Origin of the sequence: Paenibacillus sp. OAS669, assembly GCF_014873645.1 — a bacterium.
GTDB classification, from domain to species: Bacteria; Bacillota; Bacilli; order Paenibacillales; family NBRC-103111; genus Paenibacillus_S; species Paenibacillus_S vulneris.
The window spans coordinates 172577-230247 of the sequence record NZ_JADBDR010000010.1; the positions used below are offsets into that span (position 1 = coordinate 172577).

Below are 57671 nucleotides of genomic sequence, written 5' to 3' on the forward strand. Positions count from 1 at the left end.
AACCGAATCTAGGGGATGTAACCGTTACGCTGACGCGTCTAAACGATCAAACCATCTGGACGTTGGATCAGGAGGATCAGGAAGGCCGGAACGGCGGCACTTACTTTAATGTCGATACTACCGCTTATGGCGTTCCTTACTGCATCATTTTTAAGCCGAATGACGGCATCCAATATATGGATGGAGACCGCTTCGAGGTTCAAATATCCGGATTAAAGGACAGACAAGGGAACCCGGCGTCAGTCAATTATCAGGTTGTCATGTTTGCAACTTGACTAACCCAACCGGTACAATCATGGGATAAGAACTGAATTTACAAGACCCATACCAATAACGAAGCAGGTGATCCCTTGTTACAACCGGTACCTATCATGGGGATTCCGTTCTCCCCTCTTGATTTGAACGAGACGCTGCAGCACCTTGCCGATCGGGTGAACAACCCCGGAGATTCTTTGTTTCATCTTATCACGGCCAATCCGGAATTCGTCATGACGGCCCTTCAGGACCGCGAATTCAAGCAAATTATGGACGCTGCCCACCTGATAACTCCTGATGGTATAGGAATCGTCCTGGCTTCCAGATGGAAAGGAACCCCGCTCAAGGAAAGGGTGACGGGGTACGATCTTTTGATCGGCTTGCTCGAGATGGGCAATGAAAGAGGCTATTCATTCTTTTTGCTGGGGGCAGATGAAGAGACGAGCCGACAAGCGGCGGACAACATTGCGGCACGCTATCCAGGGGTTCGCATTGCGGGGAGGCATCACGGTTTCTTTGGCAAGGAGCAGGAGGAAGCAATCGTTCGCACCATTCAAGCCGCCAAGCCCGACTTTCTGATCGTTGCGATGGGGGCGCCGTATTCGGAGAAGTGGATTACGAGGTACAAAACAAGCCTTCACGCCAAAGTAGCCTTCGGAGTCGGCGGAAGCCTCGATATTATTGCCGGAACTGTCAAGAGGGCACCGGTCCTATGGCAGAACCTCCATCTGGAATGGCTGCACCGGCTGCTGTCCAAGCCCTCGCTAAGATGGCGAAGGCAGCTTCTGCTGCCGAAGTTTGCCTGGAGAGTCGTTACGGGAAGAGGTTGAGCTTATAGATCGGAGTTAACTTATCCCCATCAAGCAATGGCCTTTGCTATGAAGCTGATTCGGTTAGTTTACGGGGAGCTAGCTCCGAATTTTATCCGTAGAAGCCGTGTCAACAAAGAAATCCTCCTTTCCGTACTTGCGGAGAGGAGGATTTTTTTAGCTTCTATGCCAGGCACCATATTGCTCCCGCTGCTTTAAGCGGATGCCTGCTGGTCCCATTCCTTCAGCTTCTTGTCCGAGGGAAGGAAGAAGGTCAACAGTCCGAGCAGCGGCAGGAAGCTGACCATTTGCATAACTGCCTCCAGATGAAACTTGTCAATCAGGCCGCCCAAGGCTACCGCTCCTAATGCTCCGAGTCCGAAGGCCATGCCGGTGATCAGTCCGGAGACCGTTCCGACCTTACCAGGAACAAGCTCTTGGGCATACACTACGGTCACTGAAAAGCTGGATAAAATAATAAGTCCATTGATCAACAAAATGACGTAGGCCCAAAATGCATTAGCATACGGCAGCACCAGCGCTAAAGGCGCGGAGCCGAGCATGGAGAAGAAAATCATATTCCGCCGTCCGAAACGGTCCGCAAGCGGCCCTCCGAGGAAGGTGCCGACGGCACCGGCAGCCGCAAACAGGAAGATGTAGATTTGCGCATGCTCCAGAGACAGGTTGAATTTCTCCATTAAATAAAACGGGTAGTAGGTCGATACCCCGGAATGGTACCAGGATCTGGCGAACACAAGAAAAATCAGCATCGTAAACGCAAAGGCGATCTGCTTCTTACGGGCCGGTCGGTTGGCATGTGCGGCGGATTTTTTGACCGGTCTCGGGTTTGCCGCCATATAACCGCTGTACCACCGCGCAATATACATTTGAACGGCTATGGCCAGTCCGGCCACAAGAACGAACCAAATGGCCCCTCGCTGTCCAAGAGGAGCAAAGATGAGCGCCGTCATGATGGAGGCCAGGGATTGTCCGGCGTTGCCGCCTACCTGGAAGATGGACTGTGCCAGCCCGCGCCGTGAGCCTGCAGCCATGTGTGCGACGCGCGAGCCTTCCGGGTGAAAGATGGCGGAGCCCAGCCCGACAAAAATGACGGATACGAGAATCATGCCGTAATTGGGCGAAAAGGCAAGGCCCAGCACCCCTAGGCATGTCAATCCCATTCCAAGTGGGAGCATGTAGGGGGAGGGCTTGCGGTCAGAATATAAGCCGATGGCCGGCTGCATAAGCGCAGAGGTCATGTTAAGGGAAAAGACGATAATCCCCGCTTGCATGTAGCTTAGTTGCATCGAATCCTTAAGAATCGGCAGGATGGCCGGAATAATCGACTGGATGGAATCATTGAACAAATGAACGATGCTTATGGCAAGTAAAATTCGCATGACAGTCGGCTTGAGACTGTGCTGCGGGGCCGATTGCAGTCTTGCGCCGGCGGCCTCCGTTCCGGATGATGCTGCTTGCATAATGGCTTTCTCCTCTGCTAGTACGATGATGTCAGGATGGCTGAATGGTTCCTAACGCTTCTCCCATTTTGACTTTGCTTCCGACATGCAGGTCGCTGCGGCTTAAGAACGTATCGCTCTCCATCAGCAGCACGACGGTGGAGCCGAACTCGAAGTAAGCGAGCTCATCCCCGCGCTGCAAGGTGTTGGGCAGCGGCTTCACGTACTGGATGCTGCTCACGTTCATCGCTCCGACCTTTACTACGGCCACTTCGCCGCCCTCATGCTGCATATAGGTGATCAATCTTTCGTTACGGCTCAATACTCTGCGCATTTGGCGCAAACCGAACTCGTTCACCGGATATACTTTGCCCGGGACGTGCTCTTTCTCGATAATGCTTCCGTCAATCGGGGTATGAATCCGGTGATAATCGGTCGGGCTCAAATATAGCACGAAATAAAATCCGTTCTGATAATTCACCGTACGAGGCGAAAAGTTAAGCAGCTCCTCAACGGTGTAATCTTGTCCCTTGACGTTAACGATCAAACCTTCTTCTATCGGTCCCATGCCGGTAATCGCTGCATCAACCGGACTGACGAGAGTATGCTCGGCAGTATTGACTGGACGCAGCCCGGATTTCAAACGTCTCGTAAAAAAATCATTCAGTGAAGCATACTCCGACAGATGCTTCTCGGCGTCTTGAACCGGAATGCCGTATATTTTGGCAAAGCGCGGGATCAATCCGCGGCTTGCTCGGGATTTCGCAAAGGATCCGGTTAACCGGGAGATCGACTTGCGGGAGGATAGCTCCGTCAGCAAGCGGAAAAAAGGTTTCATCATAACTGTTCATTCACCTATTTCTTCATAGTGTGGGTCTACCGAATATCTTGACACAGAACAGGGTCCAACGCAAGAAAAAAAGCATGGCCCTACAGGAAGGAAAGGGACATTTGCCCATACGCAAAACGGCGATGTTTCGGTGCCCAACCGGCTCCGGTATCGGCAAGTGAGGATTGCCGTCTCTTTTTGCGGACCGGATACCGCACATTTAGCCGTTGACTTTTATCCCAATCGTGCTAATATGATATTTGTCACTAGGGGAGCCGAAAGGCTGAGACTGGATCGATAGATCCTAGACCCTCTGAACCTGATCTGGATTGTACCAGCGTAGGGAAGTGGAGAACGTTAGAAGCGTGTTATCTACGTACATGCAGGCCACTTCCATGTTGTTGATGGAGGTGGCCTTTTCGCGTTGTCCTGTCAGAACAAGGTCTGGGCTGAGGCCCCGAGCATCATCATATTTAGAAAAAGGAGTGGATGGAAATGTCCAAAGGGTTAAAGCTAACCGACATCCTGGTCACCATCGTCATCGCAGTTGTGTTCGGCATCATTTATCGGTTATGGGGAGATGTGTCCAACGTCGTAAAGCTGGCGGGCTTGCAGCTGGATCAGCTTGTCTACGGGGTATGGTTTATGGCGGCTACGGTAGCGGCGCTGATTATCCGCAAACCGGGCGTAGCGCTGCTGGCGGAGGTGGCCGCGGCTTCCGGGGAGCTTCTTACAGGCTCGCAATACGGGATTGAATCCTTGACCTACGGGATTGCTCAAGGTTTGCTGGCCGAGCTGGTATTCGCCTTATTCCGATACCGCAGCTTCTCGATAACGACGGTTTCCCTGGCAGGGATCGGTTCGGCTGTCGCTTCGCTTGTTTTCGACGCGTTCAAAGGCTATTTGATCGATCTGCAAACCTGGAATTTGACGCTGTATTTTGCTTTCCGCATCGTCGGATCGATCTTCTTCACGGGGATGTGCGCGTACTGGCTGGTGAAAGCTCTGGAGGTTACCGGGGTGACACAGCTTGTCCGTCCGGTGAGCAGCGCAGATTACCAGGCCTTGGAGCGTAAGGGATGATGCAGCAGGAATGTGCATCAGTACATGGACTACGTCTCAAATTCGCCGGTAGTCCGACGCTTCTGTTCAACGATATTTCGTTCTCGGTTCAGACAGGGCAGAAGGTGCTGCTCCTCGGACCGAGCGGATGCGGCAAATCTACGCTGCTTCAAGTATTGACCGGGCTCGTTCCCAATGTGATCGAGGTCCCTGTCAAATTCGACGAGATTGCCATTCCTGCCTCATGGGGCTATGTATTTCAAGACCCGGATACCCAATTCTGCATGCCGTACGTAGATGAGGAAATGGCGTTCGTGCTGGAGAATCTGGGGGCTCCGCGGGAGGAGATGAGCGGCAGAATCAGCGACGGGCTGCGGCAGGTAGGACTCGAGCTTCCCGAGCTTCACATGCCCATTCAAGCGATGTCCCAGGGGATGAAGCAGCGTCTGGCGATAGCCTCCGTGCTTGCCCTGGAGCCGGAGGTTCTGTTCTTCGACGAACCGACGGCGCTGCTGGACCCGGAGGGCACCCGGCAGGTGTGGGATACCATCAAGGCTATAGGAAGGGACAAAACGATCGTTATCGTAGAGCATAAAATCGATGAAATCATCGGATTTGTCGACCGGGTCGTACTGTTCTCCCCCCAAGGGGATATCTTGGCGGACGGCCCGCCTGCCGACGTATTCGGTCAGCATAAAGAAAAGCTTAAGGAGTACGGGATCTGGTATCCGGAGGTATGGGATGATTACGTCTCCGGACCGGCTTACAGGTCGCTGCGGAATGCTGCAGAGGAGAAGCCTGTGCCAGCATCGGGATTGCTTAAGCTGAGCGATTTTAGCGCCTACCGCGGCAGGGAAGCGAAGCTGCGTGTCGAAAAAGCGGCGGCGAGCTCCGGCGAATGGATTGCTGTAGTGGGCGAGAACGGAGCGGGCAAGAGCACGCTGCTTCAAGCCCTGATGCAGCTCATTAAGACCTCGGGCGCTTACGAGCTGGCTGGACGCGGCGTTAAAGGCTTCAAGGATGTGGCGGATACTGCAGCTTACGTCTTTCAAAATCCGGAAATGCAATTTGTAACCCATTCCGTGCTGGATGAGGCGGCATTCGGGTTCCGCCGCGGGCGGAAGCCGGATGCCGAAAGGCTTGCGCTGGAGCTTCTGGCCGAGTTCGGTCTGGAGGCCCAGCAGAACCAGCACCCTTATCAATTATCGCTCGGACAAAAACGCCGTCTCAGCGTGGCGACGGCAATGTATCAGACACAGCGGGTTATTATGCTGGATGAGCCTACGTTCGGACAGGATGCAGCGAACACCTTCGCGATTCTGGAGAAGCTTGAGGCCTGGAGACGCCAGGGAACGACCATTATTATGGTCACGCACGATCTGGAGATCGTCCGGTGGTTCGCAACCCGGGTCTGGGTCGTGGAGCGGGGAAGGCTAGAAGCGGACACGACGCCGTCGCAATATTTGCAGAAGGAAGTGAAGGACAGTGGACAACTTATTAGCTTACGATGAAACCTGGCTGCACCGAGTGAATCCGAGCTTCAAGCTGCTGCTGTCGCTGGCCTTGTTCTTTGTCCTTCTCTTCACGGACAATCTTAATGTTCTGGTCAATCTGACCCTTGCCCAGCTGATTCTGCTGCTGTGCTTTTCGGGACAGCCTCTGCACCGGCTGCTGCTGATGTTCCTGCCGTTCGGACTGCTCTTCGTATCGTCCTCCATGTCCATGATGCTGTTCGGAAAAGGGGACACGACATGGATTCATTGGGGATTGATTCGGGTTACGGAGGAGAGCTCTTACCGCGGGCTTCATATCGGCTTGAAGACCGTCAACATGGCGCTTACAGGATTGACGTTTGCATTGACGACAAGGCCCGTCGCCTTGTTCTACTCGCTGATGCAGCAGTGCAAGCTGCCTGCGAAATTCGCCTACAGCTTTATGGCCGCCTTGCGGCTGATTCCCATCATGGCTGCCGAATTCCAGACGCTCGGCATGGCGCTGAAGGTGCGCGGCGTTAAAAGGCGCGCAGGTTTAGGCGGCGTGTATGAGACGCTAAGGCTCTACGCGATCCCTCTGCTGGCGCAGAGCATCCGCCGGGCGCAGCGTATTGCGGTTGCGATGGAGGCCAAGCGCTTCTCGGCTTCGCACCATCGTACATTTTATTATCGGATCGGATTTTCCCAGCGCGATGTCTATTTGCTTTTCTATTTGGTGCTGACGGTGTGCGCTGCTCTGTATTTGGGCCAGCATTTTCCTTATTTCCATGTAGGAGATGTAAGGTATAAAGTCGTCTGATCTTGACGATAGGATGTAAGCAAAATTAAAGGAGGAACCGCCATGAAATTTTCACAAGAGCTGCGTCAAGCAGTGGAGGACAGCTGGAATGCAAGCTTTCATCATCCGTTCGTTCAAGGAATTGCTAACGGCACCCTGCCGCTTCAATGCTTCCGTTATTATGTGCTGAACGATGCTTACTACTTATCCCAATTCGCCCGTGTACAGTCCCTTGGCGCGGCCAAAGCGGCCGACCTTGCCACATCTAACCGAATGACCGTTCACGCTCAAGGAACCTACAATGCGGAACTGTCGCTGCACGAAACATTCTGCAAACGAATGGGCATTACGGCCGAAGAACGTGCCGCGTTTCAGCCGGCGCCGACCGCTTACGCCTATACATCGCATATGCAGCGGGTAGCCTATAACGGGCATCTGGGCGACATTATCGCCGTCATTTTGCCGTGCTACTGGCTGTATTACGAGATCGGCGAGAAGCTTCAGGGATCAGCTCCGGAGGAGCCGATCTACCGCGAATGGATTGAGGCTTACGGCGGCGAATGGTTCCGGGAGCTGGTGCAGGAGCAGATCGATCGTCTGGACTCTATTGCCGCAGAGGTATCGCAGGCCGACCGCGATCGGATGAAGCAGCATTTTGTGATAAGCAGTCATTATGAATATTTATTCTGGGAAATGGCTTATACGCTTGAAGCGTGGCCAGCCTATAAATAAGAAAGAGTACCTGTATATCCCCTTGCGGTTAACAGTGAAAAGAGTTCATGCAATGCTGGACTTAACACTGTAGACCGGAGGGGATTTTTATGAGACGAGGAGCAATACTTTTTTTTGCAAATGATAGTGCTGTGACAGACCCCCTCCAAACATAAGAACTTGTGGGTGTGTGCACTTATTTTACAATCTCTATCAGGCCTTCTAATTTATTTATTTCGTAAGTAGGTTTAAAGGATGTAGTATTTTCCTTGTGCTTTGGATTGAACCAACAAGTATCAATACCATAGTTAATTCCGCCTTGAATATCAGAAGTCAACGAATCGCCTACCATTAGCACGTTGGATTTGTCTGTAATCTGAAGCTTATGAAAAGCATAATCAAAAATTTCTGTTTGTGGTTTTTGGAATCCAGTTAATTCAGAGATAATAATATGTTCAAATTTACCTCCTATAGGGGAATTATTAATTCTAGATGTTTGTACATCAGTGAAACCGTTAGTAATAATTGCTAAGCGTTTATACGAGAGATCTTTAATGACTTTTTCAGCTCCTTGGACGAGGTGCGATTGCTCTCCAAGAAACCCCAAATAATCTTGATTGAATAAAACTGCATCAATTTCAAGTTCATGTTCTAAAAATAATCTCTTAAATCTCTCTGAACCTAGTTCAACAAGGCTCAATTTTCCATTTTCTAATTCTCCCCATAACACTTTATTAATTTCTTGGTAACTCTTTTTGAACAGCCTTAAGCTATTTAATAGATTATATTTTTCAAGGACTTTTTTAAAAGCTTGTTTCTCCGATTTAGAAAAATCAAAAAGTGTATCATCTATATCAAAAAATATAATATCGTAATTCTTCATTTTGTCCCCCTATTTTCAAATCTAATTCATATATAAACTCCAAAATTGAATTCTTTATATTATGACCAAGCTGGTGATGAGAATCAACTAAAACTGGCTGACTTCATAATACGAAAGGCAACGATAGTTTTACTCCGCATTTGAAGTGATTCTAGTTTCCTACCCAACGCGATGTTTTACAAAAAAATAGTTTATAGCTAACGTAATATTGGAGATAGCATCCTAATAAATTGAAAATGGAAGCGCACACACCCTGGTCCATTCATCCAAGTCTAGGCAGCTGCCTGCAAGAGCTGCGGCGCAAAAAACGATGGGAGGCTGAGCGTATGAATGCCAAAGCGGTGGATTACAGTCGCATTGCCAATTCTCCTCGATTTAAAGCTTTAATCGCAAGGAAAAAACGATTTCTAGTGCCGATGTCTATCTTTTTCTTCGCTTATTACTTCGCGCTGCCCCTTTTAACCTCCTATTCCAAAGTGCTGAATGCTCCGGCCTTTGGCTCGGTGTCCTGGGCGTGGGTTTTCGCCTTTTCCCAATTCATTATGACTTGGGCGCTTTGTATCGCGTACTCCCGCAAGTCCAGCCAATACGATGCGATGATCGAGGAAATTACGAGAAATAAAGCGTCTTGAATCAGGTAACCGCACGGTGAAAAGCCGAAGGAGGAAAAAAGGATGAATACGTCAGCATTCATATTATTTTTGGGGATTGTGGCCATCACCTTGATCATCACCTATTATGCGGCCAAAAAGACCAATTCGACGAACGAGTTTTATACGGCGGGCGGGGGATTGACGGGATGGCAGAACGGATGGGCGATTGCGGGGGATTATATGTCGGCAGCCTCGTTTCTCGGTATTGCGGGAACGATTGCTTTATCAGGGTTTGACGGCTTCTTCTACAGCATCGGCTTTCTTGTAGCTTATCTGGTCGTTCTTTATCTGGTTGCTGAGCCGCTGCGCAATCTTGGGAAATATACAATGGCGGATATGATCGCGGCAAGGTTTAATAATAAAAAGATTCGCGGGGTCGCAGCGTTGAACACGATTACGATCTCGATCTTTTATATGATTGCCCAGCTGGTGGGGGCAGGGTCGCTGATTAAGCTGCTGTTAGGGTTGGATTACGTGACCTCCGTCTTGATCGTAGGGGCTTTGATGACGGTGTACGTCGTATTCGGCGGCATGCGTGCCACTTCGTGGGTACAGATTACCAAGGCGGTTCTTTTGATGGGGGGCACCTTCATCGTCTCGATCATCGTGCTGGCGAAGTTTCACTTCAGCATTACCGAAATGTTCGAGCAGATGAAGACGGCGACACCGCTGAAGGAAAGCTTCCTGAATCCCGGGAATAAATACAAGGTGCCACTGGATACGCTATCCTTGAACCTGGCGCTCGTGCTAGGAACGGCTGGCTTACCGCATATCTTGACGCGTTTCTTCACGGTGAAGGATGCGCCGACAGCAAGAAGCTCCGTCGTTCATGCAACCTGGCTGATCGGAATTTTCTATATTATGACGATCTTCCTTGGCTTCGGCGCAGCGGCCTTCGTAGGCTACGATAATATATTGGCCGCGGACAAGGGAGGCAATATGGCGGCTCCGCTATTGGCCAAAGCGCTTGGGGGCGACCTGTTCTTCGCCTTTATTTCGGCGGTAGCCTTCGCGACCATTCTTGCTGTGGTGACCGGACTGGTACTGGCTGCAGCCTCTGCCTTCGCCCATGACTTCTATACTCATATTATCCGTAAAGGAGATGCAAACGAGAAGGAGCAGATGAGCGTCGCTCGCTGGGCTTCCGTGGGGGTAGCGGTCGTTTCCATCCTGCTGTCGCTGTTTGCGCAAAAGCTGAATGTGGCGTTCCTCGTGTCCGTCGCCTTTGCTATTGCGGCAAGCGCGAACCTGCCCGTAATTCTGTTTACTATCTTCTGGAGACGCTTTAACACGGCAGGTGCAATAACCGGGATGCTGACAGGCTTGATCAGCGCACTCATTCTGGTTATTGTAAGCCCGAGCGTCTGGAGTCCCGAGCCGGGCAAGGCCATTCTGGTCGGGCAGGCGCTGTTCCCTTATGCGAACCCGGGCATCATTTCTATTCCGCTAGGCTTTCTAGGCGCGTGGATCGGCACTTGGCTGTCGCGTTCATCCGATTCGGCAAAATATGATGAAATCCTGGTTAAGGCACATACGGGGATGAAGCTGTAGAGCTGCAGCTGCATCAATCATTCATAGCAGGGGTGGCGAGATAAGAAGCAACAAGACCGAGCGCTGTACGCCCGGTCTTGTTGATGAACGCCCTGTTCTGCACGAACTATACTACATAGGGAGGTGGGGTATGCCTCGGAGGAGTTTACGTCCGCCTTTGAAACCCGTGAAAATACCGCTAAATATAATCACCTTTCACGGGTTTCAACAGCTATGGGCTTTGCGTAGCAAAGCCTGCTTCGGAAGCTTGGCTGGAGGGGCATGCCCCTACCGGAGTATGTTGGCAATAGTTCATTCAAACACTATAGGTTTCTCAATAAACTCGACCGAGCGGTATATGCCCGGTCTTTTTTTGCTTCCGAAGCATCCTTATCGCTTCTTCATTTCGAAAAACTCACAAGAGCTTCGCGAGTGGTAGGTCACATCGCTGACTCCCGCTTGCGTCACGATGAAGGAATCCGTAAAGCGGGTAATCACGACGCCGGAATCCACAATATGATCGTCCTGAAACACGCGTACTTTGGACTGACGGTCCATCGCTTCCTGAAAATCAGCATCGGTGACGAGTCGGCGGTTCATGGCCATGGGTCAGAATCTCCTATTGTATCCATATTTGAAAAGGCTATCGCCTATTATAACAGAAAAGAGGACGGGCTTGCAGACCTCGAGTGAAAAGCTCGTGACCCCATTTCCAACTTGTGGTATGTTGGATGGGCGGAGGCTTCGCACAATCGATAAGGGAGAAGGATAGGAATGAAGAAATGGGTTGCGCTATTGCTGCTGGCCTCTCTCTGCCTATATCAATATTTCAGCTTGAATACCGCGGATCAGGATCCGTTCCTGATTACGGACTACAGCAGGCTTCATCCGGTCAAGGTGGAGCGGGTCGTGCAGGGCCGCGAGGAGGAGCAGCTGGTTCATCTGCTGCAGGAAGCACGGGACAAGCATCTTACCGTATCCATCGCAGGCCAGCGGCACAGTCAGGGAGGTCATACCTATTATAAGGACGGTATTGTTGTCGACATGACATCATTTAATAAAATTATCTCCATGGACCTGCAGGCGCGAACTATCCGCGTTCAGGCCGGCGCGACGTGGAATGATGTTCAGGAGGCCGTCAATCCGTACGGACTGTCGGTCAAGACGATGCAGTCCCAGAATATTTTTACCGTTGGCGGGTCTATCAGCATCAATGCCCATGGAAGAGATATTCGCAATGGCTCCTTAATCAAAAGCGTAGAGTCGTTTCGCCTGCTGACGGCCGACGGCCAGGTGAAGCAGGTGAGCAGGACTGAGCATGCGGACTTGTTCCCTCTGGTTCTGGGAGGCTATGGATTGTTCGGCATTATCCTGGATGTGACCTTAACGCTTACGGAAGACGAAGTCTATAGGGTGTCAACGGAGAGGATGACGGTTGAGGATTACAGCGGATATTTTAGAAGCCAGGTTCAAGCCGACCCCGATATCCATATGCACATTGCCCGCATCTCGGTTGCTCCGGAATCGTTCCTTAAGGAAATGTATGCCATCAATTACAAGGTGGATAGGGAGCTTCCTCTTCGGCGGTATCAAACCTTGAAGACAACGGAGGATTGGGTGATACCGACCAAGCTGCTGTTTCAGATGAACCGCGCCTCGGACAGCGGAAAGAACATGTTCTGGCGGATGCAGCAGTGGTATTTCAACCGGCAGCAGCAGTCGGTCATCAGCCGAAACAATGCCATGCGGTCGGAATCGCAGTTCATGGAGTACAGGGAGGCGGGCAAAAATGACCTGCTTCAGGAATACTTTATTCCGGTCAATGAGTTTTCCTCTTTTGTCCAAAGCTTTGGGGAAGTGCTGAAGGACGAGCATTTGAATTTGCTGAACATTACGGTGCGTTACGTCAATCAGGATCGGGAAGCGGTTCTCTCTTACGCTCAAGAGGATATGTTCGCTCTCGTCTGCTTGTTTAACGTTCCTTTGTCGGGCGAAGGGCAGGCGAGATTCAAACAAAGCATTCAAAGTGTTATCGATCGGGTTATTGCCCACAAGGGGACGTATTATTTGCCGTATGCGGCGTATCCGAAGCAGGCGCAATTTGAAGCGGCCTACCCGCGTTCCCGCGAATTTTGGGACAAGAAATCCGAGTACGACCCCGAAGGGTTGTTTATGAATTATTTTTACCAACAATATAAGGGGGACTAGCCTGGTATGAAGCTTCGCTGGCTTATCCGTTCACAAAGCATCGTCACGCTGGCGGGAGGAATGATTTATCCGTATTATCTGCTGTTTCTAAAAAACCTGGGGAATAGCTATTCCAAGTACGGGCTTGCATTCGCTGTCTTTACGATAAGCTCGGCTGTCGTATCCCAATGGATCGCGCCCAAGCTAGACCGATATGCCGTATCGATTCTTGCCGCAAGCTCCGCGGGCATGACGATCGTCATGCTGCTGTTCCCGTGGGTTTCCTCTTACGTATGGGTGCTCCTGCTTCAATGGATCATGGGCAGCTGCAACGCGCTGCAAAAAACAACCGAAAAAGTGCTGCTGGCCGATTATACCGAAAAAGGGGACCGGGGCGGAACGGTCGGAACGTATCATTTTTGGACTTCGATTGCTTCCGGCTTCGCCGTTCTGCTGGGGGGCTTCATGATGGATTGGATGACGATGAATGCCTTGTTCTATGCCAGTGCCCTATTGTACGGTGTCAGCGCATGGGCCGTAGGGCGCCAAAGGAGAAACGATTTGGATAATTTAGGAAAATAATATTTCGATGGAAAAAATATTTTTTTGTTGAAGTGCAACCTTTCGTTCATATCGTCGTATAATCAAGGTTGGTATATAACCTACTATACGTAAACATGGAGAGGAAGATTGTATCAGAATGCTTCATAAGGAACAAGACGGCTGGCGTAAGGACATCGCGCCATACGAGAGACCCCGCATTAAGAGCAGCGTTTGGCAAATCATTAATACGGTTGTGCCGTTTTTCCTGCTTTGGTATTTAGCTTATGTGAGTTTATCGGTTTCATTTTGGTTAACCCTATTATTGGCCATTCCTGCCGGCGGATTTCTAGTTCGAATCTTCATCATTTTCCATGACTGCTGCCACAAATCGTTTTTTCGAAATAAAGCAGCGAACGAAATTATCGGTACCATTACAGGAATTATGACTTGCTGCCCCTACAACCAATGGAGGCACAGCCACTCGGTTCACCATGCGACAAGCGGTAATTTGAACAAGCGGGGAACGGGGGACATATGGACTTTGACGGTAGAGGAGTATAGGGCATCTCCATTTCCAAAACGGTTCTTCTATAGGATGTACCGTAATCCGCTGGTCATGTTCGGTCTCGGTCCGATCTATATCTTCTTGATCGATTACCGGTTTAATCGGAGAAATGCCGGTTTTAAGGAAAAAATGAACACGTATATTACCAATCTTAGTATAGTCGGGACAGCCGCTTTGCTTTGTTGGTCTATTGGCTGGCAATCCTTTCTTATGGTACAGGGCCCAATATTCTTCATCTCGGGTGCTGCAGGCATTTGGCTGTTCTATGTTCAGCATCAGTTTGAGGATACTTACTACGAGAATGAGGAGCATTGGGACTATGTTCAGGCGGCTTTGAAGGGAAGCTCCTTTTACAAGCTGCCTCGAATCTTACACTGGATTACGGGAAATATCGGCTTTCATCACATCCATCATTTGAGTCCTCGTGTACCGAATTATTATCTTGAGCAGGCTCATAACGCGAACCCTGTACTGAGGGACGTCAATACGATTACGCTGTTAACCAGCTTGAAATCGTTGAAGTTCAGAATATGGGATGAGGATAGCAAGCAGTTTGTAGGATTTAAGCATATGAAGCAGCTTAAGGTGAAACCGAAAATAGAATAAAGAGGCGTTAAAGGAGAAGGCATTCGTGATGGAATGCCTTTTTGCATTTTATTAGCGAAAACATAGTCAGAAGAAGGTCTTCCCGTCCCCATAAATAAACCGCTCAAGCTCGGATAGCTTTGCGTCGGATAACGTCTCCGAATTGTCCAGGTAGAGGACCGGGCACGCGGAGGAATCCCATTGAATCGTCTTGCGCGTTAAGGACGGGCTAAAGCTGCTCCAGTTGTTCAGCTTCCAATCGTCCAGCTCCGAGCCTCTTGCCGTAATCCGTTCGCGATAGACGGAAGCGTCGCGCAAATAAACGTACACTGCTCTTACCTCTACCTCGCGAGCCGCCGCTCCGATACGATTCAGCTCCTGGTCAAGCCACGAGACATTCTCAATTTCTTTGGTAAACGGGCCGACGACATAAGCGTCGATCCCGAGCTCAAGGTTTTCGAGGGCGGCATCCATTGTGATCCGATAGCCCAGGTCGCGGCAGTGCTTCTTGTATACAGGGGAGTCCCGATCGGTAGGATCCAGCCCGGATAGCGTCATAATCGTCTCGGCTGCCGGACGCAGCAGCGTGTCCATATCGAAGAAGGCAGGACGATGCTGTCGCGCTAGCGCCTTAGCCAGAGTGGTCTTTCCTGCGCCCGCAGGTCCTATGAAAAACACGAGTTTGGGCATAGCTTCCTCCGTAAGGTTGCAGATTAGTGTTACAAGTCTCCCCATATTGTAGCATAATCTGGAACTCGCGTAGTATACAGTGGAGTCAGTTATTGGGGGAATCGGAGATTGGCTGAAGCAGATTGAAATTCATTCGTTATAAACTTTTTGGTAATAAACTACAAATCGGCATAAAAGAATGAAAACAAAGAAATCCGATTTGTATTGGAAGCATTGGGTTTATCTCATTTTTATAAAGAAATTTTTAATATTTTTAATGACAACTTGGTCAATTAACCATAAAATAGAAGACAATAAGAATTACATAATTTTTCCGTTACAAGAAAAATGATCCTGAATTTGAAGTGAGGGTGATCCCCCTGTCCGAGGCGATCTTGGAAGTAAAATCTTTGAAAACCGTCATAAGAGACAAGAAGCGTGAATTGACCGTTGTCGACGGCATTGATTTTGAAATCGGCAAAAATGAAGTCGTAGCCTTGGTCGGCGAGTCCGGCTGCGGCAAAAGCATGACCTCCTTATCGATCATGCAGCTGCTGCCAAGAGTTGGAGAAATCGCTCAAGGCGAGGTGAGGCTGGAAGGCCGGAATCTGATCGGCCTGAACAAGCGCGAGATGTCCCGGATAAGGGGCCGTGAAATCGCGATGATCTTCCAGGAGCCGATGACTTCGCTGAATCCGGTTCTGACCATCGGAACCCAGCTGACGGAAGCGATCAGCCGGCATTTGAACGCTTCGAAGGAAGAAGCGGTTGCAACTGCTGAGGATTGGCTGCGGCGCGTAGGCTTCCCGGAGCCGAGCCGCATTCGCAAGGAATACCCGCACCGGCTGTCGGGAGGAATGCGCCAGCGCGTCATGCTGGCGATGGCGATGGCCTGCAAGCCGAATCTCCTCATTGCAGACGAGCCTACAACGGCGCTGGATGTAACGATCCAGGCCCAGGTGTTGGATTTGATTCGCCAGCTGCTGCAAGAGACCGACATGTCGGTCTTGTTTATCACGCATGATCTGGGCGTTGTCGCCGAGATGGCGGATCGGGTCATCGTCATGTATGCCGGTCAAATTGTGGAGACCGCAGACGTCAGGACGATTTTTACGGGAGCGAAGCATCCATACACGAACGGTTTGCTGCAGTCCACGCCCCGCATGCAAGGTGCGATCGAGAAGCTGGTTCCTATTCCCGGCAACGTGCCGCCGGCCGGCTCTTTCCCGGCAGGCTGCAGGTTCGCCGACCGCTGTCCGCAGGTGTTGGCGGAATGCCGTGAACGGCAGCCTGAGCTGAAGGACATCGGCAGCGGCCATCAAGTCCGGTGCCTGCTGGTTTAGCTATTTTCAAAGGGGGATGACGGAACGTGAGCGCACCGCTTTTAGAAATAAAAGGATTAAAAAAGTATTTTGGAATCGGCGGAAACTTGAGCAAGGGAGCGGTCAAAGCCGTAGACGGGGTCAGCTTTACCGTTAACGTCGGGGAGACGCTGGGCATCGTAGGAGAGTCCGGCTGCGGGAAATCGACGGTAGGCAGGCTTGCTTTGCGCTTGATGGATTTGACCGATGGTGAAATTTGGTTTCAGGGACAATCCATCGGCCAATGGAGCCAGCGGCAGCTCAAATCGGTCCGCAGAGATATGCAGTGCGTGTTTCAGGACCCCTATGCATCGTTGAATCCGAGAATATCGGTAGGGAAAGCGATTGCCGAACCATTGGTCGTGCAAGGGGGGCTCAGCTGGAAGGAGGCGATGAAACGGTCGGAGCAGCTGCTCGAGATGGTAGGTCTCAGCGCCCAAACGGCCAGATTGTACCCGCATGAGTTTTCCGGAGGACAGAGACAGCGTATTGCCATCGCCCGTGCTGTATCGCTAAATCCGAAGCTTATTGTGGCGGACGAGCCCGTATCTGCGCTTGATGTATCGATTCAGGCTCAAATCGTGAACCTGCTTGGGGAAATGCAACAGAAAACCCGGGTATCTTATCTGTTCATTTCCCATAATTTGAGTGTCGTCCGGCATATTTCCGACCGGGTCGCGGTGATGTATTTGGGTCAGATTGTGGAGCTGGCCAATAGGGACCAGCTGTTCGACCGTCCGCAGCATCCGTACACGCAAGCATTGCTGTCCTCGGTCCCCGAGCCGGCCATGGATTCGAAGCGGGAGCGGATTATTTTGAAGGGGGAGGTGCCGAATGCAGCGGACCCGCCTTCAGGCTGCTCCTTTCATCCCCGCTGTCCCCACGCAACGGAACGGTGCCGGACGGAGAAGCCAGCTTTCAGGGAATGGGAGCCGGGCCATTTTGCCTCGTGCCATTTCATATAAATCTTATCCAGTACCAGGTTATGAAAAGAAAGGGGTATCCATTTGATGAAAAAACCATTCGGTAAAGCCGGCAGTGTCGCTCTTGCTGCAGTCATGAGCGCGACGCTCTTATTATCAGCCTGTACGTCAGGCGGAGGAGCAGGGACTCAAGCAACGGACAAGCCTGCCGATAATCCGGCGGCAACGGCATCCAAGAAAGAGAAGATCGACGGCGGGGAAATTACGACGGCATACTTGTCGGAGCCGCAAGGCTTCATCCGTTTTTGGGCAACGACGACAACCTCCAGCGAAATGATCGAGCTGGTGTTCAGTACGCTGTACCGTTTTGACGAGAAGCAAAATATCGTACCGGATCTGGCGGTCGGCCAACCGCAATTTTCGGATAATAAGCTGGAAATGACCGTGAAAATCCGCAACGACGCCAAGTTTACGGACGGCAAGCCGGTTACGGCGGACGACGTCGTATTTACTTACAACATCCCGATTAATCCGGAATACAAAGGGCCACGCAAAGCGCCGTTTACGAAAGTGACCAAGGTCGAAAAGGTGGACGATACGACGGTAAAGTTCACATTCAGTGAGCCTAATGCCGGTTATATCGACATGATGATCTATAACATTCTCCCTCAGCATCTGCTGAAGGATGTAGCGATTAAGGATATGGAGAAGTCGGCGTTCTTCAAGCAGCCTGTCGGCTCGGGCGCATACAAGCTGGAGGAGTGGAAGCAAGGCCAATACCTGCGCTTCGTTCGCAATGAGAACTACTATGGCGGCAAGCCTTCCATCGAGAAGGTAACGGCCAAAATTATTCCCGACGCCAATGCGATGATGGCACAGCTGCAAACCGGTGAAATTAATGTGATTGCCGTTCCTGCCGATAACTTGCAGGCGATCGAGCAGTTCGCCAAGACTTCTGGCAAAATCAAGCTGCAAAAAGGCATCGGTACGGGCCAATACCAGTTCGTGGCCTGGAATTTGACCAATCCGCTGTTCCAGGATAAAAAAGTGCGCCAAGCGCTGACGATGGCGATTGACCGCCAAGGGATCGTGGATAATGTGGCGGAGGGCCAAGGCAAGCTGGTGAACAGCCAAACGTCTCCTTCCTACTGGAACTTCACGGATAACGTGCCTAAATTCCCGTATGACCCGGAAAAGGCGAAGAAGCTGTTGGAGGAAGCAGGCTGGAAGGACAGCGACGGCGACGGGATTTTGGACAAAAATGGTCAGAAATTCGAGTTTGAAATGCAAACGGTTCAAGGAAACAAGGTACGGGAGAAAGCAGTAACCGTAATTCAGCAGCAGCTGAAAAAGGTCGGCGTCAGCGTACAGCCACGCGTGGTAGAAGGTTCCGCATTCACGAAAAACTGGTCCGGCAAAAACTTCGTTGCTTTGTTCCACGGCTGGAGCATCTCCGGAGATCCGAATCCCAAGAGCATCTGGCATTCCTCAATGGTTGAGGGCGGGTCGAACTACATCACTTATAACAACCCTGAGGTCGACAAGCTGATCGATGAGGACTTGAGAACCTTTGATCTGAACAAGCGCAAAGAGCTTCTCGGTAAAATCGATGCCCTGATCGCTGAGGATCAGCCTTATACCTTCTTGTACTCTCCTACCGTGACCATGGCTTATCCAAGCAATCTGGAAGGGTTCAATCCGGCTCGCGATAACTTGAAAGAGGTTCAGAAGTGGTATTTTACCAAATAATCGAGACGTGATTTTGAAATTATAATGAAAGAAGTGACCTCCGGTGGCCCGTTATGCCTTAAGGCGTTTGCTGAACGCCATTCCCATTCTGATCGGTATTACGATCATTTCGTTTGCAATTATTCATATGGCTCCGGGCAGCCCGCTTTCTCAGTACATCGATGATCCGACGATTAAAGCCGTTGACAAGGAGAATATGATAAAATCCTACGGATTGGATCAGCCTCTCTACATTCAGTATTGGAAATGGATCAGCGGCCTGGCTGTAGGCGATTTCGGGACCTCCTTCCTGAAAAACCAGCCGGTATCGGAGCTGTTATGGGATCGGCTGCCGAACACGCTGCTGTTAACGGTAACCAGCTTTTTGCTGGCGATAGCCATAGCGGTTCCGCTCGGCATCCTATGTGCCGTGAAGGTCAACTCCCGAATGGATCAGATCGTCTCGGCGATCACCTTCGTCGGGATTTCCATCCCCGGATTTTGGCTGGGGCTGCTCTTGATGATGTTCTTCGCAGTCCGGCTCGGATGGGTACCATCCGGGGGGCTGCAGACGATCAACGCTCCGTTCAGCTTATCGGACCGGGCGCTGCATTTGGTCCTGCCTGTATTCACCATCGCCTGCTCGGAGGTTGCCGTCTGGATTCGTTATGTGCGCTCCAGCATGCTGGAAGTGATCAATCAGGACTATATGCGTACGGCAAAGGCCAAGGGGCTTCGGGATGGCCGGATTCTTTCGTTCCACGGCTTGAGAAATGCAATGATTCCGCTTATTACATTGTTCGGTCTGTCTTTGCCTCATTTTTTCGCGGGCTCCGTCATCGTGGAAACCATTTTCAGCATTCCGGGCATGGGACGTCTCTTCACCGAGGCGGCCTTCCAGCGTGACTATCCGGTCATTTTTGCCGTAACGACGCTGGTAGCCTTTCTTTATGTGCTCGGCAGCATACTGGCCGACTTATCCTATGCTCTCCTGGATCCACGGGTGAGCTACAGTAAAAATGAAGCGAAGGTGTAACCGATGAATGCAGCCGTAACCACAAACAATTCAACCGTGAACGTATCCGCCCAGCCGAGAAATCGCGCATGGGAACGGTTCAAGAGCAACCGTCTGGCGTTAATCAGCCTGGTTATTATGGCCGTGTTAATCCTGCTGGCGCTGTTGGCTCCGGTTATCGCTCCGTATGACCCGGCGGATCAGGACTTGATGAACCGGCTGAAGCCTCCGAGCAAGGAGCATTGGTTCGGAACGGATGATTTGGGACGCGACTTATTAAGCCGGGTTCTGTACGGGGCCAGAGTATCTTTGTCCGTAGGCATTTTCTCCGTCGTATTCAACGTCATCATCGGGGTGACCGTCGGAGCTTTAGCCGGATATTACGGCGGGCGTGTCGACAGCATTCTGATGCGTCTGGTCGATGTGCTGTTGGCATTCCCGCAATTTTTCGTCCTGATTACGGTGGTGACGATCCTGAAGCCGAGTCTGTTCAACATTATCGTCGTGTTCGTCGCCTTCGGCTGGATGGGGAAAGCGCGATTGCTGCGGGGACAGATCATGTCGATCAAAAACCGGGAATTCGTCGATGCGGCCCGAACGATCGGAATGTCCGACTTCCGGATCATCTTCGTGCACATTTTGCCTAACGCTATTGCGCCCGTCATTATCTCTGCTACACTGCAGATGGGTTCGATGATTTTGACGGAATCGAGCCTGAGCTTCCTCGGTCTCGGGATTCAACCTCCGACCGCCAGCTGGGGGAACCTGCTGCAAAGCGCCCAAAGCTTGACGATCATGACCAAGGCGCCGTGGTATCCTATCATTCCGGGCTTCATGATATTTCTGACGATCATGTGCTTTAACTTTATCGGCGATGGACTGCGCAGCGCCTTCGATTCGCGTTAAACCGCCGTTAGTACCAGAAGAGACATTTGGATGAAGAGTCCGAATGTCTTTTTTCATTTTACCCAGAGCTGATCATGTTCGGTCTTCCTGCAAAATACTTTTTCCGTACATAAAATGTTCACGATTTCCGGCGGATCGCTTGTGACTTTGCTCATAGTGGGCTTGCAGCCTTGCTTTTACAATGAACTCAGAAGTTAACACCCGAAGGGGGAGAAAGCGTAATGGAGCTTAAGGATTCAAAATCGGCAGACGATACCAAGCTGAAGGGGACGTTCGTATCGGTCATGCTGCTGGCTGCTTTTCTTATATTGAGCTGGGTCGGCGTATTCGTATTGTTCGCTGCTCGGGGGTAATCATTTCGTGGAAGGGATTGAAGATGGATGCATATGCACAAGCTGGAGAAAATTTGGTTAACGGTCGGCGTCTCGATGCTGGGTGTGTTTTTGATCGTGCTAGGGGTTGGAGCTTTTGCCCTGGGAGCGCAGCCTCCGGGGGACCATGCGTCCGGACATCACCGTGAAGTCGTAGATCCGGAGACGGTGGACCAGGCGGCGCCATTTAACGAACCGGGCTTGAAGAAAATCGGAGACAATGAGTATGATGCGTACATGCTGGCGTTTGCTTTCGGCTATGGGCCGGAGAAAATGGAGATCCCCGCCGGAGCTACCGTGCATTTTCACATGACAAGCAAGGATGTTGTACACGGATTTCAAATTCCTGGAACGAATGTAAACATGATGGTGGTTCCAGGAGAAATCAACCATTTGACCTACAAGTTCACCAAGCCGGGGGAATATTTGGTACTGTGCAATGAGTACTGCGGTGCGGCGCACGAAATGATGCAAACAAGAATTATTGTCAAATAGTACGTTGCAGGAAACAGCTCTATGTCTGATTCTTGTTATGTGAAAAAGATCACAATAAGCGGGCAGTGATTGTAAAGGAGTGTTATCAAGATGAGTAACGAGATAAAAGAATTCGACCGCCGTGATTCAGCGCTAGTGCTCGCGCATGTATTATTCGCATTTCTGGCTCTTCTGCTGGGGGGAGTAGCCGGCGTGCTGCAAGGCCTGGTACGAGGCGGAGCTATTAAGCTGCCGTACGAAATCGGATATTACCAGCTGCTTACTGCGCATGGCGTGCTGATGGCGCTTATTTTTACCACGTATTTCATCATCGGGTTTCTGTACTCCGGCGTGGCTAAAACGATGGGAGGCCGTCTGCTGCCGATTGCCAGATCGCTCGGATGGCTCGGGTACGGGCTGATGACATCGGGTACGATTCTTGCCACAATCATGATTTTGTTGAATAAAGCGACGGTGCTGTATACGTTCTATGCTCCGATGAAGGCATCGCCATGGTTTTATGTCGCTCTGGTTTTAGTTGTGGTAGGCAGCTGGATGAGCGGATTTGGAATATTTATCCAGTACCGGTATTGGAAAAAAACGCATGGCGGCCGCATGTCCCCGCTATTTGGCTTCATGGCTGTCGTGACCATGCTGATGTGGCTTATTGCCACGATCGGCGTCGCTATCGAAGTCTTGTTCATGCTGATCCCTTGGTCGTTCGGTTGGGTAGAAACGGTGAACGTGGTGCTGAGCCGTACTTTATTCTGGTACTTCGGCCATCCGCTCGTTTATTTCTGGCTGCTCCCAGCCTATATGTGCTGGTATGTTGTGATTCCCAAAATTATCGGCGGCAAAATGTTCAGCGATGCGCTTGCACGATTGGCTTTTATCATGCTGCTCTTGTTCTCCATTCCCGTCGGATTTCACCATCAGCTGATGGAGCCGGGGATTTCGTCGGTATGGAAATACGTGCAGGTGGTTCTTACCTTTATGGTTGTCGTGCCCTCTCTCATGACAGCCTTCTCACTGTTCGCCACCTTTGAGCTGCACGGGCGGTCGGTCGGGGCAGCCGGGTTATTCGGATGGCTGAAGAAGCTTCCTTGGAAGGACGTGCGATTCTTCGCTCCTTTCATGGGCATGCTCGTCTTCATTCCGGCCGGTGCAGGCGGTCTGATCAACGCAAGTAATCAAATGAACATGGTCGTTCATAATACGCTGTGGGTGACGGGTCACTTCCATCTGACCGTTGCAACAAGTGTTGCACTCACCTTCTTCGGAGTGACCTATTGGCTCCTGCCTGCATTGACAGGGCGTGTCCTGACGCCTTTGATGCATAAGCTGGGGATAGCCCAGACTATCGTCTGGCTGGCCGGGATGTTCTTTATGTCCGGCTCCATGCACATCTCCGGGCTGCTCGGCTCACCGCGCCGAACCGCTTATACGACCTATGAGAACCATCCGGATGCGGTTCTATGGATGCCTTATCATGTAGTGATGGCCATAGGAGGGACGATCCTGTTCATCGGCGTTCTTATGATGATCATGAACGTGATCATGCTGCTCAATGCGCCTAAGGGCAGCACGGAGTATCCGATTGCCGAAGTGCGGGATACGGCGGAGCAGACCCCGGCGATCTTCGAGCGCTGGGGAGTATGGGTCGGCGTGATTGTGGTGCTTATCCTGGTGGCCTATACGGTTCCGGTTATGGAGATGTTGAACAATCCGGGAGCGGGGTCGAAGGGAATCGTTACCTGGTAAAATAAAGAAGCTCCCCTAGAAGGGAGCGAGTTTGTTGAGAAGCCTGTAGAGCTTGAACTTTTGCTAATATACTCCGGTGGGGTATGCCCCTACAGCCGCTGTTGAAACCCGCGAAATATTTATTTAATTTTATGCGGTATTTTCGCGGGTTTCAAAGGCGGACGTAAACTCTTCCGAAGCATACCCCACCTCCATATGTAGCAAAGTTCCCGCAAAACCAGACTTCTCAACAACCCGAAGCTTCCCTAAAAGGAGCTTCTTTATTTTTTAAGTCTAGGTGTTAGCCTTGCTTAGACAAGCAGCAAGGAGGGATACCAGAGACGGGTCATAATAGCATGACCGAGCCTATTCCGCCGAGATACGATCTCCACGGGTTTGCGGGTGGGAGATGACCAGAAATTCTACGTCCTGCTCCGAACTGTTCTTCATTTGATGGGGGACTCCCGGAGGGATTTCGATCCCTTCCTGAGACTGAAGCTGTACCGTCTCGCCGTTCAGCTCCATCTCCGCCACGCCCTTCAGCACGAAAAAAAACTGTCGGGATCGTACATGATAATGACGCACTTCCGCGGTTCCGGCGGGCATCCGTTCATGGATGACGCTTAAGTCTTCCTGCTTGACCAAGTGCCATCCGTCACATTGATCTCCCCATACATAATGCTCTGCGGTTTGTTTGCTAATCTTCATCCGTTCCATCCTCCTTTTCTGGATCCGAAGAATCCTGCAGTTTACGGGCTTCCGCTTCCTGAAGCCAGCGCAGCCGGTAGCAGTTCATGCCGACCCGGCCCAGCTCATCGAGCAGGCCGTAGTTCGCCCATGCGCCGACGACAGCGCCTATGCCCGGCACCAGCTGGAGCATCTTTCGAAAATCGATCGTATCCCGATACTCCTGCTGCAGCTGCTTCCAATCAATATGCCGAGCGTAAGATTCGGCAGGCGGGAGAGAGCGTGCGGTTTCCGGCCAACGGGACAAGGTCCGGAATAACGCCTGCTTTTTATCCTGGCCCGAGAAGGCCAGCTGAAAAATATACAGAATGAACAGCCGCTCCCGGTAATCCTGTGTGGAATGCCCATAGGCATGCGCCAGCTCGAACAGAAACTTCATTTTAATTCCGATGAGAATGGGGAAATCCGCCAGCCCGAGCAGAATGCCTCCCGCGCCTGTGCCCGCGCCTTCCGCCGCCGCCAGCTTTTTATAAAAGCCGAGCAATTCTTCGGCCCTGTGATCTCTCAAGGCGAGCGTAGCCCCGACGATAGGAGGATTCTTGGGCATATATTCCAGGCTGAATAAAGCGGTCTGGACAATTCCCTTAACGGTTGCGGTAATTGTCTGATGCACCTTTTCCGGAATGACCTGATTGATTTTCATCGAAACCGACCGTGACGTTCTCTCGAGTAATCCCGGCGGCTTTAATAATTCCTTCTCCCACAGCTTCAGGGCCTTGGCCGTCTGCTGCTCGTATAAGCTTCCGTTGGTATCCATGGGACGGATTCCCCCCATTAGTCAAATTCAGCCGTTCGGCATAAGTAGCTATATTATACATGGAAAGCGGCGTTAATCACAAAAGTAGGCGGAGCGTTCAAAGATAATCGTTTATCCCGGGGGAAATTCGGTTATACAAGTGTTAGACGACACCATATTCCCTGAAGGAGACTTGGCAGGATGGAAGTATTTTTGGCGGTCCTTATGCTGCTGGTAATGATCATTCTTTCTAATTTGCTGAACCGGTTTATGCCGCTTGTTCCTGTCCCGCTAATTCAGGTTGCCTTGGGAATGATATTGGCCATTTTGCCGCTAGGACTTCACCTTCCCTTGGAGCCTGAGCTGTTCTTTATTTTATTCATTGCCCCTCTCTTGTTTAATGATGGCAAAATGACCCCAAGAGACGAGCTCTGGAGATTGCGGGTTCCGATTTTATTGTTAGCGTTAGGACTGGTTTTCGTCACTGTATTTGTTGTCGGCTATTTTATCCATTGGATGATTCCATCGATTCCGCTTCCGGCCGCCTTTGCTTTGGCTGCCATCCTATCCCCCACAGATGCGGTTGCGGTAAGCTCCTTGGCAGGGCGCATCCGATTGCCGAAGAAGATCATGCGCCTTCTCGAAGGAGAGGCGCTGATGAACGATGCCTCCGGCCTGGTCGCCTTCAAGTTCGCCATAGCGGCTATGGTTACCGGAGCCTTCTCGCTGGGCAGCGCCGCGCTTAACTTTGTGCTGGTCGCGATAGGGGGGCTGGCGGTCGGCGTCGTCGCTGCCTTTCTCATCATTCGCATCCGGATGCTGATTCGCCGGTTAGGTATGGAGGATGCGACATTCCATATGCTGCTGCAAATGATAACTCCCTGCCTTATCTACTTTCTGGCGGAGGAATGCAAGGTATCCGGCATTTTGGCCGTGGTGGCTGCGGGGATCGTTCATGCGGTCGAGAAGGATCATATGGAGAACACGACTTCCAAAATGCAGATCGTCTCCGCCAGCACCTGGTCGGTTATTTTGTTCATTCTGAACGGCCTTGTATTTCTCATTCTGGGGGTGCAAATACCCGAGGTCATTCATGTCATCTATGTCGACGCCGCTTTTAACAATGCGCAGGTGTTCGGCTATATCATTATCGTCTCGCTCATGCTGATCTGTCTTCGCTTTATCTGGGTTTTTCTGTTTTTGAAGAAAGCCGACTTTACCGCTTCCTTGCTGACCTCCTTGTCAGGTGTGCGAGGAGCGGTCACGCTGGCGGGCGCATTTTCGATCCCTTACACTTTAATGGACGGAAGCCCGTTTCCGGAGCGGTCCCTCATTATTTTTATTTCGGCAGGCGTGATCTTGTTCACGCTTCTGGCCGCGAGTCTTCTGCTGCCGCTCTTCGCAAAGCGTGAGGAAGGGGGAGCGGAGGACAGTCATCAGCTGCAGGAGAAGGATGCGAGAATCCGGATTATTAAGGCGGCCATAAGCTCCATTAGAGAAGAAATGACCGACGAGAACCGCCCTGCGGCCCAATCCGTGATTACCGATTATAAAAAGCTTCTGAGGGCGGGAACCGAGATCGGTTACAACGACTCCAGATTAAGCCAGGCGTATCGGGTGATGGAGAATGAAGCCAGACTGATCGGCATTCAGGCGGAGCGCGAGGAGCTGGCCCGAATGCTGGCTGACAAGGAAATATCGCACGAGGTGGAGCTGCAGGCACGGCGGATGCTGAACGAAATGGAGCTCGCCTGTTCGAACCGGCTTCGTCTTAGGCTGTCGGTGCCTGCCATTGTGATGAAGCGTTTATGGTCGAAGTGGGGCAGGAAGAAGCAGGAGCAAGGCCTGCCTACCGATTCGCTCCGCTCAGCCAAAATTCAGACGTCGCGCGCGGCCATATCGGCAATCCAGAAGCAAATCACCGAGAAAAACCGAAGTGCCTATGAATCGGTTATTTCCCACTACCATATCTTGATTGATCGGCTATGCAGGAAGCAGATTCAACCGCATAAATTGGAGCAATTCCATAAGCAGAAGACGGAGCTGCTGTTCAAGGCGATCCAGGCGGAGCGGAACGAGGTTCAGCAGCTGTTCGAACAGGGAGAAATCAGCCGCGAAATGGCCGGCGCGTTGCGCAAGTTTATCAATTATACGGAAGCGAACCGTCTGGAGGAGGAGCCTATCTGATCTCTTGTGCGAGTAGTTGTATCTGTGTGTGTTTCGTTATGAAAAACGTTTGGTTTATGCTACAATGTCGATAGCTTGTGTTTCCGCGAGCCAGCTTGTTGGAAAGGACGGAAAAAACTTGTTCGTGCAGCAAAGGCATCAAGCCATCATTCAAAAAATAAACAAAGAAAAATCGGTCGTCGTCTCCGATCTGATCGAGATGTTCGGCGTCTCGTTCGAGACGGTGCGCAGAGATTTGGAATTTCTGGAGAAGGAAGGCTTCCTTAAGCGGGTGCACGGTGGAGCCATTCTGGCTGACATAGACTATAAGAAGGAACAGCCGTTAACGTTTCGGGAAACGAAATTCGTTGAGGAGAAGAAGCAGCTCGTTGAGCTGGCTACCCGGTACGTTGAGGAGGGGCAGTCCATAGCGTTGGATGTCAGCACAACCAATACGGAGTTTGCACGCGCCCTGAAGCGTAAGTTCGAGCGGCTTACGATCATTACCAATTCTCTTCCGATTGCCAACGAGCTTGTTGAGATGCCCAATTATACGATTATCCTGACGGGCGGCGTCTTACGCAATCAGGAACGGGGTGTTGTCGGGGAACTGGCGGAAGCCTTCGTCTCGCAATTCCATGCCGATCTGTTCTTCATGAGCGTGAGCGGGATTTCTCTGGAAGAGGGGATAACCGATTACGGCATCGGCGAGATCCAGCTCAAAAAGATTATGCATAAAAATGCCAAGCGCACCATCGCGCTCGCCGACAGCAGCAAATTCGAGGTCGTGTCCTTGATCAAGGTCTGTGCGATTGACGAAGTGGAGCGCATTGTCACCGATTCATTAATTGATCCGGAGATTGTGGAGAAGTATGCGAATAGTGGGATTTCAATCGTATTTGAATAAAGTGAAGCAATAACAGGCCAAGCACGCCGAAGCGGTTGCCGTTCTGTTGAGGATGCTCGGCAGCCTGTAGAAGTCATACGGTAACAGCTTGCCCCGTAAGAGGATTTGTACCCCTAATAGGGGCCTCTTACGGGGCTATTTTGATACGAATGGTCCCATTCTGAACGATGTTGAATTACACAATGGTGTCATGCTCATATAGTTTAGTTGGTCTTCCCCATTCGAAAATGTCCAATCCAATTTCCCTAAAGCCATATTTTTCATAGTAGAGAATATGGTCCGTCGCCAAATAGACCTTCTTATAACCCATTTGCCCAGCTATGTTTCGGGCGTGCTCCAATAAAACCGAGCCATACGCTTGTCCCCGTTCCTGTTCATCAATGAATAGCGGAGCTATCCACGGGGTTAAATCTTTTCTCCTTACAAATTCATGTTGAATTAACTGATAAAATCCAATGATTTGATTGTCCTTCAAGAGCAGAAACGTAAACGGCAAGTCTCCTTCTGATGATAAGCTTAGATCCATCTGAGGAAGAACAGCATTGGCTACGTTGGGCCACTTCGCTTTAACATATTCCGCAAGCTCCATCTGGCGCTCAGGGCAATCATGAATGGATGTAATAGCTAACATATGGACGCATCCTTTCCGAATGAAAGATAGCTTCAGATTAAATGCTGTAGGAAAGAGGAGCAACGGAAAGTTTAGTTCAAATGAAAAAGTAGGAGAGGAGCCCCTGACAAGTGTTATTTGCAACCAGAAAGGGGGTTGAATATATGTGTGTTTGTGTGTTAATATGTGTGTTGTTTGGTGAGAGGGGATGACTTCTTTTGATCATTGTTGCCGTACTATTAGTCATTTGTTCGGGATTGACCCATGCGGTCTGGAATTTGTTCGCGAAGAAAAGCGAGGAGAAGGGCTTGTTTCTATGGGCTATTCTTATCCCCTCCGTCCTCGTGCTTCTTCCCTCATCTTTCATGGAGCTCCTTCATGCACAGCTACCGGTTTCCGGCTGGCTGCTCGTTCTGTTATCCCTCGGGTTGCAGGCCGCCTATGGTCTTCTGCTGACGGAAACCTACAAGCATGGTGATCTGTCCCAGGTGTACCCGCTGATGAGAGGGACGTCGACGCTGCTGATTCCGGCAATTGGCGTGCTATTTCTCGGCGAATCGCTTTCTTTGTGGGGATGGCTGGGGCTCGCTTGCATCATAACCGGAATTTTTCTTATGAGCGGCCGGCTGCTTGGACGTCATAGCGGCCATGCACAGGGGAAGCCCGTAATATTAGCTCTTTCGGTAGGGCTGTGCACGACATGCTACGTCCTTGTCGACAAACTGAATTTGTCCAACCTGTCGCCGTTTACTTTGCTGGAGATTGCCAATATCGGTTTCGTCCTCGGCATTTCCAAGTCGGTCCGTACCGTCCCGCATTGGAAGAAGAAGCTGATGGAGCAATGGAAGGGTGTTGTCGTCGGATCCATTTTGAATCCGGGCTCTTATCTGCTGTTTCTGTACGCCATGAATATTTCCCCTTTGTCCCACATTTCACCGATAAGAGAGGTAGGGATCGTATTCGGAACGATATTGGGGGTCTGGCTGTTAAAAGAAAAACAGGGGTTTCAAAGAATCGTTTCCTCTGCCGTCGTCGCTATGGGCATTATGCTGGTGGCTATTTGGGGCTCTGCAGGTTGATCCGAACATTGGCAAGAGGTTTGGAATAAGATGTGAATATAGTACAAAAATGAATGAATATTGTGGTGCATGCTGCAATGTTCTTTTGTTATATAATAAATGAAAGCGCTTTATGTAAGCGTTTTAATTCGAGTCATAAAACGGTGCAGCAGGTTAAACGTCACCTTGAATCAGTGTCTTTCCTTGCATATTTCATTTTCGGGGGGTCATGGAATGAAAAGAAGAAATCGTGTGATGCTGGCTTCATCCTTAAGTACGCTCTTGATATTGTCCGCCTGCGGAGGCGGGGACGGCGGAGGCTCCAAGGATAATCAACCGGCAGCCAAGGCAGCTAACGAGGTCAAGCGGGATCCTGTAGAAATTACGTTTTACCGTCCTAATACGGGAACGACGGATGAGCAGTTTATGGACTTGATGGGGAAGAAAATTAAAGAGAAGTTTCCGTATGTGACCCCCAAATTTATCCCATTCGGTGCGGGAACGAGCATTAATGAGGTTATAGCCTCCGGGCAGGACCTTGATATTGTCATTCTATCCATAGGCTTCGTCGCCCAGTTCCAAAATTACAACCTTCAGACGGATTTAGGCGAATTTATTAAGAAAACCAATTACGATACAAGCCGTTTGGAAAAATCTATGTTTGATTTCATTAAGGATTATGGCAAAGGAAGCATATTCTCTCTGCCGATCTTTACAACGGCGGAAGTTCTTATGTACAACAAGGATTTGTTTGACAAGTTCGGCGTAGCTTACCCAACGGAGGGCATGACCTGGGACGATCTGTATGAGCTGTCCAAAAAAATGACGCGTACGGAGGGAGGGACGCAATATTACGGTTTTGCAACCTCCGTGTCCCATATGGAGAGGGTGAACCAGCTATCGCTGCCATTCGTTGATCCCCAGACGATGAAGCCTGCGATGGATACGGAGAAATTCAAAATGTTCGCGGAAAATTTCGCGAGGTTTTACAAAATCCCGGGCGCGGTTCTTCCGAAGGAGAAGCACGGGAAGGAGGCCGATCTATTCATCAAGGACCGGACGCTTGCCATGTACGCTTACTTTAACAGCACGATGGTAGGAGCCCCTGCGGATATGAATCTGGATGCCGTACCGCTGCCATCGTTCAAAGAAGCGCCGGGAGTCGGCTCCCAGATGTACCCTACCCTTGCCAGCATCGCCAGCACAAGCAAGCATAAGGATGTTGCCTTTGATATATTGGCTTACCTGACCTCCGATGAGATGCAGGAGAAATTCGCGGCGGACGGCACAGGAATGCCAGTTGTGAACAATCCGAAGCTGATCGAATCGTTCGGCAAGGATGTACCGACGCTGAAAGGGAAAAACATCAAAGCCTTCTATCCGACCAAGCCGGCTCCGATTTCGCCCAAAACCGTCTACGACGATATAGCCGAGAAGCCTACGACTGCAGCGTTCCGTGAGGTTGCTCAGGACTTGAGCGATGCAAACACCGCCTTCCGCAAAGCGGCAGAACAGGCGGCCAAGGATATCGAGGCGGTGAAGAAATAGCGGATCAGCATGGTTAATCGAGTTCAATACACACGGCAGCTTCGAGACTCTCGAAAGCTGCCGTTTTGCGTTGCTGTCATAGTTTTTTCAACACCTCGAATATTTTCAATTCATTGACCGTCGCCACCACTTCAGCCGTACTTTGCATTTTGAATTTTTTCAGGATGCTGCCGACCTGCTTTTTGATCGTTTCGTATTCGACGGTCCGCTCCTCGGATATTTGCTTGCGCGTTTTATTCTCACAGAGAAGCTTGAGCACCTGCAGCTCGCTCGGCGTCAGCTCCGATATAATTTGAATGACATAGAGCAGGCTGGTTTCCGTTTTTTTGATCCGGACGAATTCCTCCCGTATCTTCTCGGCGATCATGGGACGGATGGGGGACCGGTTATGAAAAGCCGAGCGTATGGCCTCTACAATCTCTTCCTTCTCCGCCGTTTTCAGGATGTAATCCATAATGCCGGTTTGAAACGCAGCGAAAATAATATTGTCGTCCTTATGCACCGTCAGCACTATAATTTTAATATGCGGCAGCTTCTCATTAATTTGTTTGGCCGCATGAATGCCCGCTAGCGGATCCTCCATTTCGATATCCATCAGGATAATATCCGGTTGATGCATGGCGGCGTACATGACAGCTTCGTAGCCTGAGCTTGCCGACGCTACACTCTCCATATCCTCACAAGCGGCAATGATACGCTCAAGCCTTCTGCGATGAGCCTCCATATCGTCTACAATCAGTATTTTGATGTGATCCCCGTTCATGAAAGATGCCTCCCCTTTTTCTGGCTGTTGTCGGATGAGGGTATATTTTATTCCCCTGCCTTATCTCGAAATGCTTGAATAAACGGCTTCTGGCTTGGATTTATTCTAAATAACCGGCAAATAAATACGAAATGTGGTCCCTTGCCCCAGCTTGCTGTCGACACTGATCTTGCCGTCATGCCCCGCAACGATTTTGTGACAGTAAGATAGGCCGATCCCCCAGTTATGAATCGACGGCTTGGTCGAGAAGAAGGGGGAGAAGATCCTATCCAGATGCTCCTTTGGCATTCCCGGCCCATTGTCGGTTATGGAGATCATTCCCCAGCTGTCCTGCCGCCCCAGATGAATAACGATCGCTCCATCCGGTGAACCGGCTATCGATTCTAGAGCGTTTTCAATAATGTTAAAAATCGCCTCGGCCATGTGCTGCTGATCGATATAAGCCGCAGGGATTTCGGCACTCGCTACAAACTTGATATCCGCCTGATGGGGACCTTGCTTGACCAGGGAGAGCGCCTCCTTAACAGGAAGATTGAGGCGGCATGGCTGCAGATTCAGCTCAATTGATTTAAGCTTGTGGGCCGCATCGCTTATACTTTCCATTGCTGCAGAGCAAGATTTGAGCATCAAATCCAGGCTGTAGGAAGTATCCTTGTCGTCCGCATGCTTCTCCTTCAAATATTCCGCCTCGGAACGTACGGCTAGCAGATGATTTTTCAATGCATGAGTAAAGGCTCTTGCTCCCAGAGAAGCCGTATCAATGCTTTTATTGATTTGAATGTCTTGATTTTTGTGATACGTCTCTATGGAATTGTATTTAAACACAATAAGCAGCAAAAAGGCCAGCGCCGCAAATACCACATAAGGAAAAACATACAGCGTCAGTGGATAGGAGCCGATTGGCGGCTGAAGGTAATTGTAGTATCCCTGCAGGTACGTTGCTATGACCAGGTTCTTGGGAGCCCATGAAAATAGCAGGAAATGAATCAGGACAACGGGGATCAGGCTCAATATGTGATACAGCGCGTAGTTTTTCAAAAAACGAATCTTCGGATAATTCATATAATAATTGAGCAGCATCCAGAAGGCGATCAGAATAAGCGCATCTCCGGCATAACGGAAGCCGTACTCTCCGATATGAATCGCTGTGCTTAATGACAGCCCCTCCGCAGCGGCATGGTCGACGGCCAAATCCTGAAGCCATATTTGAACACCGGGATCGTAAAATACAAAGGAAATGACGGAGAACAAGGCGATGGCCGCATAAATGTTGGCGTTAGTCCGTTTTCGGGACGTACGGGTAAAGGAAACGGCAAAGCAGAGAAGCGATCCGTTGAACAAAATAATGCCGCCATTCAATAAGCGAATCAGCATGTTGGCGTTAAACTTGGTCAGTACAAGGTAGTTCCACGTGCCCGGACTAAAGTTAAAAAACGTATGAATGATATTGTAATAATAGTTAAATTTACTTAAATACAAAGTAAAGGAAACGAATGAAATGACCCATCCGAGGATGATGCCGAACATAAATCGGGTGGACAGGCTGTTCATTTTACGATAGGTGAGAAGAATCGAACAGACGATAAACAGCAGCGTGAAATAGATCATGTTGAACGACTCCAGATGTCAGAATACGGGTGGATGATAGAGGGGGAATAAAACTTTCACCTTCTGCGACCGGCTCGGGTTCCCCTATACTATAGACAGTGACGAAAGCGTAATCATTATGATAACAAAACAAGGGATGGATGTAAATTGAAAAAACCTATATCGAGGACTTTCAAAGATGGGCGACCGCGTTCAATGGTAGGTTTTAACGCCAATAGGAAAGCTCCTTCATTACGTTCAGGTATTCATGAAGGTAAACTTTCCTATGTGGGGAAAAAAGTGATAGGTGTCGCCTTAGCGGGAACCTTATTAGTAGGCGTAGCAGCAGGCTGCGGGGATAAACCGGCCGAGAATAAAGCCGCGAATAACGGAGCTTCCTCCGATTCGCAAACGGTTAATCTTCGCATGACCATTCTGCCTGACGATCTGGAAACGACCAAGCTGGCCTATGAAGAATTCAAGAAGGAAAACCCGAATATTAACGTCCAATTCGAGACGATTCCTCAAGCGCAATATTATGAAAAACTGCGTCTGCAACTATCCGGCGGCGAAAAGATCGACTTGTTCGGCGGCAATATGGACGTGTTTCTGGATACGGGCATTTTGGAGCCGTTGGACGATTATATCAAGAAGGACAATGTGGATGTTTCCGGTTTCGGTCCACTGTACGACGGCATGAAGGTAAATGACAAAATGTACGGCTTGCCTTACCGCAAATCGAATTACATGCTGTATTACAATAAAACGTTGTTCGACCAGGCGAACGTGCCTTATCCGAAGGCCGATATGACATGGGACGAGTTCCGGGAACTGGCGAAGAAAATGACGAAAGGCGAGGGCGCGAACAAAATTTACGGTGCATACTTGCAGCAATGGGCGCAAACCTGGTATATGCAGGCCGTTCAGACGGGAGCCTCCATCATTGATAAGGATCTGACGCCGTTTAAAAAAGCGCTCCAATTCCGCAAGGATATGGAGAAGGACGGCTCCATCATGCCATGGTCCGAGCAGGTGACGACCTCTGCGCATTACAATTCTGCATTCCAAAAGGGCAATGTTGCGATGAACCTCATCGGTGATTGGCACGTAGCGCAGCTTCGCCAAGCGGAAGCGGATAAGAAAATCAGCTTTGACTGGGATGTTGTACCGATCCCGCATCCGCCGGGCGTAGCCGCGAATACAAGCTTGGCGACTCCGGTATCCATTATGATCAACAAGGATTCGAAGAACAAGGAGGCCGCATTCAAGCTGCTGCAATTTTTGACTGGCGCCAAAGGCGCGAAGGTGTTCGCATCCAAGGGCTTCCTGACCGGCTTCACGAACGATGAAATCCGCAAAGCGTATGTAGGCGACGGCAGCATGAAACCGAAGAACATTCACTACTTCGTGGAACAAAAAGAGTATCCGGAATATCCGCTGCTTCCAGGTGTGAAAAATATCGTCGTCGGCAACATCTATCTGCAGGAAGGCGAGCTGGCGCTGTCCGGCGGTCAAACCGTAGACCAAGCGATTCAAAAGATCGGCGAGCGCGTTCAGAAGGAATGGGCGGATAAATACGCCAAGGATTTCAAAGCAGGCAAAAAATAATTTAGTAGAAAAAGAAAGGTGTTCCCATTTTGTCCTTGATAAAGTGGAATCAGCATAGTTAGTGGGGAAAGATGCTTTCAGCGCGAGTTTTGGCTTATCGTCAACACCATAAAAGAAATTCCAATTGACGATAAACAAGATGTTTGAGCCGGCTGAAGGCATTTTCCCCACGGATAGCTGCACTTTATCAAAGACTAATGGGAACACCAACAACAGGAGGGAGTTGGACCGCATGCAGGCATCCAGAGCGCTAACAAGAAGAAATCGGCTGGTAGGGTATGCTTTTTTGCTCCCTAATATCCTCGGCTTCCTGACGTTCATCTGCTTTCCGGTTATGGCATCATTCGTAATGAGCTTCACCGATTGGAACGGCTTCGGAGATATTACCTTCGCAGGACTTGATAACTATAAAAGACTGATCGGCGACGAATCGTTCCGCATCTCGCTTCTGAACAGTATCGTGATGATGGTCGTATCGGTTCCGCTGACGCTGCTGCTGGCTATATTGGCTGCTGTAGCGCTGAACAAAGGCATCAAAGGGCTCAAAATATTCCGCACTGCGATATTTCTTCCCCATATTACAGCGACCATTGCCGTTGCGGTCGTATGGCAGCTGCTGTTCAACCCGACAATGGGGCCCATCAACGGAATTTTGCGAAGTGTGGGTATCGAGAATCCCCCGGGATGGCTGGCTTCCACCCAGTGGGCGCTGTTCTCGGTCATCATAGTCACGATCTGGCAAAATGTCGGCTATTACATGGTGCTGTATCTTGCGGGTCTTCAAGGGATTCCGAAGGACTTGTACGAAGCGGCGGAGATCGATGGGGCGGGCAAGCTGTCACAGCTCATCAAAATTACGATTCCGATGCTATCGCCGGTCATTTTTTTCACAATTATTATGGGCATCATCAATTCGTTTAAAGTGTTCGATCTGATTTTCCTGCTGACTAAGGGAGGACCGGGGCGCTCGACGCACGTGCTCGTGTACGATATTTACTATACGGCCTTCCAAAGATATGAATACGGCTATGCATCGGCCATGGCTTACGTGATGTTCGCCATTATTGTCCTTATTACCATTATTCAATTCCGCGGCCAGAAAAAATGGGTCAACTACTAACCGACGAACGGGGATGACAAGAGAATGAACTCAGTCGCACAAACTTCCAAACAACCGCATTCTTTGAAGCTGTCCCGCTCGTCTGGAGCGTGGGTGAGTAAAGGATTGCTTTATATCGTGCTGATAGCTGTCGCAGGCTCGATGATTCTGCCGTTCTTGTGGATGATATCGGCATCTTTCAAATCGGAGGCAGAGGTGTTCGGGTTTCCGATCCAGTGGATACCGAGTACGTTCTACTTCTCGAACTATTCGAAGGTATGGCAGGATCTTCCGTTTTTTACTTACTATTTGAACACGATCAAAATTGCCGTCAGCACGACGCTGCTGCAGATTATCACCTGCTCCATGGCCGCTTATGCCTTTGCCAAGGTAAGGTTCCCGGAGCGGGACAAATTGTTCTTCTTATATATCACGACGATGATGATACCGTTCCAGGTGATGATGATTCCGCAGTTTTTGCTGATGAAGCATTTCGGGCTGTTAAACTCGCATTGGGCGCTTATTTTGCTTGGAGCCTTCAGTCCGTTCGGCGTCTTCTTATTCAGGCAGTTTTATATGTCGATTCCTGAGGAGCTGTCGGAAGCGGCTCGTATCGACGGGTTGAGTGAGTTCGGTATTTTTGCCCGAATCATTATGCCTTTGACACGTCCTGCTATCGCAAGCCTTACGATCTTTACCTTCATGCATTCGTGGAACGACTTCCTCGGGCCGCTCATTTATTTGAACGACGATAAGTTATTTACGCTGCAGCTCGGGATGCAGCATTTCCAGACAGAGCATGCGACGGAATACGCGCCACTGATGGCTGCCGCCGTATGTGCCATTATTCCTACCATCATCATTTACTTTATGGCGCAGGATCATTTCGTGGAAGGCATTTCCGCCGGAGCCGTGAAAGGGTGATAGGCTGTGATGAGTGACGCGCAAAAGCGAAACAGGCCGAATATCGTCTACATTTTCGCCGATCAATGGCGCAGGCAGGCTGTCGGCTTTCGGCAGGAGGACGTGGTGTGGACGCCGAATATCGATGCTTTCGCCAAAGAAAGTCTGGTCTTCGACCATGCCGTTAGCTGTACGCCTCTGTGCTCGCCGCATCGGGCGGCTTTAATGACGGGAACGTATCCGCAGACGAACGGGGTGTATACGAACTGCAAGCTTGGCGCAGATATTGCGCTTCGCGAGGATGCGGTAGGAATCGGAGATGTTCTTAAGCAGGGTGGATACCGTACTGGCTATATCGGTAAGTGGCATCTGGACCTGCCGGAGCAAAATGTGACAGAGCATCCTGTCTCCGGCGCTGCTGGCTGGGATGCTTACACACCTCCGGGTCTCAAAAGACACGGCTTCGATTACTGGTATTCCTATGGAACGTATGACGAGCATTTGACGCCCCATTATTGGAAGGACACGCCGGAGATGATTCAGGTCAACCAATGGTCCGTCGAGCACGAAACCGATATGGCGATAAGCTATTTGCGTGGGCAAAGCGGTCAAGAAGCTCCATTCGCATTGTTCTTGTCGTGGAATCCTCCGCATAGTCCTTTTGATCAAGTGCCGGAAAAGTATAAAGAGCGGTATAGGGACGTTCCGTTGAAGTGGCGTCCCAATGTGAAAGCAGAGGGGCTAGCCGCCCATACAGGTGAACCCATCGAGGACGGGATGGACAATCTGGAGCGGTATATGAGGGATTATTGTGCGGCCGTTACGGGAATCGACGAACAGTTCGGAAGGATCGTGCGCGAGTTAAAGGAGCTTGGTCTGGAGCAAAATACATTGATCGTGCTGTCTTCGGATCACGGCGAGCTGATGGGAGCACACGGATTAATGGCCAAGCATTCGTGGCATGAGGAATCGATCGGCATTCCTTGCCTTATGAAATGGCCGGAGAAGATACAAGCAGGAAGAACGGATTTGCTGTTCAATAGCGTAGATATTATGCCGACGCTGCTGGGGCTTGCGGGACTGGAGGTTCCAACAACGGTAGAAGGTAGTGACTATTCTCGCGCCGTGCTTGGACTGGAGCCCGCTTCGAACAATCCCGCTTTCCTGTGTGCCTTTCCAGGCCGCAAAGATGTGATGGAGCAATTCGCCGCCCAGGGGCTGGATAATAAACGATACGGGTGGAGAGCGGTACGGACCCTGCAATACACATATGTCGTGCATCGGGGGTACTCCGCGGTAGATCCGAATTTTTGCTTGAGGCTGCTGTATGATCTGAAGGAGGACCCTTATCAGCTGAACCCGCTGCCATTGCAAAAAGCATCCCAGCACCCTGTGGCACAGCAGTTGAACGCGGAGCTTCAAGCCTGGCTCCTAAGGATGGACGATCCTCTTGAATTATAGCTGCTCAAGTAAGTGGGGCTGCGAGGCAGAAGCCAGCAGGAATAACCTGATCACGTCTTCCCCGCTTCCAATTGGGCATCGAAGGCAGTTTCTACCCTAGCGGCCAAAGGGATACTGGAAGGAAGCGGCATACTACAAAGCACTTTAAGCGGCCTTATCATCCTAAAATGCAAACAAGCAGCAGAGCCTGATCACAGGTTCCGCTGCTTGTTTGCTTTTAAACGTGCTGAATTTTAATCAAATTGGTGGAGCCAGATTGCCCTACAGGCACTCCCGCGGATACGACAACAAGGTCGCCGGATTCAATGAGACCAGTCTGTAAGCCGGCCTGCAGTGCCGATTCGAACATGGCGTCGGTCGATTCCACTTTAGGTCCCAGAACCGGAGTTACTCCCCAGCACAGCGTAAGTCTGCGCTGCACCCAGTCATTCGCCGTTACGGCGATAATAGGCGATTTAGGACGGTACTTGGATACCATTCTTGCGCTAAAGCCGCTTTCTGTCGGGGTAAGGATGGCTTTGGCGTTCAAGTCGAGCGACGAGCCTACGGCAGCCCGGCTGATGACTTCCGTAATATTCGTTTTGCGGAGCTCCGACTTGCTGCCCAGCATTTCCTCATAAGGCAGCACTTCCTCGATATTCGCGGCGATAGCAGCCATGGTGCGTACGGATTCGACCGGGTACTTGCCTGCGGCGGTTTCACCGGACAGCATCAAGACGTCGGTTCCATCATATACGGCGTTGGCTACGTCGCTTGCTTCAGCGCGCGTAGGACGAGGGTTCGATTGCATCGAATCGAGCATATGTGTTGCGGTAATAACCGTTTTGCCGACCGCGTTGCTTTTTTGAATCATTTGCTTTTGAATGATCGGCACGTCTTCGACTGGAATTTCTACCCCGAGGTCACCCCGAGCGACCATAAGCCCGTCGGATGCTTCCAGAATTTCGTCCAGATTGATGACGCCTTCCTCATTTTCGATTTTTGAAATGATTTGAATGTGGGTAGCCTTCTTTTCCTCAAGAATACGCCGGATTTCCATAATGTCGCTTGCTTTGCGGACGAAGGAAGCGGCGATAAAGTCGACATTCTGCTCGACTGCGAATTGAATGTGCTGGACGTCTCTTTCCGTTACGCCTGGCAGCGAGGTACGCACACCCGGCAAGTTGACGCCCTTGCGCGACTTGACTACACCGCCGTTCAAAATACGGCATTCAATCTCCGTGCCTTGGATCGACTCAACCTTCAGCTCGATCAAGCCGTCATCGATCAAGATGCGCGAGCCTACCGTCACATCCTGCGTCAGCTGCGGGTAGGACACGGAAATGCGTTTGGCCGTTCCTTTGACTTGTTCGGTCGTCAATGTGATCGTATCGTCTGTACGCAGCTCGTAAGAGGGCTCCTCCAACAGGCCGGTACGAATTTCGGGTCCTTTAATATCGATAAGAATGGAGACCGTCGCCCCCAGCTCTTCAGCCGCCTGGCGAACTCTTGCGATTCTTCCGGCATGATCGGACAGCTCTCCATGAGCCATATTAATACGGGCGCCGTTCATCCCGGATCGGATCAATTCCTTCAGCGTTTCTACGGAGTCACAGGCAGGTCCCATCGTGCATAATATTTTTGTTTTGCGTGTCATCGTTTGTTCCACTCCTCTGTATTGATGCTGTTGAACCTCATTGTAGGGAAATTTGTCGAATAATACTATGAAACATAGTACGCTAAATGTATAATAGTATGATAATATTGGAGTGAGTTTTGCATAATAAACAGCCATGCAGCCTATGAGGGGAAAGGAGTCGTCGTATGATTTACATCCAAACGGTTCGTCAGGATACAGGGGTCCATTGGTTTGAGGAGCATGAGGAGGGAACTCCATATGATGTCCTGGTTCTCGTAAGCTACGGCAAATGCCTGTATTGGGTTAACCACGAGAAGGTGATGCTGGAAAAGGGGGATTTGCTGCTAATCCCGAGCGGGGTTCCTTTTTATGGAAAAAGCATCCCTACAGTAACCCACGAGAAGTACGTCGTATCGTTCCTGAAGGACGGCTCGTCCCCCTTGCTGCCGCTGCTAACGGCCAATGAATTTTGCAAATGGAAGACCGGGAAATATGAGCTGCTGTACCAGCGATTCCGGATGATGAACGAGGAGTGGAAGGAACGGCTTCCTTACCGTGAGGCGATGTGCCAGTCGCTGGCTCTGGAAATTTTGACCCACTGGAACCGGGAGTTGGATGAGGGAAAGCCGTCGTCGGCCAAAGAACAGCATGTCGAGCGGATGAAGTCATATATTCAGAACCATTACCGGGAGAAGGTGACGAAGGAAGATTTGGGGGAGGTCATCGACAAGAGCCCCAATTACGCCGCCGCGCTGTTCAGCGGAGTCACCGGCCAGACCATCGGCGAATACGTTCATGGCCTGCGGATGAAAACCGCGATTTACCTGCTGACCCACTCGCAGCGCACTATCGGCGATATTTCGGACTATTTGGGCTACTGTGATCCGTCTTATTTTCACCGGGTGTTCAAACGGGAAACCGGAACATCTCCTGCCGCTTATACGAAGGAAAGAGAGACGCCCCCTCAGTAACTCCGGCTGTACAATAGTGTATTTCCCCTATTCAATGAAAAAAAAGCCCTATAGGTTCATAGGAAAAATGTGGTTAATCTGTAGGTGCAGCCTATCCTGATTATTCAGGAAAGCGGCTCACTGCGGCTGCAGCGGAACAATGAGCGAGATGAAAGGAGGCCAATATTGTAAGCGTTATCATAATGGCTATTCGTTCGAAGCCACGACTATTTTCCGTAGGGAGGTAACTTTATTGAACGTGAGAAAGCTGCTTTGCTCGTCCTTGCTGTTTGCTGCAATACTGGCTTCATCCTTCCCGGCTTATGCTGCTGATCCGCCGGAGGCAAGCCAAGGCATACCGGCATTCCCCGGTGCGGAAGGCGGGGGGATGTATACTACAGGCGGTCGCGGGGGAACGGTGTATGAGGTCACGAACCTGAATGATTCCGGTCCCGGCTCGTTGCGCGATGCGGTAAGTCAGAGCAACCGGACCATCGTGTTCCGCGTGTCCGGCAACATTCAGCTCCAGTCGTCGCTTACAATCACGGGCTCGAATCTGACGATAGCCGGACAGACGGCCCCCGGCGACGGGATCAGCATTAATAATTATTCTGTCTACGTGAAGGCAGACAATATCATTATGAGGTATTTGCGTTTCCGGATGGGAGACGAGTCTCCGGCGGAAGGCGATTCGATGTCGATTGACGGTCGCAAGAACATTATTATCGACCACTGTTCCTTCGAATGGGCGATTGATGAGGTGCTGTCACCTCAGACCACGGATAACCTGACGGTGCAGTGGTCCATTATCGGGGAAGCCTTGCATATGTCCAAGCATGAAAAAGGACGCCACGGCTTCGGCGGCTTGTGGGGCGCCGGCAACACGTCCTATCATCACAATTTGCTGGTGCATAACAGCAGCCGCAACCCCCGTTTTAAAGGCAGAACGGAAGAAGACAAGCGAAGTCTCGATTACCGTAACAACGTCGTCTACAACTGGAACTATAAGACGGCATACGGCGGCGGCAGCGCGAATGTGAACATGATCAACAACTATAATAAATACGGACCGGATACGCTTCTTACCAAAAGAGACCTGGTGCTCGATGAGCTCGGCTTGAACGGGCAATGGTACATTGACGGCAACTATATCGACGGATCGCCGGAAGTAACGGCGGATAACTGGCTGGGGGTTCAGGAGTTTACTCCTACCAATACAAGACTGTATTCGCCGGTTCCGGCTTATCCGGTAACGACCCATACGCCGGAGGAAGCGTATAAGCTGGTGCTCGAGCAAGCCGGGGCTATTCTGCCTAAACGCGATTCCGTCGACGCCCGGATCATCCATGACGTTATTAACCGTACAGGCAGACAAATCAACTCGCCGGCCGAGGTCGGAGGATGGCCTGTCTTGAACAGTGCTCCTGCTCCTGAAGACTCGGATCATGACGGGATGCCGGACGAGTGGGAGCTGGCTCACGGGCTTAATCCGAACGATCCGTAGGACCGCAACGGCCAAATGAATGGCGACGGATACACGAATTTGGAAAATTATTTGAATTCGATCGCCGGCAGCGGCTCCCTCAACCCGGTTGTTCAGATTACAAACCCATCGGTCAATACGATTACAGACAAGGGCGCAACGATCACCATCAACGCGGAAGCGTCGGATCCTGATGGCACGATTAGCAAAGTGGAGTTTTATCGCAATAATGTGAAGCTGGGAGAGGATGATACGGCTCCGTATCAGTTCATTTGGCCGGATGTACCGGAAGGAACGTATTTTCTTGTGGCCAAAGCGATAGATAATTCGGGAACCTCGACTGATTCCGATGCAGTTCCTGTCCATATTAATCAGTCTGGTGATATTGCGCCATGGACTGCTGTAGATATCGGAACTCCAGGGCTGCCCGGGCACTCAAATCTGAATGACGGTGTCTTCACGGTCAAGAGCTCCGGGAATATCTCGGTAAATCCGGAATCCTTCCAGTACGCCTATCAAAAGCTCGTCGGCGACGGGCAATTGGTAGCTCGTATCGATAAAATTACCCATACCACCCCGTTGGCAAAAGCCGGCGTCATGATCCGTGAAAAGCTGATACCGGGATCCCGTATGGCACTTATGGGCTTGGCGGTTCGAGGGGATGGACACGTAGCGGAGTTTTACAGCAGAGATACCGAGGGAGCTTCCGTAGCGGAAACCCCGCCTTTGCCTTCGATCAATCCTCCGTATTATGTGAAGATTGTCAAGTTCGGCGGCACGGTCACAGGCTATATTTCGCAAGAAGGAACGAATTGGATGACCATCCGATCGATGCCGCTGGACGCGAATGAAGTGTACATTGGCTTGATGGCCGACGCGGCCAAAGAAAATAACCTGATCGAAAACTATAACAAATCGCTCTTTTCGCAGGTCCAATTGGAACCGATTGCTCCAGTCCCTTACCGTCCGACAGGGGTCACGGTATCCCGCGGCACGTCGGATCTGCTGGTATCCTGGTCGGCGGCCGAACGGGCGACCGGTTATCAGGTGAAACGCAGCTTGACGCCGGGAGGTCCTTACACGACGATAGCAACTGTCTCGTCACTTGAATACCTGGATGAGCAGGTCGAGCCGGGGGTGAACTATTTCTACGTCATTAAAGCGGTGAATGGTTCCGGAGAAAGTCTGGAATATTCTGAGGAACGCAACGGAGCGCTGCTCGGTACGCCGGCTGAGGTGGTCCTTATTCATGATGATTTTGAAGGCATGAATGCAGGAGAGCAGCCGGCAGGCTACGACAGCCGACCGATTCCGGGAATCGATCAGAATCATATCCTGGTGGATGAAGTCCCGGCATCTCCGGGAGGGAATACCTCCCAAAAGCTGCTGAACTTGTACGACGACAGCACAAGCCAGACCAGGGCGTCCAAAGCGTTTCCGGCGCAGACGGGAACCGTCATTGCCGAAGTGGATGTCATGCAAACGGCCGGCGCAGACTACCCGAGAGTACTGAGACTGCTGGATACCGCATTCGGCAAGCAGTACGTCGAGATTTTCTCCGGCTACGGAGCCGGATGCCCGACGGCCTACTGCTTCTATTACCGGAACAACGATATAAGCAACGGCAAGGCGGTGCCGTTGCCGGCCAACAATGAATTTAAGCCTAACACCTGGTATCATGTGAAGGTGGTAGCGGATATCCGGATGCAAATGGCGGATGTGTTCATAAATGGAACTTCAGCAGGCACCATTCCATTCCATAAGGATAAAGGATGGCCTGACGCTGCAAAGCTAAGCGCCATTGATTTCTTGTCCTCCGCCAAAGATAAAGTAAATGAATATATCGATAATGTTCGTATCGGGGTTCCGTCCATGGGAGCACCGGCTGGGGTAACGACCGCGGTATACGGCAATTCAGCCCAAATCAGCTGGTCGGCCTTGCCGGGAGCGACTTCCTATAATCTGTACCGAAGTGAAGGAGATGGACGGTTCCGCTGGCTGGCTTCGACACAAACCGACTTAAGCTACACAGATCAAGGATTAGCCTATGACAAAACGTATACTTACGCTGTAGCAGCAGTGAATCATACGATTGAAGGAGATTATTCCGCGGCGGTATCGGTCACGCCAGTCGGTCCTCTTGTCCTGCATGTGGACCAACAGAGCGGCTCGCTTACGCAGTCCTCTTATACCATTACAGGCAGCATTAACCGTATGGCGACCGTCAAGGTGAACGGAAATGCGGTGCAGGTTAGCGCGGATTTGAAGTTCTCCAGTACGCTGAATCTGAACCATGGCGGCAATACAGTCAGGATAGAGGCAGCAGACGCGGCGGGCGTCCAGGCCGAGCCGGTGCTTCTTACCTTGTTTGTCGATTCGGTAGCGCCGGTCATAAGCTTGAATCAGCACAACGGGTCCGTTACCGCTGCGGTGTATACGATCTCCGGAACGATCAGCGAGCCGGGGAAAGTGTATATTAACGGCAAGGAGACCGCAGTCGATGCACGGCTTGGTTTCACGCAGCAGGTCAATCTGGTCAAAGGGCCAAACGAATTTATGGTTACGGCTGTCGATGCATTAGGCAATAAAGCGGAACCTATAACGCTCATCATTACGTACGATACTGTGAAGCCTGTCGTCATCATTAGTAATCCTCATGGCGGTCCGGGTAACGGGAAGGATGATCAGCTCGAGGCAGGAAATTACACGCTGACAGGGAAAATCAGCGAGCCGGGGAGCGTGACGGCAAACGGTATAGCCGCACAAGTAAACGCAGATTTGAGCTACTCCGTCGTTGTGCCGCTTAAGCAAGGAAGAAACCGAATCATTGTTGAAAGCACTGACCTGGCCGGCAACCGTTCCGATCCGGTTGTATGGGAGGTTGTCGCCACCAAGCGCGGAGCTTCCAACGGACAGGGACCCAAAGAATAAAGACAGGGCGGCTGACGAGTGCAGCCGCCTTTTTCGATATTAACAGAACACATGTGCGGTTTTTTGTGATATGATTAAGCTATCATATGAGCTGGAGGGTGACATGGAGGAAATTACGCGTTGCGGTTGGGTCAATGAGGACCCGTTGTACAAGGATTACCATGATTATGAATGGGGCGTTCCTGTTCATGATGATCGCAAGCTGTTCGAGATGCTGATTCTGGAAGGAGCGCAGGCGGGGTTAAGCTGGTATACCGTGCTCAAGAAGCGGGAGCATTACCGGGTTGCCTTTGACGGTTTCGATCCCGAGCTTGTGGCTCAGTATGATGAAGCTAAGCTGGCCGAGCTATTATCCAACGAAGGAATTATCCGCAACCGGCTGAAGGTACAGGCTGCTGTCACGAACGCACAAGCTTTCCTGAAGGTGCGCGAGCAGTTCGGAAGCTTCGACGCCTATATTTGGCAGTTTGTAGGCGGCAGTCCGATCCGGAATCACTGGTCTTCTCTCCGCGAGGTTCCTGCCAGCACGCCTCAATCAGATGCCATGAGTAAGGATTTGCGCAAGCGGGGCTTCAAATTTGTCGGAACGACGATATGCTATGCATTTATGCAGGCAACAGGCATGGTGAATGACCATATCGTGGATTGCATTGCCTATCGTCCAGATCCGGTCATGAAGTAACTCGCTTAATGAAGCTATGTAATCTTGTGCGTCACGAAAATAGTCCCGAATGGTAAACGGCCCCGATTAAGGGCCTCCAGGATGGTGAGAAACCCTGTTTTGCGCGAAATATGCTATATGTGGAGGCGGGGTATGCCTCGGAGGAGTTTACGTCCGCCTTTGAAGCCCGTGAAAATACCACTAAATCTAATCCCATTCACGGGTTTCAATAGCTAGGGGGCTTTGCGTAGCAAAGCCTGCTTCGGAAGCCTGGCTGGAGGGGCATACCCCACCGGAGTATGATGGCAATAGTTCAAGCTCTATAGGTTTCTCGACAAACTCACGGCCCTGATTAAGGGCCGCTTTCTATTTTTGGCGCATAATGATCCAGCAAATATTTGGAGTAGGCAATCGGATTATAGAAGGATGCCTTCCACTCCTCGTACATTCCGGCTTCCCGAAGACTGTACCGCTGATCCTTGCCGTTACATTCGATAAACAAAGGGAAGCCGTCCGTCGTCATTCCGATATCCAGCCCGAGGTCGGCCATATGAGGAAGGCTTTGGCCTAACTGTCTTGCTACCCGAAGGGAGAAGCTGCGGATGGATTCGATAACACACTCTTGCTGTAGATGAGGATATTCTTCAGCAAGTATGGACTCGAGCCGGTGAACGGACCCGCCTTGAGCGACATTGGTCAGGAACCGGTTAGGGGCGGCAACCTTGACGACGAGCCCGGTTACCTGCCAATCACCGGTTCCATCGCGTTGAACGGACACTCTCATGTCGAAAGGCCTGCCCTGATAAGTAGCCAGCGGCAAATGCTGCTGCACGATATATTGGGTCTTGCGGAATCTTTGCTTTAGAAGGGAAGGAATTCGTCTCCCCTTGAATTCGAGATTCAGCCACTTTTTATTGCGAGTGCTGATGTAGGCAGGATAAGTAAGCCTCCAGCGGTCACCCGAACGCTGCAGTAGCATGACACCGCGTCCGACGCTGCTTCGGTCGGGCTTAATGATCATTTTATCATACAGCTTCATCATGGTATGCAGATTGGACTCTGTTGCCTCGAAGGTACCAGGCAAATGGGGCCGCAAAGAAACATCGTTCATAAGAATCTGATGCGTTTCCAGCTTGCCGTACCGGTTCCATTGATTGAATAACTGGGTCCCGCTGCACACCCAGGAGTGCAGTTCGTCCTGCTCGCGTTGGCCGGGATAAATAGCCCGGTTATGGATCACCAGGGGCATTGGTACCGCTTTACGGATAAACTGGTCGTTTTCCATAACGAAGGCTTTGACGGAGGGATTCCCTATGCGGACATCCTGAATGCGGAAAAAACAGGGGATTAAACCATATTGCATGCCCGCTTCCACATAAAAATGCACTGCTTCATATCTTGTATCCCCGCTTGATAGACGGCGGTACAATTTATCATTGATGAGGATGCCTATATAGGATGGCAGCATGAGGCTCACTCCTTTTTCACACAAACTGGCACTACCGATAGAGATATGGTACAGCATATGCCGCAATGTTCGGTTCAGTGTGGACAGGTGCGGTGGGCATTGATTGAACCTTGGGGCGCATGTCCCTTGCGCTTTTCCCTGCCCTATTATACAAAGTTGCGGATGCCGGGCGTTCCGCATACTTCTGCGGTTGAATACATTGCAGGATAAGTAGTTATTAGCAGAGGAGGCGGCGGCATGGATCGTCCCGTCATCGCTATCGTATCTCCCGGTTCCTTCGTAATCCCCTCGGCGGAAAGCAGCTCGGTGGAACTTGTGATCGAACAGGTGGCCCGTCGGCTGAAGCAGGAGGCAAGACCGCTGATATTCGGTAAAGCAGCAAAAGGCAGACCGCTAAAGGAAATCATAGACGGTGTAAAGTATGTAAGGGTTGGGGCTCCCTCTCCCCGTGCCTATATTCGGAACGTAGGCCGTAAGCTTGCTGCTTATCGACCTCATGTCATCCAGATTGAGAACAGGCCCAGGTACATCCGCTATTTGCGCAGACGATTTCCCCGTGCCAGGCTATGGCTCGTGCTTCACTCGCTTACCTTCGTTTCCAAGCCGCATATCGGGTACGTCGAGCTTCGGGCTTGTCTGGCTGCGGCTAACCGGATCATCGTTAACAGCGAGTTTCTTAAGGAACAGCTTATTCGCTCATTCCCCAAGCTGCACCGCAAAGTTCTTGTGAATCACCTGGGGGTGGATACGGATCATTTTGTTACCCGCTGGTCGGAAGAGGGAGAGAGAGAACGGGAGCGCATGCTGGAGAGAATGGGATTGACCGGTAAAAAGATTATTATGTATGTCGGCAGACTGATTGAGATGAAAGGAGTCCATCACCTTCTTCAGGCTATGCCGCAAATCGTCAGGCAGGTGCCAGAAGCGGTCCTGCTGATCATTGGCAGTGCCCACTACGGGTCGAATAAGGTCACGCCGTACGTACAGGAATTATATCGCCAGGCGGATGGGCTGCGGCAGCATGTCCGATTTATTCCTTTTGTTCCGCATGATGAGATATCCAGCTGGTACCGGCTGGCGGATATATTAGCGGTTCCATCCAACGAGACGGAGGCGTTCGGGCTTGTCAACGTGGAGGCGATGGCGTGCGGAGTTCCGGTGGTCGCCACGAGATCCGGAGGGATGAAGGAAATCATAGAGCATGGATCAACAGGTTATTTGATCGATATCCCGCTGCTTGGGAAGGAGCTCCCTTTATGGATAAGCGCGCTGTTGACGGACCAGGAACGGCTTAGACGGATGGGCGAAGCCAGCATAGCCAGAGTCCATGATCGGTTTACTTGGGAGCATACAGCCCGCAGGTGGATGGATTGGTATCAATCTGCTTCTAAAAAAACTAAAATGAATTAAAGTCGGAAGGGAATTCATAGTATTCCGCTGAACTAAGGGGCATATTCGCCTCTTTTTTTGGTATAAACGAACATTTCTACAAAAATAAAAAACTTTTATACAAAGGTTTATTCCAAAAAGATAAAAAGTAGTTTATAATGGTCACATCAAGGTTCGGACAGGGGGATGCTGCATCATGTTAAAGAGAGAAACAAAGAAGGCGTCTTTACTGTGGGGATTGTTCTGGTCTTTCTGTAAAATCAGCCCGATTACCTTCGGCGGCGGCTACGCTATGATTCCGGCTATAGAAAAAGAAATAGTCGAGCAGCGCCAATGGATGGATGAAGACGAAATTAGCGATGCTTTATCGATTGCAGGCTCTGCACCGGGAGGAATTGGCGTCAATGCGGCTACGCTGATCGGATACCGATTGGGTGGACTTCAGGGTGCCATCGCAGCGGTTATAGGAATCTCGCTGCCTACATTTGCTATTATGCTCCTGTTAACCATAGGCTATTCTGCGGTACAGGATTCAGGGAAGGTGACTGCCGCGTTCGAAGGAATTCATGCTGCGGTCGTTGCGTTTATAGCTGTCGCGGGATGGAGGATGTGGAAATCCGCCGTTCACGATAAAGCGACGCTAGTTATTATTTTGGCCGCTCTGGCAGCCTTATGGTTTTCGGGATTGCATCCGGCGATATTGCTGCTCCTGGGCACCTTGGCAGGTATCATAGTGTACAAGTGGAAAGAAAAGCTTGGAACGTTCGCAGCAGAAGATAAAAAACAACAGCAGGACATACCCGCTTCGGCGCCAGCCTCAGGTCAATATATTTGGGGAGACGGGATTTGATCGGGCTGCTGGCAGGGGGGAGGCGTTAGTATGCTTCTGGCGTTATTTTTAACTTTTTTCAAAATAGGTCTCGTCTCCTTTGGCGGCGGGTACGCAATTCTCTCGGTCATTGAGCACGAGGTAGTAGTGAGCCATCAGTGGATGACGCCGGAACGGTTCGCCGATGCGGTTTCGCTGGCAGGCATGTCACCCGGTCCGATAGCTACGAACAGCGCGGTGCTTATCGGTTATAATACCGCGGGACTTCCAGGGGCGGCAACATCAGTATTGGGTATGATTCTCCCTTCTTTTATCATTATTATAGCTTTGGCGCTGTTCTTTTATAAGAAGGGGAGCAGCAGCTTCATGCAGATGATATTTTACGGCCTCAAACCGATGGTAGCGGCGATGGTGGTCTTTGCTGCTTATCGTGTTGGAGTTAATGGCCAAACGATGCTCGGAATGAACGGACATACGCTTGCCCAACTCCTTATTTTTGCCTTGGCGGTGATAGGCATTGTCAAATATAAGCTTCATCCGCTTGTCGTATTGTCTGTATCTGCTTTGATGGGGACGGCTTTTTTTTACCAGTAGTATTGCTTTTCATAGAGTTTGCAGGGCTGCGGCCTTGCAAACTCTTTTTTTCTATGGCGGAATAGAGTGATCCTTAAGAAAAGACATCCAACCGTATTTCCTTGCGGTTATTGGGGGCTTCAGCCCGAATCATCTGAACTAAGAACTCGAGAATGGTAGTCAGGAAACGGTATGCGGCTTTTCCATGATGAATTACTAGCCCTACTAGTCGGCTGCCCGTTGCTGACCGGCTCAGTAGGAATACAATAACGTATCATCGCCTGTATAGATTGGGAGTGAACATGGGAGCATGGACATACGAATTGGCAAGACATTCCGAAGGCTGGCACGCAGCTATGACCTGCAGATACAAAGATTGGAATCATATGATTCGGTTTATAGAAAAAACGTCGCCTTCCGGGCGGTAACAGAACAGGGAGACTATTTGATCAAGCCATATGTCAATCCCTTGATAGCCCCCGAAAGACATTTGAGACAGCTTACGAAAAGCATCGGGCATTTGATAGCTCTGAACTATCCGCAGATGCCTAAATGGCGATTGACCAAAAGAGGGGCCATCTGGAAGGTATACAAGGGCAAGCGGTATTATGTGACGGAGTGGGTGGAAGGCAGAGAGCTCGTCATCGAACAGGATTACGAGGAGCTGGGAAAATCCGTAGCCCATCTGCATGCGATTACGAAAGGGCTCCCTGACGGAGATATCGGAATCAACAGTACGCGTGCCCGGATCAAGCTGCTAAAGCTTCATTATGATTTATTTAATCAACAGCTCGAACGTGTCAAGCTGAGGCGCGATTCCATCGGGAGATGGTTTCGGAGGCATGGCGGGCATTGCCAGGAATTGACCGAAGAAGCGTGGGCCCGGATTCGTGATCATGATATGAAGCCGTTGTGGCGCGAGGAGCGGCAGGCTCCCTCCATCATCCATGGCGATGTGACGACACCCAACGTGGTCATATGTCCTCATGGGTTGTATTTGGTTGATTGGGACCGGTCGGGTTGGGGATCTACTTACGAGGAATTAGTCAAGCTGCTGCTCAACACGACGAATTATCAAATCCCAATGATGGATGCCGTTCTGCGTGGTTATGAATTTATCAAGCCGCTCCAGCCGCTGGAACGGATACTGATTAGTGCATTATATCGGATACCGCGTGAAGCGTTGTACGTTACCCCAAGTATTGCGGGCGGACGCTATTCTCCAACGTTTACTATTCTGAAGGAAACCTGGAAGGAACGGTTGAACGCGATTCGATGGATAGATGAGTGGGTGGCGGTAAAAAACGGGTGAAGGGACGGAGCTGTGATGTCACTGTGGCCGGAGCTTGAGGCAAGGTATGGCATTCAAATTACCGGAGTAAAAAAAGTCCGCGACGTATACCAGTTAAAAACAGTATCCCATGGCTATCTGTGCTTAAAAGGCTATAAGGTTCCAGAGGATGAAATACGTTTTATCACTCATGTCCTCCAATATTTGGAGTCAGCCGGCTTTGACAAAAGTCCCAGAGTGCTCCCGGCGCTAGATCAGGCTTGTTGGCATACTTGGGAATCGGGCCACTACACATTGACGAATTGGGTTATTGGTAAGCATCCTGATATGACCTCGAGATCAGATTTTAAAAAGACGGTTCGCACTTTGGCAAAGTTCCACAGGCATGCTGCAGCGTTTTCCGAGGGGATAGCGCCAGAATCAAGAATTCGATACGGCAAGCAGACGGAGCAGTTAGCCGAATATATTCAACTGCTTCAGTCGTACAAGGGAATGGAACCCTATATTGCACTGTGCGATATTGTCATGTCCGATTTAAGGCAGCCGGGAATTGTAAGAGCAATAGAACAGGAGCAAGCGCAGCGCACTTTTGTCCATGGAGACTACAATTATCCCAATCTGATAATAAATAGCTCAGGCCGGCTTCAAATGATAGATTTTGAAAACACATCGCTGCATCTACGTATGCAGGACTTATCCCATGTGCTACACCGGAATTTTCCTTGGCAGGCGAGGAGCATGCTTCGCTGGATTGAGTATTACGACAGCAAGCGAACGATATCGAAGGAGGAGAGGCTCCTTCTTCGGCTGCTGCTCCTGACCCCTTATCCGGTTGTGAGGTCGCTTCGTCTAAATCAGCCGCTAAACCGGTTGGACCCGCCTCTTCCCTCTGGAAGGCACTTCGAAAGGTATATCCGGGATTTGGATGTATTGCTCTAGCACCCGATGGCTCATCGGGTGCTCTTTAGTATGCGAACCGGTCATTCTGATGAATGACTGACAGGTACGTCATTTTCGGCATGTTCGCAAATAAATGGATTAAGATGGTAATACAATGAGTTATTCGACCAGTAGGAGGGATTAGGACATGCAGCTGCAGGAGTTAGCGGCCCATTTATTCGATGTGCTGCATATCGAAGGAGATCATACGGTGAAAATTTCCGGTATTCAGATGGACTCCAGAAAGATTCGTCCCGGGGATCTTTTTGTCTGTGTTCCCGGCATCGACGGCTTCTTGGAGGATCGTCATCATTATGCCTCCGCCGCAGCTGCCCAAGGAGCGGCTGCATTTGTAGTGGAGCGGGAAGTCGAGGCCGACGACACTATACCGCGCGTGTATGTTAAGAATGCGAGATATGCCTTGGCTGTGCTATCGGCATCCTTTTACGGTTATCCGAGCAATGAATTGAAAGTGATCGGTATTACCGGAACCAACGGAAAGACAACCACGAGCTATATTATCGACCATCTCCTTCGTGATCAGGGCTTGAATACCGGCATGATGGGCAGTATAGTTACCCGAATCGGTGATGAAGTGGCGACATTCGGGACGAATACGCAGGAGCCGCCTGATTTGCAGCGCAACCTTCGAAGAATGGCCGACGCACAGGCGGATTTCTGTGTTATGGAGGTGAGCTCCCAGGGACTGGATATGGGAAGAGTCATAGGGACCCGGTTCCGTACGGCCATATTTACGAATCTGACGCAGGATCATCTGGATTACCATCTCACGATGGAAGCCTATAGGGAAGCTAAGGGACGCTTCTTTGCGAGACTGGGTAATGCGGCAGGGCCTGACTCTTCGTTTGCGGTTCTGAACGCGGATGATGAAGCATCCGATTATTTTCGCAGGCAGACGGCTGCGCAGATTATCACTTACGGTATCAGAGAGGAAGCGGATGTGAAGGCGAGCGATATCCGATTAACTGCCGGCGGGACCGAATGCACCGTTTCCTTCCGAGGGAGCCATGCCCAGGTTCGGCTGCCGTTGGTCGGTCTGTTTAATGTATACAATATGCTGGCTGCATTCTCCGCTCTATTAATAGAAGGAATACCTCTATCCTCGCTGGCCGAAGGGATAAAAACCATGAAGCCTGTCAAAGGAAGGTTGGAGTCCGTTGATGCCGGCCAGCCATTCTCCGTATTCGTGGACTACGCGCATACGCCGGATGGGCTGGAGGAAGCGTTGAAAGCGATTAAAGAGTTTGCCCGCGGTAGGCTCATTACTGTCTTCGGGTGCGGGGGAGACAGGGACCGGGCCAAGCGCCCTGTTATGGGAGCTATTGCCGCCCGGTACTCGGATAAGATCATCTTGACCTCGGATAATCCGAGATACGAGAATCCGGATACGATTATGCTGGACATTCGCAAGGGATTGCAGCAAGCGGGGTATGCCGAAGAGCGATACGAAATGATCGCGGATAGAAAAGACGGCATTAGCCAGGCCATTCAATGGGCAGCTCACGGCGATGTTGTTGTCCTTGCGGGCAAAGGACACGAACAATATCAGGTTATTGGGGGCGAGACACAGCCCTTTGATGACCGTAAAGCCGTGCTGGAAGCCTTAAGCGAAAGAAGGAGCAGAGGCATGGAAAAGGGGGAGGGCCATTGATTCAGCGGTACTGTGATGAAATAGAACGGATGGTTCAAGGTTCGGGGTTATCGGAGCATTACCGGAATACTGCGATTACCGGAGTGTCTATTGATTCGCGAACTTTGAAGCCGGGCAGCTTGTTCATTCCTATCGTCAGAGAGAAGGACGGCCATCACTACATTCATGAAGCGATAAGCAGGGGGGCCGCGGCATGTCTATGGCAAGCGGATCACCCGTCTCCACCAGATCGCTTCCCTGTCATCTTTGTCGATAACTCGTTAACTGCCTTGCACCGGCTGGCGGGTGAGTACCGCCGTCAGCTTAAAGTAAGGACGGTGGGCATTACAGGCAGCAACGGCAAAACAACGACGAAGGATTGGGTTGCTTCGCTGCTGGCAACGGCTTTCAAGGTCGAGTATTCTGACGGCAATAAAAATAATCATTTCGGCGTTCCGCTTACCCTCCTGCAGCTGAAGGAAGATACGGAGATTGCCGTTCTGGAAATGGGGATGAGCGGCCTCGGAGAGATTGATCAATTATCGCGGTTAGGCCGACCGGAAGCTTCGATCATAACGCTGATCGGCGAGTCACATTTGGCGGAGCTCGGCTCCAGGGAAGCTATCGTTCAGGCCAAGCTGGAAATCTGCAACGGAATGGAGGGGCCGGGCGTTCTTGTTTATAACGGGGATGATCCTATGCTTGGGGCAGCGGCAGAGCGGCAATTATCGGGCAAGGAGGTCCGGACGGTTCGATTCGGTACCGGTTCGCATAATGATTATTACCCGCTATCCGTAGCCCTGAGCTTCCGGGGGACGCATTTTACCTGCCATCCCCGGCCCGAAATACAATACACCATCGGATTACCCGGAAGGCACTATGTGACCAATGCGCTAGCTGCATTGGCTGTTGCCGATTATTTCGGCGTTCCGGCCGAAAGGACGGAAAGAGGCTTGCGGGATGCGGTTTTATCTGGAATGAGAATGGAAGTGATCCGAGGGGGAACGGGTTTTACCTGGATTAACGATTCATTCAATGCAAGTCCGACCTCGGTAAAGGCTGCTTTGTCTTACCTTCATGAGCTGGAAGGGTATAGACGCAAGATTTTGGTGCTTGGCGATATGCTGGATTTAGGGGAGCAAGAGATTGATTTTCACCGGGAAATCGGTGAGCTGCTGGATCCGCACAAAGTAGACTGCGTTTTGACGCTCGGCAAGCTTTCCGCGGAAATAGCACATGCCGCCTCCGGGACATTCCCTCCCGGCAGTGTCGAAGCGTTTGAACGAAAATCGGAATTGGCCAGGGCCATAGGACTCATTGCTGTACCGGGTGATGTAGTCTTTCTGAAGGGCTCCCGCGGTATGCAGATGGAGGAATTGATTGCAATGGTTGACGGGGGCTAAGCCCGACGGCCTACAGGAAGCCTGGAAGTGACTGGGTTTGCGCCTATTTTTGTATGGGTTAATGACTTCCTCCTGGGTGAATGCATATGTTACAAAAGACTACTTTATGGTTGCCAAAGTCTATTGTTAATGCAATTCACAGGTGAACCATCACGGGGAGGAAGTGCAAAATGAAGAAGCGCAGCGGCCGTAACGCCGCCAAAATCACCCCGCTAGGCGGCAGGCGGAGCGGCAGTTTTAACGAACTGAAATGGCTTGATGAGGAACAGACGAAGGATAAAGTCGTCAAACGGAGTCATCGGGAACCAGGGGATGTAAGTATAAGTCAGGTGGCGCTGCAAGATGAAGAAGAAGATGAACTGAAGTTCTTGGATAGCGATACTCTTCAAGGGGACAGATCTTCCGCGGGTGCTTCCAGAAGCGATTCCAGGGTCAACGTCAAAAACGATGCCAAAATCGAATCCAGGGGTGAATCTAAAAGCGAGCCCAAAAGCGAGCCCAAAAGCGAGCCCAAAAACGAATCCAAAAACGAATCCAAAAACGAGCCAAGTCATCAAGAGCCTTCGGTGAAGTCATCATCCGTATTTAAGCCTCTTCATGTGCAGCCGATGCTGCAGCAGCGCAAGCAAGCGTCTCCCAACAATCCGGTTGTATATACGGATGATATTGCCGATGAGGCGGTAACACAGGAGAAAATTGCCCGCAATGCGGTAGACGGGAGCAAAATCAAGCGCGGCACCATCGGCCAGGAGCAGCTGGCGGATTACGCGGTCAGTACGTCTAAGCTTGGTGACCGCAGCGTCACACAGCAAAAGCTCGGAATTCGCTCTGTTACAGAAGAACATATTGCTCCTTATGCGATTTCGGGAGATAAGATTCAAGAGAGGGCTATTAGCGGCGAGAAGATCCAGGATAACAGCATTACTTCCGATAAGCTGGCCGATAAGACCATAGACGCGATAAAAATTGCCGAGAGGTCCATTCATACGAAGCATTTGGCAGAGGAAGCGATTACCGGCGAATTGATTCTCAATCAATCGATTACCTCGGAGAAGATCAAAAGTGGAGCCATCCAGACGAACAATTTGGCCAACTATGTCGTCAATACGGCTAAGCTGGCGGATCTGTCCGTAACGACGGAGAAGCTTCGCGATCAATCGGTTACGGCCAGCAAGATTGCGGACGGGGAGATCACTTCACAGAAGCTGGGAAGCCATTCTATTACCGAAGATAAGATCGCTCCGTGGAGCATCACGAAGGAGCATCTGCAATCTGCCGTCATTTTGCACGAGCACTTATCCGGTGAAATTATCCGCAGCGGCAACATAGCGGCAAATCAGGTAACTGCGGAGCATTTGGCAGCCGAGTCTGTGTTGAATGAGCATCTGCAGGACGGGGCGGTTACTTCCGAGAAACTCGGCAGACAATCGGTTACCGGAGCACACCTTCAAGAGCAATCAGTTGAAAGCAGACATCTGCAGTCCAAAGCGGTGGAGACTCGTCACTTGGCGGATAGCTCAGTCACCGCCGATAAGCTGACTGAACAGAGCGTAGGAGCTCAACAGCTTTGCGACGGTTCTATCCATGCTTCGAAGCTTCAAGACGGGGCGGTAACTTCGCCGAAGCTGGCCAAAAGGGCGGTAGCCGCAGAGCATTTGTCTGGCGGCGCCGTAGGGAGCACTCATTTGGCTGAGAAGGCGGTGCAGTCCAGCCATATTGCAGCGCAAGCCATTAGTAAAGAGCATCTTCAGGATCAATCGGT

General features: G+C 50.8%; 51 protein-coding genes and 1 riboswitch (2 of these 52 running past the window's edge). Of the genes, 39 read left to right on the plus strand and 12 right to left on the minus strand.

The genetic code is table 11. The features are described from left to right. Positions 1–275: the end of a stalk domain-containing protein gene (locus GGC63_RS21865; protein WP_192704111.1), read on the plus strand. 1123 nt of this gene lie to the left of the window's left edge; 275 of the gene's 1398 nt are visible here — the last part of the coding sequence; its start codon lies beyond the left edge, outside the window; its stop codon occupies positions 273–275. A 75-nt stretch (positions 276–350) separates the two neighbouring features. Continuing rightward, positions 351–1085: a WecB/TagA/CpsF family glycosyltransferase gene (locus GGC63_RS21870; RefSeq protein ID WP_225948402.1), complete on the plus strand. Its 735-nt coding sequence runs from the start codon at positions 351–353 to the stop codon at positions 1083–1085. A 194-nt stretch (positions 1086–1279) separates the two neighbouring features. On the opposite strand, the gene GGC63_RS21875 is transcribed toward GGC63_RS21870, so the two are convergent. Further along, complete coding sequence (locus GGC63_RS21875; RefSeq protein ID WP_192704112.1) at positions 1280–2545, minus strand: MFS transporter; 1266 nt, start codon at positions 2543–2545, stop codon at positions 1280–1282. 31 nt (positions 2546–2576) lie between these two features. After that, positions 2577–3365, minus strand: a complete 789-nt coding sequence (asd, locus tag GGC63_RS21880) for an archaetidylserine decarboxylase (RefSeq protein WP_192704113.1) — start codon at positions 3363–3365, stop codon at positions 2577–2579. A gap of 246 nt (positions 3366–3611) precedes the next feature. Further along, positions 3612–3716: riboswitch (TPP riboswitch) on the plus strand. A 132-nt stretch (positions 3717–3848) separates the two neighbouring features. Here asd and GGC63_RS21885 point away from each other — a divergent pair. From GGC63_RS21885 to tenA, 4 genes are read left to right on the plus strand one after another with little or no spacing between them, the layout of a single operon-like run. Next, positions 3849–4436 carry an ECF transporter S component gene (locus GGC63_RS21885; protein ID WP_192704114.1) on the plus strand — a complete coding sequence of 196 codons (588 nt, stop codon included), beginning with the start codon at positions 3849–3851 and terminating at the stop codon, positions 4434–4436. Continuing rightward, entirely contained in the window at positions 4433–5926 is a 1494-nt protein-coding gene (locus tag GGC63_RS21890; protein ID WP_192704115.1) for an ABC transporter ATP-binding protein, read from the plus strand. Before GGC63_RS21885 ends, GGC63_RS21890 begins: the two co-directional genes overlap by 4 nt. Next, complete coding sequence (locus tag GGC63_RS21895; RefSeq protein WP_192704116.1) at positions 5901–6707, plus strand: energy-coupling factor transporter transmembrane component T family protein; 807 nt, start codon at positions 5901–5903, stop codon at positions 6705–6707. Before GGC63_RS21890 ends, GGC63_RS21895 begins: the two co-directional genes overlap by 26 nt. Positions 6708–6749: 42 nt before the next feature. After that, complete coding sequence (gene tenA / locus GGC63_RS21900) at positions 6750–7418, plus strand: thiaminase II (RefSeq protein ID WP_192704117.1); 669 nt, start codon at positions 6750–6752, stop codon at positions 7416–7418. 175 nt (positions 7419–7593) lie between these two features. Here the strand turns inward: tenA and GGC63_RS21905 are convergent, their stop codons facing one another. Next, positions 7594–8280, minus strand: a complete 687-nt coding sequence (locus GGC63_RS21905) for a YjjG family noncanonical pyrimidine nucleotidase (protein WP_192704118.1) — start codon at positions 8278–8280, stop codon at positions 7594–7596. 326 nt (positions 8281–8606) lie between these two features. On the opposite strand from GGC63_RS21905, the gene GGC63_RS21910 reads away from it, so the two are divergent. Both GGC63_RS21910 and GGC63_RS21915 read left to right on the plus strand, forming a co-directional pair. After that, on the plus strand, positions 8607–8912 hold the full coding sequence (locus tag GGC63_RS21910) for a DUF485 domain-containing protein (RefSeq protein WP_192704119.1): 306 nt from the start codon (positions 8607–8609) through the stop codon (positions 8910–8912). 42 nt (positions 8913–8954) lie between these two features. After that, entirely contained in the window at positions 8955–10484 is a 1530-nt protein-coding gene (locus tag GGC63_RS21915; protein ID WP_079909890.1) for a cation acetate symporter, read from the plus strand. 369 nt (positions 10485–10853) lie between these two features. Here the strand turns inward: GGC63_RS21915 and GGC63_RS21920 are convergent, their stop codons facing one another. Then, on the minus strand, positions 10854–11069 hold the full coding sequence (locus GGC63_RS21920; RefSeq protein WP_079909891.1) for a hypothetical protein: 216 nt from the start codon (positions 11067–11069) through the stop codon (positions 10854–10856). Positions 11070–11237: 168 nt separating this feature from the next. Between GGC63_RS21920 and GGC63_RS21925 the strand changes: the two genes are divergently transcribed. The 3 genes from GGC63_RS21925 to GGC63_RS21935 all read left to right on the plus strand — a co-directional run bounded on the left by GGC63_RS21925 (position 11238) and on the right by GGC63_RS21935 (position 14364). Beyond that, positions 11238–12671 carry an FAD-binding oxidoreductase gene (locus GGC63_RS21925; RefSeq protein ID WP_192704120.1) on the plus strand — a complete coding sequence of 478 codons (1434 nt, stop codon included), beginning with the start codon at positions 11238–11240 and terminating at the stop codon, positions 12669–12671. 6 nt (positions 12672–12677) lie between these two features. After that, on the plus strand, positions 12678–13232 hold the full coding sequence (locus GGC63_RS21930; RefSeq protein WP_192704121.1) for an MFS transporter: 555 nt from the start codon (positions 12678–12680) through the stop codon (positions 13230–13232). Positions 13233–13350: 118 nt separating this feature from the next. Further along, entirely contained in the window at positions 13351–14364 is a 1014-nt protein-coding gene (locus GGC63_RS21935; protein WP_192704122.1) for a fatty acid desaturase, read from the plus strand. 66 nt (positions 14365–14430) lie between these two features. Here the strand turns inward: GGC63_RS21935 and GGC63_RS21940 are convergent, their stop codons facing one another. After that, positions 14431–15033, minus strand: coding sequence for an AAA family ATPase (locus GGC63_RS21940; RefSeq protein WP_192704123.1), 603 nt, complete (start codon positions 15031–15033; stop codon positions 14431–14433). A gap of 359 nt (positions 15034–15392) precedes the next feature. On the opposite strand from GGC63_RS21940, the gene GGC63_RS21945 reads away from it, so the two are divergent. From GGC63_RS21945 to GGC63_RS21980, 8 genes are all read left to right on the plus strand, one after another. Continuing rightward, on the plus strand, positions 15393–16355 hold the full coding sequence (locus tag GGC63_RS21945) for an ABC transporter ATP-binding protein (protein ID WP_192704170.1): 963 nt from the start codon (positions 15393–15395) through the stop codon (positions 16353–16355). 26 nt (positions 16356–16381) lie between these two features. After that, positions 16382–17338 (plus strand): ABC transporter ATP-binding protein, encoded by a 957-nt coding sequence (locus tag GGC63_RS21950; RefSeq protein WP_192704124.1) that lies wholly within the window; start codon positions 16382–16384, stop codon positions 17336–17338. A 45-nt stretch (positions 17339–17383) separates the two neighbouring features. After that, positions 17384–19045, plus strand: coding sequence for a peptide-binding protein (locus GGC63_RS21955; protein WP_192704125.1), 1662 nt, complete (start codon positions 17384–17386; stop codon positions 19043–19045). 43 nt (positions 19046–19088) lie between these two features. Continuing rightward, on the plus strand, positions 19089–20060 hold the full coding sequence (locus GGC63_RS21960) for an ABC transporter permease (RefSeq protein WP_192704126.1): 972 nt from the start codon (positions 19089–19091) through the stop codon (positions 20058–20060). Between the two features lie 3 nt (positions 20061–20063). Then, complete coding sequence (gene opp4C / locus GGC63_RS21965) at positions 20064–20945, plus strand: oligopeptide ABC transporter permease (protein WP_079909899.1); 882 nt, start codon at positions 20064–20066, stop codon at positions 20943–20945. Positions 20946–21166: 221 nt separating this feature from the next. After that, entirely contained in the window at positions 21167–21298 is a 132-nt protein-coding gene (locus GGC63_RS21970; protein WP_192704127.1) for a cytochrome c oxidase subunit 2A, read from the plus strand. Between the two features lie 27 nt (positions 21299–21325). Then, on the plus strand, positions 21326–21811 hold the full coding sequence (locus GGC63_RS21975) for a cytochrome c oxidase subunit II (RefSeq protein WP_192704128.1): 486 nt from the start codon (positions 21326–21328) through the stop codon (positions 21809–21811). Between the two features lie 90 nt (positions 21812–21901). Then, entirely contained in the window at positions 21902–23551 is a 1650-nt protein-coding gene (locus tag GGC63_RS21980) for a b(o/a)3-type cytochrome-c oxidase subunit 1 (protein WP_192704129.1), read from the plus strand. A 345-nt stretch (positions 23552–23896) separates the two neighbouring features. Here the strand turns inward: GGC63_RS21980 and GGC63_RS21985 are convergent, their stop codons facing one another. Both GGC63_RS21985 and GGC63_RS21990 read right to left on the minus strand, forming a co-directional pair. After that, positions 23897–24238, minus strand: a complete 342-nt coding sequence (locus GGC63_RS21985; RefSeq protein ID WP_192704130.1) for a cupin domain-containing protein — start codon at positions 24236–24238, stop codon at positions 23897–23899. Further along, positions 24228–25034, minus strand: coding sequence for an EcsC family protein (locus GGC63_RS21990; RefSeq protein WP_192704131.1), 807 nt, complete (start codon positions 25032–25034; stop codon positions 24228–24230). Before GGC63_RS21990 ends, GGC63_RS21985 begins: the two co-directional genes overlap by 11 nt. 180 nt (positions 25035–25214) lie before the next feature. Between GGC63_RS21990 and GGC63_RS21995 the strand changes: the two genes are divergently transcribed. Continuing rightward, a complete protein-coding gene (locus GGC63_RS21995) occupies positions 25215–27200 on the plus strand; it encodes a Na+/H+ antiporter (protein ID WP_192704132.1) in 1986 nt (661 codons plus the stop codon). 124 nt (positions 27201–27324) lie between these two features. Next, positions 27325–28086 carry a DeoR/GlpR family DNA-binding transcription regulator gene (locus GGC63_RS22000; protein ID WP_318781109.1) on the plus strand — a complete coding sequence of 254 codons (762 nt, stop codon included), beginning with the start codon at positions 27325–27327 and terminating at the stop codon, positions 28084–28086. Positions 28087–28261: 175 nt separating this feature from the next. On the opposite strand, the gene GGC63_RS22005 is transcribed toward GGC63_RS22000, so the two are convergent. Further along, complete coding sequence (locus tag GGC63_RS22005) at positions 28262–28717, minus strand: GNAT family N-acetyltransferase (protein WP_192704134.1); 456 nt, start codon at positions 28715–28717, stop codon at positions 28262–28264. Positions 28718–28914: 197 nt separating this feature from the next. Here GGC63_RS22005 and GGC63_RS22010 point away from each other — a divergent pair, with 197 nt between their 5' ends. Together GGC63_RS22010 and GGC63_RS22015 are read left to right on the plus strand one after the other, a co-directional pair. Continuing rightward, complete coding sequence (locus GGC63_RS22010; protein ID WP_192704135.1) at positions 28915–29775, plus strand: SMR family transporter; 861 nt, start codon at positions 28915–28917, stop codon at positions 29773–29775. A gap of 213 nt (positions 29776–29988) precedes the next feature. Next, positions 29989–31302, plus strand: coding sequence for an ABC transporter substrate-binding protein (locus tag GGC63_RS22015; protein ID WP_192704136.1), 1314 nt, complete (start codon positions 29989–29991; stop codon positions 31300–31302). 76 nt (positions 31303–31378) lie between these two features. Here GGC63_RS22015 and GGC63_RS22020 read toward each other — a convergent pair whose 3' ends face one another. Together GGC63_RS22020 and GGC63_RS22025 are read right to left on the minus strand one after the other, a co-directional pair. Further along, positions 31379–32065 (minus strand): response regulator transcription factor, encoded by a 687-nt coding sequence (locus GGC63_RS22020; protein ID WP_079909909.1) that lies wholly within the window; start codon positions 32063–32065, stop codon positions 31379–31381. Between the two features lie 105 nt (positions 32066–32170). Further along, the gene (locus GGC63_RS22025) at positions 32171–33673 is read right to left on the minus strand and encodes an ATP-binding protein (protein ID WP_192704137.1); all 1503 of its coding nucleotides are present in this window, start codon (positions 33671–33673) and stop codon (positions 32171–32173) included. A 267-nt stretch (positions 33674–33940) separates the two neighbouring features. Between GGC63_RS22025 and GGC63_RS22030 the strand changes: the two genes are divergently transcribed. The 4 genes from GGC63_RS22030 to GGC63_RS22045 all read left to right on the plus strand — a co-directional run bounded on the left by GGC63_RS22030 (position 33941) and on the right by GGC63_RS22045 (position 38723). After that, positions 33941–35260 (plus strand): sugar ABC transporter substrate-binding protein, encoded by a 1320-nt coding sequence (locus tag GGC63_RS22030; RefSeq protein ID WP_318781108.1) that lies wholly within the window; start codon positions 33941–33943, stop codon positions 35258–35260. Positions 35261–35492: 232 nt separating this feature from the next. Further along, positions 35493–36380, plus strand: coding sequence for a carbohydrate ABC transporter permease (locus tag GGC63_RS22035; protein WP_079909912.1), 888 nt, complete (start codon positions 35493–35495; stop codon positions 36378–36380). A 24-nt stretch (positions 36381–36404) separates the two neighbouring features. Beyond that, the gene (locus GGC63_RS22040) at positions 36405–37283 is read left to right on the plus strand and encodes a carbohydrate ABC transporter permease (protein ID WP_079909913.1); all 879 of its coding nucleotides are present in this window, start codon (positions 36405–36407) and stop codon (positions 37281–37283) included. 9 nt (positions 37284–37292) lie between these two features. Further along, the gene (locus GGC63_RS22045; RefSeq protein ID WP_192704138.1) at positions 37293–38723 is read left to right on the plus strand and encodes a sulfatase; all 1431 of its coding nucleotides are present in this window, start codon (positions 37293–37295) and stop codon (positions 38721–38723) included. 217 nt (positions 38724–38940) lie between these two features. Here the strand turns inward: GGC63_RS22045 and pyk are convergent, their stop codons facing one another. After that, positions 38941–40359 (minus strand): pyruvate kinase, encoded by a 1419-nt coding sequence (gene pyk, locus GGC63_RS22050; protein WP_192704139.1) that lies wholly within the window; start codon positions 40357–40359, stop codon positions 38941–38943. Between the two features lie 167 nt (positions 40360–40526). Between pyk and GGC63_RS22055 the strand changes: the two genes are divergently transcribed. From GGC63_RS22055 to GGC63_RS22070, 4 genes are all read left to right on the plus strand, one after another. Next, positions 40527–41312, plus strand: coding sequence for an AraC family transcriptional regulator (locus GGC63_RS22055; RefSeq protein WP_192704140.1), 786 nt, complete (start codon positions 40527–40529; stop codon positions 41310–41312). 238 nt (positions 41313–41550) lie between these two features. Next, on the plus strand, positions 41551–42795 hold the full coding sequence (locus GGC63_RS22060; protein ID WP_318781110.1) for a hypothetical protein: 1245 nt from the start codon (positions 41551–41553) through the stop codon (positions 42793–42795). 15 nt (positions 42796–42810) lie between these two features. Further along, positions 42811–45705, plus strand: coding sequence for an Ig-like domain-containing protein (locus GGC63_RS22065; protein ID WP_192704142.1), 2895 nt, complete (start codon positions 42811–42813; stop codon positions 45703–45705). Between the two features lie 103 nt (positions 45706–45808). Then, positions 45809–46387: a DNA-3-methyladenine glycosylase I gene (locus GGC63_RS22070; RefSeq protein ID WP_192704143.1), complete on the plus strand. Its 579-nt coding sequence runs from the start codon at positions 45809–45811 to the stop codon at positions 46385–46387. A gap of 331 nt (positions 46388–46718) precedes the next feature. Here GGC63_RS22070 and GGC63_RS22075 read toward each other — a convergent pair whose 3' ends face one another. Beyond that, on the minus strand, positions 46719–47834 hold the full coding sequence (locus GGC63_RS22075) for a YheC/YheD family protein (RefSeq protein WP_192704144.1): 1116 nt from the start codon (positions 47832–47834) through the stop codon (positions 46719–46721). 237 nt (positions 47835–48071) lie between these two features. On the opposite strand from GGC63_RS22075, the gene GGC63_RS22080 reads away from it, so the two are divergent. From GGC63_RS22080 to GGC63_RS22115, 8 genes are all read left to right on the plus strand, one after another. Further along, entirely contained in the window at positions 48072–49244 is a 1173-nt protein-coding gene (locus tag GGC63_RS22080; RefSeq protein WP_079909919.1) for a glycosyltransferase family 4 protein, read from the plus strand. Positions 49245–49419: 175 nt separating this feature from the next. Next, complete coding sequence (locus tag GGC63_RS22085) at positions 49420–50073, plus strand: chromate transporter (protein ID WP_079909920.1); 654 nt, start codon at positions 49420–49422, stop codon at positions 50071–50073. Between the two features lie 30 nt (positions 50074–50103). Further along, positions 50104–50646 (plus strand): chromate transporter, encoded by a 543-nt coding sequence (locus tag GGC63_RS22090; protein ID WP_192704145.1) that lies wholly within the window; start codon positions 50104–50106, stop codon positions 50644–50646. Positions 50647–50935: 289 nt separating this feature from the next. Next, entirely contained in the window at positions 50936–51937 is a 1002-nt protein-coding gene (locus tag GGC63_RS22095) for a phosphotransferase (protein ID WP_192704146.1), read from the plus strand. Between the two features lie 15 nt (positions 51938–51952). Further along, positions 51953–52855 (plus strand): aminoglycoside phosphotransferase family protein, encoded by a 903-nt coding sequence (locus GGC63_RS22100; RefSeq protein ID WP_192704147.1) that lies wholly within the window; start codon positions 51953–51955, stop codon positions 52853–52855. A gap of 148 nt (positions 52856–53003) precedes the next feature. Beyond that, a complete protein-coding gene (locus tag GGC63_RS22105) occupies positions 53004–54527 on the plus strand; it encodes a UDP-N-acetylmuramoyl-L-alanyl-D-glutamate--2,6-diaminopimelate ligase (RefSeq protein ID WP_192704148.1) in 1524 nt (507 codons plus the stop codon). After that, positions 54524–55909: a UDP-N-acetylmuramoyl-tripeptide--D-alanyl-D-alanine ligase gene (locus tag GGC63_RS22110; protein ID WP_412973883.1), complete on the plus strand. Its 1386-nt coding sequence runs from the start codon at positions 54524–54526 to the stop codon at positions 55907–55909. Before GGC63_RS22105 ends, GGC63_RS22110 begins: the two co-directional genes overlap by 4 nt. 170 nt (positions 55910–56079) lie before the next feature. Beyond that, positions 56080–57671, plus strand: partial view of a WIAG-tail domain gene (locus GGC63_RS22115; protein ID WP_192704149.1) — the 5' portion only. It continues 4198 nt past the right edge of the window; the window shows 1592 of its 5790 coding nt (coding positions 1–1592); it begins with the start codon at positions 56080–56082; its stop codon lies beyond the right edge, outside the window.

Excerpts from the sequence above, each read along its gene's own strand:
- GGC63_RS21875 (WP_192704112.1), bottom strand. The coding sequence starts at position 2,545 with ATGCAAGCAGCATCATCCGGAACGGAGGCCGCCGGCGCAAGACTGCAA.
- asd (WP_192704113.1), bottom strand. The coding sequence starts at position 3,365 with ATGATGAAACCTTTTTTCCGCTTGCTGACGGAGCTATCCTCCCGCAAG.
- GGC63_RS21885 (WP_192704114.1), top strand. The coding sequence starts at position 3,849 with ATGTCCAAAGGGTTAAAGCTAACCGACATCCTGGTCACCATCGTCATC.
- GGC63_RS21890 (WP_192704115.1), top strand. The coding sequence starts at position 4,433 with ATGATGCAGCAGGAATGTGCATCAGTACATGGACTACGTCTCAAATTC.
- tenA (WP_192704117.1), top strand. The coding sequence starts at position 6,750 with ATGAAATTTTCACAAGAGCTGCGTCAAGCAGTGGAGGACAGCTGGAAT.
- GGC63_RS21905 (WP_192704118.1), bottom strand. The coding sequence starts at position 8,280 with ATGAAGAATTACGATATTATATTTTTTGATATAGATGATACACTTTTT.
- GGC63_RS21910 (WP_192704119.1), top strand. The coding sequence starts at position 8,607 with ATGAATGCCAAAGCGGTGGATTACAGTCGCATTGCCAATTCTCCTCGA.
- GGC63_RS21915 (WP_079909890.1), top strand. The coding sequence starts at position 8,955 with ATGAATACGTCAGCATTCATATTATTTTTGGGGATTGTGGCCATCACC.
- GGC63_RS21920 (WP_079909891.1), bottom strand. The coding sequence starts at position 11,069 with ATGGCCATGAACCGCCGACTCGTCACCGATGCTGATTTTCAGGAAGCG.
- GGC63_RS21925 (WP_192704120.1), top strand. The coding sequence starts at position 11,238 with ATGAAGAAATGGGTTGCGCTATTGCTGCTGGCCTCTCTCTGCCTATAT.
- GGC63_RS21930 (WP_192704121.1), top strand. The coding sequence starts at position 12,678 with ATGAAGCTTCGCTGGCTTATCCGTTCACAAAGCATCGTCACGCTGGCG.
- GGC63_RS21935 (WP_192704122.1), top strand. The coding sequence starts at position 13,351 with ATGCTTCATAAGGAACAAGACGGCTGGCGTAAGGACATCGCGCCATAC.
- GGC63_RS21940 (WP_192704123.1), bottom strand. The coding sequence starts at position 15,033 with ATGCCCAAACTCGTGTTTTTCATAGGACCTGCGGGCGCAGGAAAGACC.
- GGC63_RS21955 (WP_192704125.1), top strand. The coding sequence starts at position 17,384 with ATGAAAAAACCATTCGGTAAAGCCGGCAGTGTCGCTCTTGCTGCAGTC.
- opp4C (WP_079909899.1), top strand. The coding sequence starts at position 20,064 with ATGAATGCAGCCGTAACCACAAACAATTCAACCGTGAACGTATCCGCC.
- GGC63_RS21970 (WP_192704127.1), top strand. The coding sequence starts at position 21,167 with ATGGAGCTTAAGGATTCAAAATCGGCAGACGATACCAAGCTGAAGGGG.
- GGC63_RS21975 (WP_192704128.1), top strand. The coding sequence starts at position 21,326 with ATGCATATGCACAAGCTGGAGAAAATTTGGTTAACGGTCGGCGTCTCG.
- GGC63_RS21980 (WP_192704129.1), top strand. The coding sequence starts at position 21,902 with ATGAGTAACGAGATAAAAGAATTCGACCGCCGTGATTCAGCGCTAGTG.
- GGC63_RS21985 (WP_192704130.1), bottom strand. The coding sequence starts at position 24,238 with ATGAAGATTAGCAAACAAACCGCAGAGCATTATGTATGGGGAGATCAA.
- GGC63_RS21990 (WP_192704131.1), bottom strand. The coding sequence starts at position 25,034 with ATGGATACCAACGGAAGCTTATACGAGCAGCAGACGGCCAAGGCCCTG.
- GGC63_RS21995 (WP_192704132.1), top strand. The coding sequence starts at position 25,215 with ATGGAAGTATTTTTGGCGGTCCTTATGCTGCTGGTAATGATCATTCTT.
- GGC63_RS22005 (WP_192704134.1), bottom strand. The coding sequence starts at position 28,717 with ATGTTAGCTATTACATCCATTCATGATTGCCCTGAGCGCCAGATGGAG.
- GGC63_RS22015 (WP_192704136.1), top strand. The coding sequence starts at position 29,989 with ATGAAAAGAAGAAATCGTGTGATGCTGGCTTCATCCTTAAGTACGCTC.
- GGC63_RS22020 (WP_079909909.1), bottom strand. The coding sequence starts at position 32,065 with ATGAACGGGGATCACATCAAAATACTGATTGTAGACGATATGGAGGCT.
- GGC63_RS22025 (WP_192704137.1), bottom strand. The coding sequence starts at position 33,673 with ATGATCTATTTCACGCTGCTGTTTATCGTCTGTTCGATTCTTCTCACC.
- GGC63_RS22035 (WP_079909912.1), top strand. The coding sequence starts at position 35,493 with ATGCAGGCATCCAGAGCGCTAACAAGAAGAAATCGGCTGGTAGGGTAT.
- GGC63_RS22040 (WP_079909913.1), top strand. The coding sequence starts at position 36,405 with ATGAACTCAGTCGCACAAACTTCCAAACAACCGCATTCTTTGAAGCTG.
- GGC63_RS22045 (WP_192704138.1), top strand. The coding sequence starts at position 37,293 with ATGAGTGACGCGCAAAAGCGAAACAGGCCGAATATCGTCTACATTTTC.
- pyk (WP_192704139.1), bottom strand. The coding sequence starts at position 40,359 with ATGACACGCAAAACAAAAATATTATGCACGATGGGACCTGCCTGTGAC.
- GGC63_RS22055 (WP_192704140.1), top strand. The coding sequence starts at position 40,527 with ATGATTTACATCCAAACGGTTCGTCAGGATACAGGGGTCCATTGGTTT.
- GGC63_RS22065 (WP_192704142.1), top strand. The coding sequence starts at position 42,811 with ATGAATGGCGACGGATACACGAATTTGGAAAATTATTTGAATTCGATC.
- GGC63_RS22070 (WP_192704143.1), top strand. The coding sequence starts at position 45,809 with ATGGAGGAAATTACGCGTTGCGGTTGGGTCAATGAGGACCCGTTGTAC.
- GGC63_RS22075 (WP_192704144.1), bottom strand. The coding sequence starts at position 47,834 with ATGCTGCCATCCTATATAGGCATCCTCATCAATGATAAATTGTACCGC.
- GGC63_RS22080 (WP_079909919.1), top strand. The coding sequence starts at position 48,072 with ATGGATCGTCCCGTCATCGCTATCGTATCTCCCGGTTCCTTCGTAATC.
- GGC63_RS22085 (WP_079909920.1), top strand. The coding sequence starts at position 49,420 with ATGTTAAAGAGAGAAACAAAGAAGGCGTCTTTACTGTGGGGATTGTTC.
- GGC63_RS22090 (WP_192704145.1), top strand. The coding sequence starts at position 50,104 with ATGCTTCTGGCGTTATTTTTAACTTTTTTCAAAATAGGTCTCGTCTCC.
- GGC63_RS22095 (WP_192704146.1), top strand. The coding sequence starts at position 50,936 with ATGGACATACGAATTGGCAAGACATTCCGAAGGCTGGCACGCAGCTAT.
- GGC63_RS22100 (WP_192704147.1), top strand. The coding sequence starts at position 51,953 with ATGTCACTGTGGCCGGAGCTTGAGGCAAGGTATGGCATTCAAATTACC.
- GGC63_RS22105 (WP_192704148.1), top strand. The coding sequence starts at position 53,004 with ATGCAGCTGCAGGAGTTAGCGGCCCATTTATTCGATGTGCTGCATATC.